This window comes from Arthrobacter sp. MP_M4 (genome assembly GCF_035984855.1).
Classification (GTDB): Bacteria; Actinomycetota; Actinomycetes; order Actinomycetales; family Micrococcaceae; genus Arthrobacter.
In genome coordinates this window covers 1-57,671 of sequence record NZ_JAXCHX010000018.1, presented here as the reverse complement: position 1 = coordinate 57,671, position 57,671 = coordinate 1, and the positions used below count along the sequence as shown (strand labels likewise).

At 64.2% G+C, this 57,671-nt stretch carries 47 protein-coding genes and 8 pseudogenes; 32 read left to right on the top strand and 23 right to left on the bottom strand.

Annotation, left to right across the window (positions count from 1 at the left end):
- Window positions 1-443: 443 nt before the first annotated feature.
- The 3 genes and pseudogenes from folE to RCH15_RS13355 form a co-directional block, all read right to left on the bottom strand.
- Window positions 444-1,031 carry a GTP cyclohydrolase I FolE gene (folE, locus tag RCH15_RS13365; protein ID WP_326961175.1) on the bottom strand — a complete coding sequence of 196 codons (588 nt, stop codon included), beginning with the start codon at window positions 1,029-1,031 and terminating at the stop codon, window positions 444-446.
- Between the two features lie 8 nt (window positions 1,032-1,039).
- Window positions 1,040-1,450: pseudogene (locus RCH15_RS13360) on the bottom strand (molybdopterin dinucleotide binding domain-containing protein); the annotation flags it as partial.
- 138 nt (window positions 1,451-1,588) lie between these two features.
- Entirely contained in the window at window positions 1,589-2,461 is an 873-nt protein-coding gene (locus tag RCH15_RS13355; RefSeq protein ID WP_326961149.1) for a methylenetetrahydrofolate reductase, read from the bottom strand.
- 179 nt (window positions 2,462-2,640) lie between these two features.
- Between RCH15_RS13355 and RCH15_RS13350 the strand changes: the two genes are divergently transcribed.
- Window positions 2,641-3,336: a GntR family transcriptional regulator gene (locus RCH15_RS13350; RefSeq protein WP_409017428.1), complete on the top strand. Its 696-nt coding sequence runs from the start codon at window positions 2,641-2,643 to the stop codon at window positions 3,334-3,336.
- A 151-nt stretch (window positions 3,337-3,487) separates the two neighbouring features.
- Here the strand turns inward: RCH15_RS13350 and RCH15_RS13345 are convergent, their stop codons facing one another.
- From RCH15_RS13345 to purU, 4 genes are all read right to left on the bottom strand, one after another.
- A complete protein-coding gene (locus RCH15_RS13345) occupies window positions 3,488-4,363 on the bottom strand; it encodes a bifunctional 5,10-methylenetetrahydrofolate dehydrogenase/5,10-methenyltetrahydrofolate cyclohydrolase (protein WP_326961148.1) in 876 nt (291 codons plus the stop codon).
- Entirely contained in the window at window positions 4,360-4,986 is a 627-nt protein-coding gene (locus RCH15_RS13340; RefSeq protein WP_326961147.1) for a cyclodeaminase/cyclohydrolase family protein, read from the bottom strand. The genes RCH15_RS13345 and RCH15_RS13340 overlap by 4 nt, the downstream gene beginning before the upstream one ends.
- A 97-nt stretch (window positions 4,987-5,083) precedes the next feature.
- Window positions 5,084-7,576: a GcvT family protein gene (locus RCH15_RS13335; protein ID WP_326961146.1), complete on the bottom strand. Its 2,493-nt coding sequence runs from the start codon at window positions 7,574-7,576 to the stop codon at window positions 5,084-5,086.
- 55 nt (window positions 7,577-7,631) lie between these two features.
- Window positions 7,632-8,543 carry a formyltetrahydrofolate deformylase gene (gene purU, locus RCH15_RS13330; RefSeq protein WP_326961145.1) on the bottom strand — a complete coding sequence of 304 codons (912 nt, stop codon included), beginning with the start codon at window positions 8,541-8,543 and terminating at the stop codon, window positions 7,632-7,634.
- A 120-nt stretch (window positions 8,544-8,663) separates the two neighbouring features.
- On the opposite strand from purU, the gene RCH15_RS13325 reads away from it, so the two are divergent.
- The 11 genes from RCH15_RS13325 to RCH15_RS13275 all read left to right on the top strand — a co-directional run bounded on the left by RCH15_RS13325 (window position 8,664) and on the right by RCH15_RS13275 (window position 23,886).
- On the top strand, window positions 8,664-9,347 hold the full coding sequence (locus RCH15_RS13325) for a GntR family transcriptional regulator (RefSeq protein WP_326961144.1): 684 nt from the start codon (window positions 8,664-8,666) through the stop codon (window positions 9,345-9,347).
- A 206-nt stretch (window positions 9,348-9,553) separates the two neighbouring features.
- Window positions 9,554-10,852 (top strand): serine hydroxymethyltransferase, encoded by a 1,299-nt coding sequence (glyA, locus tag RCH15_RS13320; protein ID WP_326961173.1) that lies wholly within the window; start codon window positions 9,554-9,556, stop codon window positions 10,850-10,852.
- Window positions 10,849-12,069 (top strand): sarcosine oxidase subunit beta family protein, encoded by a 1,221-nt coding sequence (locus tag RCH15_RS13315; protein WP_409017429.1) that lies wholly within the window; start codon window positions 10,849-10,851, stop codon window positions 12,067-12,069. Before glyA ends, RCH15_RS13315 begins: the two co-directional genes overlap by 4 nt.
- A 14-nt stretch (window positions 12,070-12,083) precedes the next feature.
- Window positions 12,084-12,503: a sarcosine oxidase subunit delta gene (locus tag RCH15_RS13310; protein WP_326961143.1), complete on the top strand. Its 420-nt coding sequence runs from the start codon at window positions 12,084-12,086 to the stop codon at window positions 12,501-12,503.
- A complete protein-coding gene (locus tag RCH15_RS13305) occupies window positions 12,500-15,475 on the top strand; it encodes a 2Fe-2S iron-sulfur cluster-binding protein (RefSeq protein ID WP_326961142.1) in 2,976 nt (991 codons plus the stop codon). The genes RCH15_RS13310 and RCH15_RS13305 overlap by 4 nt, the downstream gene beginning before the upstream one ends.
- A complete protein-coding gene (locus RCH15_RS13300; RefSeq protein WP_326961141.1) occupies window positions 15,468-16,103 on the top strand; it encodes a sarcosine oxidase subunit gamma in 636 nt (211 codons plus the stop codon). The genes RCH15_RS13305 and RCH15_RS13300 overlap by 8 nt, the downstream gene beginning before the upstream one ends.
- Window positions 16,103-17,476 carry an L-serine ammonia-lyase gene (locus RCH15_RS13295; protein ID WP_326961140.1) on the top strand — a complete coding sequence of 458 codons (1,374 nt, stop codon included), beginning with the start codon at window positions 16,103-16,105 and terminating at the stop codon, window positions 17,474-17,476. Before RCH15_RS13300 ends, RCH15_RS13295 begins: the two co-directional genes overlap by 1 nt.
- 491 nt (window positions 17,477-17,967) lie before the next feature.
- The gene (locus tag RCH15_RS13290) at window positions 17,968-18,552 is read left to right on the top strand and encodes a TetR/AcrR family transcriptional regulator (protein ID WP_326961139.1); all 585 of its coding nucleotides are present in this window, start codon (window positions 17,968-17,970) and stop codon (window positions 18,550-18,552) included.
- A 329-nt stretch (window positions 18,553-18,881) separates the two neighbouring features.
- A complete protein-coding gene (gene betA, locus RCH15_RS13285) occupies window positions 18,882-20,585 on the top strand; it encodes a choline dehydrogenase (protein ID WP_326961138.1) in 1,704 nt (567 codons plus the stop codon).
- 33 nt (window positions 20,586-20,618) lie between these two features.
- Window positions 20,619-22,178: an aldehyde dehydrogenase family protein gene (locus tag RCH15_RS13280; RefSeq protein WP_326961137.1), complete on the top strand. Its 1,560-nt coding sequence runs from the start codon at window positions 20,619-20,621 to the stop codon at window positions 22,176-22,178.
- Window positions 22,179-22,335: 157 nt separating this feature from the next.
- Window positions 22,336-23,886 carry an APC family permease gene (locus tag RCH15_RS13275; protein WP_326961171.1) on the top strand — a complete coding sequence of 517 codons (1,551 nt, stop codon included), beginning with the start codon at window positions 22,336-22,338 and terminating at the stop codon, window positions 23,884-23,886.
- 111 nt (window positions 23,887-23,997) lie between these two features.
- Here RCH15_RS13275 and RCH15_RS13270 read toward each other — a convergent pair whose 3' ends face one another.
- Complete coding sequence (locus RCH15_RS13270; protein WP_326961136.1) at window positions 23,998-24,141, bottom strand: hypothetical protein; 144 nt, start codon at window positions 24,139-24,141, stop codon at window positions 23,998-24,000.
- Window positions 24,142-24,386: 245 nt separating this feature from the next.
- Between RCH15_RS13270 and RCH15_RS13265 the strand changes: the two genes are divergently transcribed.
- The gene (locus RCH15_RS13265) at window positions 24,387-24,593 is read left to right on the top strand and encodes a hypothetical protein (protein WP_326961135.1); all 207 of its coding nucleotides are present in this window, start codon (window positions 24,387-24,389) and stop codon (window positions 24,591-24,593) included.
- A complete protein-coding gene (locus RCH15_RS13260; RefSeq protein ID WP_326961134.1) occupies window positions 24,571-25,074 on the top strand; it encodes a hypothetical protein in 504 nt (167 codons plus the stop codon). Before RCH15_RS13265 ends, RCH15_RS13260 begins: the two co-directional genes overlap by 23 nt.
- Window positions 25,075-25,227: 153 nt before the next feature.
- Here the strand turns inward: RCH15_RS13260 and RCH15_RS13255 are convergent, their stop codons facing one another.
- Window positions 25,228-25,743: a DinB family protein gene (locus tag RCH15_RS13255; RefSeq protein WP_326961133.1), complete on the bottom strand. Its 516-nt coding sequence runs from the start codon at window positions 25,741-25,743 to the stop codon at window positions 25,228-25,230.
- Window positions 25,744-26,266: 523 nt separating this feature from the next.
- Between RCH15_RS13255 and RCH15_RS13250 the strand changes: the two genes are divergently transcribed.
- Window positions 26,267-26,851, top strand: a complete 585-nt coding sequence (locus RCH15_RS13250) for a 5-formyltetrahydrofolate cyclo-ligase (protein ID WP_326961132.1) — start codon at window positions 26,267-26,269, stop codon at window positions 26,849-26,851.
- 56 nt (window positions 26,852-26,907) lie between these two features.
- On the opposite strand, the gene RCH15_RS13245 is transcribed toward RCH15_RS13250, so the two are convergent.
- Window positions 26,908-27,567 carry a cyclodeaminase/cyclohydrolase family protein gene (locus tag RCH15_RS13245; RefSeq protein WP_326961131.1) on the bottom strand — a complete coding sequence of 220 codons (660 nt, stop codon included), beginning with the start codon at window positions 27,565-27,567 and terminating at the stop codon, window positions 26,908-26,910.
- A 513-nt stretch (window positions 27,568-28,080) separates the two neighbouring features.
- On the opposite strand from RCH15_RS13245, the gene RCH15_RS13240 reads away from it, so the two are divergent.
- Window positions 28,081-28,335, top strand: a complete 255-nt coding sequence (locus RCH15_RS13240) for a hypothetical protein (RefSeq protein WP_326961130.1) — start codon at window positions 28,081-28,083, stop codon at window positions 28,333-28,335.
- Between the two features lie 331 nt (window positions 28,336-28,666).
- Window positions 28,667-29,590: an acetamidase/formamidase family protein gene (locus tag RCH15_RS13235; protein WP_326961129.1), complete on the top strand. Its 924-nt coding sequence runs from the start codon at window positions 28,667-28,669 to the stop codon at window positions 29,588-29,590.
- A 740-nt stretch (window positions 29,591-30,330) separates the two neighbouring features.
- On the opposite strand, the pseudogene RCH15_RS13230 reads toward RCH15_RS13235, so the two are convergent.
- A pseudogene (locus RCH15_RS13230) lies at window positions 30,331-30,970 on the bottom strand (response regulator); the annotation flags it as partial.
- Window positions 30,967-32,230: pseudogene (locus RCH15_RS19105) on the bottom strand (sensor histidine kinase). The pseudogenes RCH15_RS19105 and RCH15_RS13230, both read right to left, overlap by 4 nt.
- A 235-nt stretch (window positions 32,231-32,465) precedes the next feature.
- On the opposite strand from RCH15_RS19105, the gene RCH15_RS13210 reads away from it, so the two are divergent.
- The 3 genes from RCH15_RS13210 to RCH15_RS13200 all read left to right on the top strand — a co-directional run bounded on the left by RCH15_RS13210 (window position 32,466) and on the right by RCH15_RS13200 (window position 34,907).
- Complete coding sequence (locus RCH15_RS13210) at window positions 32,466-33,599, top strand: ABC transporter permease (protein WP_326961125.1); 1,134 nt, start codon at window positions 32,466-32,468, stop codon at window positions 33,597-33,599.
- Window positions 33,600-33,678: 79 nt separating this feature from the next.
- Window positions 33,679-34,380: an ABC transporter ATP-binding protein gene (locus RCH15_RS13205; RefSeq protein WP_326961124.1), complete on the top strand. Its 702-nt coding sequence runs from the start codon at window positions 33,679-33,681 to the stop codon at window positions 34,378-34,380.
- An 89-nt stretch (window positions 34,381-34,469) separates the two neighbouring features.
- Window positions 34,470-34,907: a DUF2871 domain-containing protein gene (locus tag RCH15_RS13200; protein ID WP_326961123.1), complete on the top strand. Its 438-nt coding sequence runs from the start codon at window positions 34,470-34,472 to the stop codon at window positions 34,905-34,907.
- Window positions 34,908-36,398: 1,491 nt separating this feature from the next.
- Here the strand turns inward: RCH15_RS13200 and RCH15_RS13195 are convergent.
- Window positions 36,399-37,307: an IclR family transcriptional regulator gene (locus RCH15_RS13195; RefSeq protein WP_326961122.1), complete on the bottom strand. Its 909-nt coding sequence runs from the start codon at window positions 37,305-37,307 to the stop codon at window positions 36,399-36,401.
- Between the two features lie 139 nt (window positions 37,308-37,446).
- Between RCH15_RS13195 and RCH15_RS13190 the strand changes: the two genes are divergently transcribed.
- The 12 genes and pseudogenes from RCH15_RS13190 to RCH15_RS13135 form a co-directional block, all read left to right on the top strand.
- The gene (locus RCH15_RS13190; protein ID WP_409017513.1) at window positions 37,447-38,112 is read left to right on the top strand and encodes an ABC transporter permease; all 666 of its coding nucleotides are present in this window, start codon (window positions 37,447-37,449) and stop codon (window positions 38,110-38,112) included.
- Complete coding sequence (locus RCH15_RS13185; protein WP_326961121.1) at window positions 38,105-39,127, top strand: ABC transporter ATP-binding protein; 1,023 nt, start codon at window positions 38,105-38,107, stop codon at window positions 39,125-39,127. Before RCH15_RS13190 ends, RCH15_RS13185 begins: the two co-directional genes overlap by 8 nt.
- Window positions 39,124-39,909, top strand: coding sequence for an ABC transporter permease (locus RCH15_RS13180; protein WP_326961120.1), 786 nt, complete (start codon window positions 39,124-39,126; stop codon window positions 39,907-39,909). Before RCH15_RS13185 ends, RCH15_RS13180 begins: the two co-directional genes overlap by 4 nt.
- An 81-nt stretch (window positions 39,910-39,990) precedes the next feature.
- A complete protein-coding gene (locus RCH15_RS13175; RefSeq protein ID WP_326961119.1) occupies window positions 39,991-40,926 on the top strand; it encodes a glycine betaine ABC transporter substrate-binding protein in 936 nt (311 codons plus the stop codon).
- A gap of 2 nt (window positions 40,927-40,928) precedes the next feature.
- The gene (fae, locus tag RCH15_RS13170) at window positions 40,929-41,486 is read left to right on the top strand and encodes a formaldehyde-activating enzyme (protein WP_326961118.1); all 558 of its coding nucleotides are present in this window, start codon (window positions 40,929-40,931) and stop codon (window positions 41,484-41,486) included.
- A 5-nt stretch (window positions 41,487-41,491) separates the two neighbouring features.
- On the top strand, window positions 41,492-42,595 hold the full coding sequence (locus RCH15_RS13165; RefSeq protein WP_326961117.1) for a mandelate racemase/muconate lactonizing enzyme family protein: 1,104 nt from the start codon (window positions 41,492-41,494) through the stop codon (window positions 42,593-42,595).
- Between the two features lie 10 nt (window positions 42,596-42,605).
- Window positions 42,606-44,126, top strand: a complete 1,521-nt coding sequence (locus tag RCH15_RS13160; RefSeq protein WP_326961116.1) for an aldehyde dehydrogenase — start codon at window positions 42,606-42,608, stop codon at window positions 44,124-44,126.
- Window positions 44,127-44,152: 26 nt separating this feature from the next.
- Window positions 44,153-45,136 carry an NAD(P)-dependent oxidoreductase gene (locus tag RCH15_RS13155; protein WP_326961115.1) on the top strand — a complete coding sequence of 328 codons (984 nt, stop codon included), beginning with the start codon at window positions 44,153-44,155 and terminating at the stop codon, window positions 45,134-45,136.
- A gap of 1 nt (window position 45,137) precedes the next feature.
- Window positions 45,138-46,325, top strand: a complete 1,188-nt coding sequence (locus tag RCH15_RS13150) for an iron-containing alcohol dehydrogenase family protein (RefSeq protein WP_326961114.1) — start codon at window positions 45,138-45,140, stop codon at window positions 46,323-46,325.
- Window positions 46,326-47,819, top strand: coding sequence for an NAD-dependent succinate-semialdehyde dehydrogenase (locus RCH15_RS13145; protein ID WP_326961113.1), 1,494 nt, complete (start codon window positions 46,326-46,328; stop codon window positions 47,817-47,819).
- Window positions 47,819-48,496, top strand: a complete 678-nt coding sequence (locus RCH15_RS13140) for an SDR family oxidoreductase (protein WP_326961112.1) — start codon at window positions 47,819-47,821, stop codon at window positions 48,494-48,496. The genes RCH15_RS13145 and RCH15_RS13140 overlap by 1 nt, the downstream gene beginning before the upstream one ends.
- Window positions 48,497-49,279: 783 nt before the next feature.
- A pseudogene (locus RCH15_RS13135) lies at window positions 49,280-49,840 on the top strand (transposase); the annotation flags it as partial.
- A 181-nt stretch (window positions 49,841-50,021) separates the two neighbouring features.
- Here RCH15_RS13135 and RCH15_RS13130 read toward each other — a convergent pair.
- The 10 genes and pseudogenes from RCH15_RS13130 to RCH15_RS13085 all read right to left on the bottom strand — a co-directional run.
- Entirely contained in the window at window positions 50,022-50,486 is a 465-nt protein-coding gene (locus RCH15_RS13130; RefSeq protein ID WP_326961111.1) for a hypothetical protein, read from the bottom strand.
- 126 nt (window positions 50,487-50,612) lie between these two features.
- Window positions 50,613-50,756, bottom strand: a complete 144-nt coding sequence (locus tag RCH15_RS13125; protein WP_326961110.1) for a hypothetical protein — start codon at window positions 50,754-50,756, stop codon at window positions 50,613-50,615.
- A gap of 419 nt (window positions 50,757-51,175) precedes the next feature.
- Window positions 51,176-52,363, bottom strand: coding sequence for a TerC family protein (locus RCH15_RS13120; RefSeq protein WP_326961109.1), 1,188 nt, complete (start codon window positions 52,361-52,363; stop codon window positions 51,176-51,178).
- A gap of 711 nt (window positions 52,364-53,074) precedes the next feature.
- Window positions 53,075-53,395 (bottom strand): annotated as a pseudogene (gene fdxA / locus RCH15_RS13115) (ferredoxin).
- A 6-nt stretch (window positions 53,396-53,401) separates the two neighbouring features.
- A pseudogene (locus tag RCH15_RS13110) lies at window positions 53,402-53,896 on the bottom strand (aldehyde dehydrogenase family protein); the annotation flags it as partial.
- A gap of 10 nt (window positions 53,897-53,906) precedes the next feature.
- Window positions 53,907-54,275: pseudogene (locus tag RCH15_RS13105) on the bottom strand (CoA transferase); the annotation flags it as partial.
- A gap of 701 nt (window positions 54,276-54,976) precedes the next feature.
- The gene (locus tag RCH15_RS13100; protein ID WP_326961108.1) at window positions 54,977-55,744 is read right to left on the bottom strand and encodes an SCO1664 family protein; all 768 of its coding nucleotides are present in this window, start codon (window positions 55,742-55,744) and stop codon (window positions 54,977-54,979) included.
- Window positions 55,744-56,298 carry a DUF3090 domain-containing protein gene (locus RCH15_RS13095; protein ID WP_326961107.1) on the bottom strand — a complete coding sequence of 185 codons (555 nt, stop codon included), beginning with the start codon at window positions 56,296-56,298 and terminating at the stop codon, window positions 55,744-55,746. The genes RCH15_RS13100 and RCH15_RS13095 overlap by 1 nt, the downstream gene beginning before the upstream one ends.
- Before the next feature lie 24 nt (window positions 56,299-56,322).
- On the bottom strand, window positions 56,323-57,015 hold the full coding sequence (locus tag RCH15_RS13090; protein ID WP_326961106.1) for an MSMEG_4193 family putative phosphomutase: 693 nt from the start codon (window positions 57,013-57,015) through the stop codon (window positions 56,323-56,325).
- Between the two features lie 526 nt (window positions 57,016-57,541).
- Window positions 57,542-57,671 (bottom strand): annotated as a pseudogene (locus RCH15_RS13085) (aldo/keto reductase); the annotation flags it as partial.

The following is a 57,671-nucleotide window of genomic DNA, read 5'->3' as shown; positions in this document are numbered from 1 at the left end:
CGGATCGAGGACAGCCGGGTTTGTGTCTACTTCGCCGGAGACACTTATAGCTGCTGTACTACTCCCCGCATTTCCAGGTTTTTCGTTACGCTGAGCCCCTGCCGACCCGTTGTCGGCAGGCAACTCCTCGGGTGTATGGGACTTTAGGTCACTATTAAAAGCCATGAGCGGGTCCTTTGCTCGGTGAGGCATGGGCCTGCGGTTAAACATGGCCCTCGGGGGTCAGTCCGGGCGGAAGGTTGGGGGCCTCGTCCGATTCGATGACCATGATGTTGCCGTCGACGATTTGCACTTCGTGGGTGCGTACCGGCAGTTGGCCGGGGGTGCGGCATGGGGAATGTCAAACATGACTCTCGCCCAAATGGTACTGATATGTATTAATGACCAGTAAAGATATATCAGTTACATGGTATTGCAGGACTGGGTGGGTGTCCAGAGATTTCTTAGCGGCCGTGTATCAGGCTGAGCGCCTCAGCCCGGGCCGCCGGCAGACGAAGCTCCCCGCGGACGGCTGAAGTGATGGTCTTGGCCCCTGGCTTGCGGACACCGCGCATCGACATGCAGAGGTGCTCACACTCAACGACCACAATGGCCCCCAGTGGCCGCAGCGAACTAACCAGCGCATCAACGACCTGCGTTGTCAGCCGTTCTTGGACCTGGGGCCTGCGTGCAAAGACATCGACGAGCCGGGCCAGCTTGCTCAGCCCTGTGACGAGACCCTCAGCCGATGGGATGTAGCCAACGTGGGCTAGGCCGTGGAAGGGCACCAGGTGGTGCTCACAGGTGGAGTAGAAAGGGATGTCCTTGACGATGACCATTTCTCCGTGCCCAAGGTCAAAGGTCTTATCCAGCACGGCCAGGGGGTCCTCATGAAGCCCGCCAAATATCTCCGCAGCCGCCCGGGCCACCCGCGCGGGCGTGTCCACGAGCCCTGGCCTGTCAGGGTCCTCTCCGATCGCAAGCAGATATTCACGGACGGCCTGCTCAACCCGCGGCCCGTCCACACCCTTGGATGCTGTTGCCGTCGTCATGTCGGCGCTCACGCTTCGGCCCGTTCCAGCCGCACGATGACGGAATTGGATGTCGGTGTACCGCGGGTGTCAGCTACCGAATCTAGCGGCACGAGCACGTTGGTCTCCGGGTAGCGCGCTGCCGCACAGCCCTTCGGTGCTGAGTACGAAACGATCCGGAAGTTCTCCGCCCGCCGCTCTGTCCCCCGGAACTCGGAAATCAAATGAACTATGTCACAGTCCCTAAAGCCCAGCTCAGCGGTGTCAGCCTCGTTGACGAGAACCGCCCGACGCCCACCTCGGATACCGCGGTATCGGTCATCCTTGCCATACGTTGTGTTGCTGTACTGGTTATGTGAGTGCAGGGTCTGTAGGACCAGCCGCCCCTCGGGTACTTTGATGAATCCCAGGTCATTGCCGGTGAAGTGGGCCTTGCCCGATGCCATCTGCTCGAGGGAGATCTTCAGCGAGTTCACCGCCGCGGGGATTTCGACGGCCTTGGTTATGGGTTTGGTGACGGTCAGCCTTGACTCGTCGATGTTATGTAACGGGGCTTTTGAAGCCATGTGATCTTCCCTTCAGGTCCGGGCAGGAAACAGCGGTCCGGGTTTGCTTGGTGGCTTTGTGGTGGCCTCATGCAGCATCGGCAGGCTGTCCAGGAGGCCGGGCAAGCGGCCCAGGTCGTTGAAGGTGTAGACGTGGATACCGGCAAAGAGGGGATCACCCGCCAGCTTTTGGTGAACTTCGCGAATCAGTCGGCCACTGTCGTAGTTCATCAAGTCCCCCCGCTGCCAGAGGGCGCCTGCCATGCCTGAACTGCGAGCCAGCTTGAGCGAACGACCCACACCAAGTCGTGCTCCCATGGACACCAGTTTTTTGACTGAGACCGGACCGGGCACCCCAACCCACACAGGGAGCTCGACGCCGTTCTCGCGGATCATCCGAATGTAGTCGCTGATCGCCTCGGCAGAAAAGCACATCTGGGTGACCAGGGATGACGCCATCGGCGCCTTGATCCCGAGGCTGCTCACGAGGTTGTCGTGGGCCAGGTGGGGGTGGCCTTCGGGGTAGCCGGCAATGCCTACGGAAAAGTCAGCCGAATATGCTTTGACAGCCTCCAGGAGCTGCCCGCTCCAGCAGTAGGGACCCGCGGGGGTGCGGCGGTCACCGGCAACGAGAAACAGCTCGGAGACTCCCGCCCCCTGCAACTCCAGCAGCAGGGAATGCAGCTGGGCCTCGCTGGTGAGGCTGCGGGCGGCAAAATGGGGAACCGCGTGGTATCCCAGGCGCGCCAGATGCGTGGATGTTTCTACGGTGCGTTCAGGACCGTGGTGCGGAAGGCACGTCACACTCACGGAACCCGGAGGATCAAATACCGGGGGGAGCGCCGTGAGCAGATCGGCTGAAGGAACAACTTCCAGCCGCACCCTTGCAACAGCTTCATTGCCCATTGCTCTCCATTCGTGCCGTAAGGGTTCACAAAGCCCGTTCAGTCCGGGGTTCATCATGTGGACGGCGCTGTAACCCCGTGACATTCTGATGTTGACGTATTGATATATCAGTTGTTGCAATACTATGTACTGAGAGCCGGGGCGTCAAGGCTCGGACGCGCATCGGAGGAGTCTTGAAAATGTCAAACGCTGGCGGATTAACAGTGGAGGCGGGGGGTTCCTCGATGCCGCAGCGGGAAGACGACGAATCCTTCGCCGACTTCGCTTACAGGATCTTGTGCGATGAATTGATCGTTCTGGACATCAAGCCGGGGGAGCCCCTCAACGATGAAGTAATCTCCAAGCGTCTCGGTGTGGGCCGGACGCCAATCCGCGAAGCTATGAAGCGGCTTGAGAGCGACCATTTGGTGGTGGCCTATCCACGGCGCGGAACGTTCGCCGCGGGCGTGGACATTAAGGATCTGGCTGAAATCTCCGAGATTCGCCACCTTCTGGAGCCTGCCGCAGCCGCGCGGGCTGCGCGGATGGCGTCGCCGAAGCTTCGGCAGGAGCTTAGGGACATCGCCCGGGAAGTAGAGCAGCTGCTACCAACGATGCAGTCGCAGCAGGACCTCATGCGCCTGGACATGCGGGTACACCGGACGATCTATCGCGCCACAGGAAGCCGGCACCTCCAGGATGTCCTGATTCGTTACGACAATCTGGCAACACGGATTTGGAGCCTGGTGCTGGAAAAGCTTCCGCCGGTGTCCGAGCATATTGCCCAGCATATTGAGCTTCTCGAATGCATCGCGGCTGGGGACTCCGAAGCTGCTGCGCGGTTGACCGCCCAGCACGTCACCGATTTCGAGAAGCTCATCAGGGCTGTGCTGTAGACGGCAACCGGCCGCGGAGGCGGAAAGCACTTCAGGGTGCGAAGGGTCCAGGACTCGAGCGCGGAGACAACGTCCCGCCCTTCAGGGGTATCCGCGCCCTTCGACGGCAACGACAACCCGTTCCAGGGCTTGCAAGTGCATCTACCGTGGATTACCCGGCAGCTTCCAGAGCTAGATCACGCGATTGTTTCCGTGCGGCCTCGGTTGTGTGCAGGAGAAGCAGTGACGTGGTGACGGAGCCGACGCCGCCGGGGACAGGGGTCAGCGCCGCGGCGACGCCGCGCACGCTGGCGGCGTCGACATCCCCCACGAGTGATCCGTCGGGAAGGACATTGGTGCCGACGTCGATCACGGTGGCCGCTGAAGAAACGTGGTCGCCGATCAGCAGGCCGGTGCGCCCGGCTGCAACGACCACGACGTCAGCGGTCTTCGTGTATTTCTCCAGCGGACCTGACCTGGAGTGGCAGATAGTAACCGCGGCGTCCCGTTCCAGCAGCAGCAATGACAGTGGCTTTCCCACCACGGCGGAACGGCCAATGACGACGACGTTCCGGCCAGCAAGTTGGATGTCAAAGTGGTCAAGGATCTCGATTACGGCGCGGGCAGTGGCAGGCGCGAACGCGGGCTGGCCAACAGCCAGCCGTCCCAGGCTTAACGGGTTCGCGCCATCTATGTCCTTCTCCGGGGCAATGTGCCGGACCAGCTCATCCGTCTGGACGCCGGGAGGCAGAGGTGTCTGGAGGATGATGCCGTTCACGGAAAGATCGGCGCTGAGGTCCTTCAGGACGGCGGCCAGGGCTTGTCCGCTGGCACCCTGGCCAAGGTCCACGACCCGGCAACTGATGCCGGCTTTCTCCGCGGCCCGTTCAATGGACCGGACATACCAATGCGTGGAGCCGTCGTCGGTGGCCACAACGACCGCGATCGTGGGCCGTTGCCCGTCCGTTGCAAGGTCCTGCGCCTCATCATGGGCTTTCTGCTGGATGGTCTTTGCCAGCGTTTTCCCGGAGAGGAGTACGGTGCTCAACCGAGGATCCTTCCGCGCACGCCCCCCACGAGGGAGTCTGCTGCCAAGATGACCTTTTCCTCAATACCGTCGGTCTGGGCAGCCAGCCGTGAACGGGCCGCGGCTTCTTTGATGGCCACCATGTTAATGTCGATGTTCACCCGGGCGGTAGTGGCGGCTGCGCGGGCTGCGTCTGCGGCAGCAGCGATGTCGCTGATCACATTGGCGTTCGCGACCTCGAAAAGTTCCGTGGCAAGATCCACAACGGCGCCGGCTAGCTTGATGAGTTGCGCGGGGGTTTGAGCGGCCAGGATGAGGGCACCCTGGATGGCTTCCGTTCGTGCGGCCTTGAGATCGTCCGTCCCGGTCGGAAGTTTGTACGAATCAATGACGCCCTGGAACGCATGTTGGTCAGCGTCAGCCAGCCCCAGCGCCTCGGCCACCAGTCCGTCCGCAGTGCTGATGATCCTGTGAACGAGCTCGGCGTGCTGGTCGTATTTCGGGCCGGTGGTGTACCTGCCAACCATGGCGACGAGTGCCGCCCCCTGGGCGGCGTGGATGGCTGCGACGGCGCCGCCGCCGGGGGTGGGCTCGCGTGAGGCAAGGCTGGCAAGGTAGCCATTGATTGTTTCTGAACTGATCATGTGTCTTCCTGGGTATGAGAGCCATTGAAGGCTGCGGCCCGGACCCTGGTTCGAGGGGATGGGTCCGGGCCGCGGCCTTGAATGGTCCGGCGGGGTGTTAGCCGCGGAGCCTGGTCATCGTGGGGTCGTACAGCGGATCTGCGGTAACCGTGGCCTGGATACGCCGGCCGAAATACTCGATCTCAACGGAGTCGCCCACGGAGACAGCGGCCGGGAGGTACGCGTAGGCGATCGGTTTGGCGACGGTGTAGCCGTAGGCGGCGCTGGTGACGTAGCCGACCGCCTGGTCCTTGTAAAAGACCGGTTCCTTGCCCAGGACGATGCTCCGGCCGTCGTCGACCGTCAGGCAGCGCAGGTGCCGTGCGGAGTTTTCCTCGGTACGGCCTTCCAACGCTTCCTTTCCGACGAAGGATTCCTTGGCCATCTTCACGGCGAATCCCAGTCCGGCTTCCAGGGGATCGTGCTCGGTGGTCATGTCTGTGCCCCATGAGCGGTAACCTTTTTCAAGACGCAGCGCGCCGAATGCTGCACGGCCCGCCGCGATGACACCGTGAGGCTGGCCGGCCTTCCACAGTGCATCCCAGAGACGCTGCCCGTTGTCTGCGCTTGTGTAGAGTTCCCAGCCCAGCTCGCCGACGTACGACAGGCGCATGGCCGTCACGTTGACGCCGCCGATGACTACCTCCTTGGCGCGGAAGTATCGGAGACCGTCATTGCTGAAATCATCGCTGCTGACGGTGCTGATCAGGTCCCGGGCGAGGGGACCCCAGAGGCCGATACAGCACGTGCCGCCCGTCGTGTCGCGCACCTGTACCCAGTCGCTGGCGCTCCCGCTTTCAGTCTGATGGCGGGCTGCCCTCTCAAAGTAGGCAGTGTCGATGTTTCCGTTGGCTCCGAGCTGAAAGGTTTCTTCGCTCAGCCGGGCCACGGTGATGTCGCTGCGAATGCCGCCGGCGTGGTCCAGCAGGAGGGTGTAGGTGACCGCGCCGGGCTTCTTTGCCATGTCCGCGGTGGTGAGTTCCTGCAGCAGCTTCAGTGCTCCCGGGCCGGAGACCTCGAGGCGTTTGAGCGGAGTCATGTCGTACATGGCCACCGCCGTGCGGGTCTTCCAGGCTTCAGCGGCGGCAATCGGAGAGCTGAACATCCCCGACCAGGCGTCGCGGGCTGGCGGCAGCCAGCTGTCCGGCATTTCCTTCAGCAGCTCCGCGTTCGCTTCGAACCAGTACGGGCGTTCCCATCCGCCGCCCTCCAGGAAGAACCCGCCCAACTGCTTGTGGCGGGCGTGGAACGGACTCACGCGCAGGTTGCGGGGGGAGAGCTTGGACTGGAGTGGGTGGAGGACATCGTAGATTTCCACGAAATTCTGCTGTGACGTTTCGCTGACGTACTCCGGGGTCAGCTGGACCTCTTCAAAGCGATGAATATCGCAATCACCCAGATCGATCTCCGACCTGCCGGTGGTCAGCAGTTCGGCAACGGCGCGGGCGATACCGGCAGAGTGGGTCACCCACACGGCTTCGGCGACGAAGAAGCCGTCCAACTCCTTGGACTCGCCCACCAGGGATCCGCCGTCGGGGGTGAAGGAGAAGATGCCGTTGAAGCCATCCTCTATATCGCTTTCCCGCAGCGCGGGCAGCATCCGCTTCGTAGCTTCCCATGCCGGAAGGAAGTCCTCCAAAGTGAAATCCAGCCGGGACGGCATATTGTGTTCGCTGATCGCGGCGGGCTCAAAGGTGCCGAGTTCGTCAAGGTCCACGGGCATGGGGCGGTGGGCGTAGGAACCGATGCCGTAGCGTTCGCCATGCTCGCGGTAGTAAAGGTCCTGGTCCTGGTGTCGCAGAATGGGCAAGGAGGCCCCGTTGGGCAGGTCATTCTTGCCTTTCAACGCCGGCACCGGAGTGGTCTTGACGTACTGGTGAGCCAAGGGCAGAAGAGGGACGGACATGCCGATCATTTCGCCGATCTTGGCCCCCCAGAAGCCTGCGCAGGAAACCACGATGTCCGCAGGGATAACACCGTCGGACGTCTGGACACCCGTGACGCGCCGGCCGGACTGTTCAATACCCGTGACCGCGGTGTTGCCCCGGTACTTGACGCCCGCGGCTTCCGTACGTTTGATCAGCAGCTGAACGGCGCGGGCGGCGTTGGCCAGGCCGTCGCTGGGGACATGGAGTCCACCCAGGACGTCCTCCTCGTTCAGGAGGGGGTAGAGCTCCATGCACTCTTCACGCGAAAGCATCTTGCCGTTGATTCCATACGATGCCGCGTATCCGAGCTTCCGCTTCAGGTCAGCCAGACGTGTCTCGGTGGTGGCGACCTCGAGGCCGCCGACCTGGTTGAAGCAGTTGACGCCGTCCTCGGTCAAGGACAATAGCTTCTCCACCGTGTACTTGGCGAAGAGCGCCATGGACTTTGAGGGGTTCGTCTGGAAGACAAGGCCCGGGGCGTGGGAGGTGGAGCCCCCCGGCATGTTCAGTGGACCTTGGTCCAGGACGGTGATGTTGTTCCATCCCCGGGTGACCAGTTCATCGGCCAGGTTCGTGCCGACGATTCCGGCTCCGATGATGACAATGCTTGGCGTCGATGCCATGTGGTTTCTCCTGCTGATATTCGTGTGTTGTCTCTGCGGGTTTGGTGGCTTCTACTTACCGGAACACGACAGTGCTGGTCCGATCCAGCAGCACACGGTGTTGGCAGTGCCAGCGCACGGCGCGGGACAGTGCCAGTGCCTCCGCGTCCTGGCCAACCGTTGAAAGGGCGGTCGGCCCGTAGCTGTGGTCGACCCTGATGACTTCCTGTTCGATGATTGGTCCCTCATCCAGTTCCGCGGTGACGTAGTGGGCCGTGGCGCCCACCAGCTTGACGCCACGATCGTAGGCCTGGTGGTAAGGGCGCGCACCCTTGAATCCCGGGAGGAAGGAATGGTGGATGTTGATAGCCCGGCCTGCCAAAGAGCGGCAAAGGTCGTCGGACAGTACCTGCATGTACCGGGCGAGTACGACGAGGTCGATGTTATGCTCGTCCACCAATTCCAGCAGGCGCCGCTCGGTATCTGCCTTGGTCTCGGGGGTCACCGGGAGGTAGATGAAGGGGACGCCGGCGGCCTCGGCCATGGCCCGGTGGGTTTCATGGTTGGAAACCACAAGGGCGATGTCGCCGCCGAGGCTTCCGCCCCGCCAGCGGAACAGCAAGTCGTTCAGGCAGTGGCCGAACTTGGACACCATGACGAGGAGGCGCTGCTTCGTCTCGTCATGAAAGCTGAATTTCATATCGAAGCGGTCAGCGATCGAACGGAATTCCTCCTCGAGCCCGTCCGGGGTGTGGGCAGAGGGGCCCGAGAATGCCGTGCGCAGATGCAGAGTCTCGCGGAGGCCGTCATCGAACTGCTGGTGTTCTTCGATGTTGAAGCCACGCTCAAAGAGGAACGTGGTGACCGCTTGGACGATGCCTGCGCGTTCGACGCACGACAATGTGAGAACGAACTTCTTCGTCTCTTCCTCCAAAACCTCCGGGTGGGGCAGCGTGCTGGTAGATGAGTCTGTCGCAACTAGCGTCATGTCTCCGCCTTTAGATATATTCCTAGAATTGTTACTGATATATTAGATTTGATCACCAGCGTATACTGGTCACTGGGGGAGGTCAATAGCCTTCTCACGGGAATTGAAAGGGGTCCACGGATGGCTGTCGAAGCTTTGGTGCGTGCTGGTGATGATGCCGCAAGGAGGTCGTTGGCGGATGTGGCCTATGAACGCATTCGGGACCGGCTGCTGATGCTGGACATCAAACCCGGCGATCTCCTCAATGATGACCAGCTCGCCAAGGACCTTGGCGTGGGGCGGACGCCGGTGCGCGAAGCCTTGAAGCGGCTGGAGCTCGATCGCCTAGTCGTGTCCTACCCGCGGAGGGGAACTTTCGCGACGCGCGTGGAGGTTACTGACCTTGCGTTCATTTCCGAAATCCGCACGCAGCTTGAACCCCTTGCCGCTTCCCGGGCCGCGCGCGTGGCCACGGCGTCTGCCAGGGAGCAGCTACGCGATGTCATGCGCGCCGTTGAGGCATTCGACGCTAGCGCAGCGTCCGTCGTCGAAACACTGCGGCTGGACGCCAGCGTGCACCGGGGCATCTATGCCGCTGCCGGCAATCCCCACCTCGAAGATGTCCTGATCCGCTACGACAATCTCGCAACACGAATCTGGTGCATGGTCCTGGATCGCCTGCCGGACCTGTCCCGGCACGTCCACGAGCATGTGGACCTGCTCCGTGCCGTTATCGACGGAGATGAGGCAGGGGCCGCTGAACTCGCACGGATCCACGTCAGTGGCTTCGAGCACGCGGTACGCGAAGCTCTTTTCGCCGCCTGAGGCGGGCGCCGCCGGCCGCGAAACTAATGCGCAGCCCTGAATGGGCTGCGCATTAGCCCGTTCCGGGCCGCTTTGGTCCGTTGCGTGGCTACCAGCCCCGCCGCCCACGCCGGTTGGGAAATCGGTTGACACCCACCGGCCCCGATAGCATACTTGAATCACTGAACTAATATATCAACAGGATATTAGAGAGACTAGGAGACATGATGGTCGACGTTTTGACCCGCTCGCTCGCAGAGACCGATCCCCAGATCCACGCCGCTGTGCACCAGGAACTGCTGCGCCAGCAGGGCACACTGGAGATGATCGCCTCCGAAAACTTTGCGCCGACTGCCGTCATGGAAGCCCAGGGATCTGTGCTGACCAACAAGTATGCCGAGGGCTACCCCGGGAAGCGCTACTACGGCGGCTGCGAGCACGTCGACGTGGTCGAGCAGCTGGCCATCGACCGCCTCAAGTCACTCTTCGGCGCTGAATTCGCTAAGGTCCAGCCCCACTCCGGCGCCCAGGCCAATGCAGCGGCGATGTTCGCCCTCATCCAGCCCGGCGACACCATTCTGGGGCTGAACCTCGCACACGGTGGGCACTTGACACACGGGATGCGCATCAATTTCTCCGGCAAGCTCTACACAGTGGTCCCGTACGGCGTGGCCGAAGACACCATGCTGATCGACATGGCTGAAGTCGAGCGACTGGCGATCGAGAACAAGCCGAAGCTGATCGTCGCCGGCTGGTCCGCTTACTCCCGGCAGCTCGACTTTGCCGAGTTCCGCCGGATCGCGGACCTGGTCGGCGCCTACCTGATGGTGGACATGGCGCATTTCGCAGGCCTGGTGGCCGCGGGCCTTCACCCCAACCCCGTGCCTCACGCCCACATCGTCACGAGCACCACCCACAAGACCCTTGGCGGCCCGCGCGGCGGTGTGATCCTGACCAACGACGCCGACATCGCCAAGAAGGTCAACTCCGCGGTGTTCCCCGGACAGCAGGGTGGCCCGCTGGAGCACGTCATTGCCGCGAAGGCTGTTGCGTTCAAGCTCGCTGCGTCGTCCGAATTCAAGGAACGCCAGGAGCGCACCCTGGAAGGCGCCCGCATCATCGCAGATCGCATACTGTCCGCCGACGTTGCAGAGTCCGGCGTCACCGTAGTCAGCGGTGGCACGGACGTGCACCTGATCCTGGTGGATCTGCGCAATTCGGAACTGGACGGCCAGCAGGGCGAAGACCGCCTGCACCGGATCGGCATCACGGTCAACCGCAATGCCGTACCCTTCGACCCGCGTCCGCCCATGGTCTCTTCCGGTCTTCGTATCGGCACGCCGGCCCTGGCCACACGTGGCTTCGGGAAGGCAGAATTCACCGAGGTCGCGGACATTATCGCCGCAGCACTCAAGCGCGAGTTCAGCGACGAGACCGTGGCGGAACTCCGGCAGCGGGTTGAAATCCTGGCCGGAAAGTTCCCCCTCTACCCCAACCTTTCCTCTGACGTGACCGAGGTGGCATGATGGCCGATCTGCTTCCGGAGCACCCGGAATTCCTCTGGCACAACCCGGACCCCAAGAAGAGCTACGACGCGGTGATTGTGGGCGGCGGCGGGCACGGCCTGGCCACGGCCTACTTCCTGGCCAAGAACCACGGGATGACCAACATCGCCGTCCTGGAAAAGGGCTGGCTCGCCGGCGGGAACATGGCCCGGAACACCACGATCATCCGCTCCAACTACCTCTGGGACGAGTCCGCGGCGATCTACGAGCACGCGCTGAAGCTCTGGGAGATCCTGCCGGAGGAGCTCGAGTACGATTTTCTGTTCAGCCAGCGTGGCGTGATGAACCTCGCCCACACCCTGGGTGACGTTCGCGAGAGCATGCGCCGCGTTGGAGCGAACAAGCTCAACGGCGTCGACGCCGAATGGCTGGACCCGCAGCAGGTCAAGGAACTCTGCCCCATCCTGAACATCAACGACAACATCCGCTACCCGGTCATGGGCGCCACGTACCAGCCGCGCGCCGGCATCGCCAAGCACGACCACGTGGCCTGGGCGTTCGCCCGCAAATGCGACGAACTCGGCGTGGATATCATCCAGAACTGCGAAGTCACCGGCTTTCTCAAGGACGGCAACCGGGTCACCGGCGTCAAGACCAACCGCGGCACCATCAACACCGAAAAGGTCGGCCTCTGCGCGGCCGGGCACAGCTCGGTCCTGGCGGAAATGGCCGGGTTCCGGCTGCCCATCCAGTCCCACCCGCTCCAGGCCCTGGTGTCCGAACTGCACGAGCCGGTCCACCCGACCGTGGTGATGTCCAACCACGTGCACGTCTATGTTTCCCAGGCGCACAAGGGCGAACTGGTCATGGGGGCCGGCGTGGACTCCTATAACGGCTACGGCCAGCGCGGTTCGTTCCATGTGATCGAGCACCAGATGGCGGCCGCCGTCGAGCTTTTCCCGATTTTCGCCCGCGCCCATGTGCTCCGGACCTGGGGCGGGATCGTGGACACCACCCTGGACGCCTCGCCCATCGTGGGCACCACACCGGTGGAGAACATGTTCGTGAACTGCGGCTGGGGAACCGGCGGCTTCAAGGGCACCCCGGCTGCGGGCCTCACCTTTGCCCACACCATCGCCACGGGAACGCCGCACGAGCTGAACAAGCCGTTTGCCCTCGAGCGGTTCGAAACCGGCGCCCTGATCGACGAACACGGCGCGGCCGCCGTGGCCCACTAGAAGAGAGTCCGGACATGCTCCTCATTTCATGCCCCAACTGCGGCTCGCGCGACGAGACCGAGTTCCACTACGGCGGCCAGGCCCACGTCCCGTACCCGGAGAACCCTAACGACCTGAACGACCGTGAATGGGCCGAGTTCCTGTTCTACCGCGACAACACCAAGGGCGCCTTCGCCGAACGCTGGCTGCACAGCACCGGTTGCCGCCAGTGGTTCAACGTGCTCCGCGACACCGTCAGCTACGAGATCCAGGCTGTCTACCCGATGGGCGTCGCCCGTCCGGACAAGCCCGCCCCGGCGCCTGAGTCCGGCACTGGCAGCACCGCCCCGGACAGCACCACCACCGGGACCGCGGCGCCCAGCATCGCTGCAACCAGCACTGCCTCAAGCACAGCCCCCGCCAGCGCCACCGCCCCGGAAGGAGCAACCAAGTGACTTCCCAGAACGCCCGCCTCGCCGCCGGCGGACGCATCGACCGCACCATCTCCTGGCGTTTCACCGTGGACGGCGAGGACTTCACCGGCCACCCCGGCGACACCCTCGCCTCGGCCCTGCTCGCCAACGGCCGCATTGCCGCCGGCAACTCGCTCTACGAGGACCGCGCCCGCGGCATCATGTCCGCCGGCGTGGAGGAATCCAACGCGTTGGTCCGTATTGAACCCCGGTTCCCGGGCCACGTGGCCGAGTCCATGCTTCCCGCCACCACGGTGACGCTGGTGGACGGACTGAAAGCCGAGCTGCTCAACGGCCTGGGCAAGCTGGATCCGGAGGAGGACCACGCCGAGTACGACAAGAAGTACGTCCACACCGACGTCCTGGTGATCGGCGGCGGCCCGGCAGGCCTGGCCGCGGCCCGCGAGGCCGTCCGCACCGGCGCCCGCGTGATCCTGATGGACGACCAGCCCGAACTGGGCGGATCTCTCCTGTCCGGGTCCACGGCTCCCGGCCTGGTCGAGACCGTTGAAGGCAAGCCGGCCCTGGAATGGGTGGCGGACGTGGAAGCGGAGCTCGTCTCGGGAGCCGAAAGCACGGTCCTGAACCGCACCACCGCCTTCGGTGCCTACGACGCCAACTACGTCATCGCGGTCCAGAACCGCACCGACCACCTGTCCAGCCCCGCCGCCCCCGGTGTGTCCCGGCAGCGGATCTGGCACGTGCGCGCCAACCAGGTGGTGGTCGCTCCCGGCGCCCACGAACGCCCGCTGGTCTTTGAAAACAACGACCGCCCCGGCATCATGCTCGCCTCGGCCGTCCGCACTTACCTCAACCGCTACGCCGTCGCGGCCGGGCAGCGCGTTCTTATCAGCACTACCAATGACAGCGCCTACGCCCTGGCAGCGGACCTGCGCGCCGCCGGCGTCAAGGTCGCCGCAATCGTCGACGCCCGGCCCCAGCTCACCAAGGTGGCGGCGGCCGCCGTCGAGGCCGGCATCCGGGTGCTGATCGGCAGCGCCGTGGCCGACACCTCATCCTCTGGAGATGGCACGGACTCCGGCGGCGGCCGGCTCAACGCCGTCACGGTCCGCAGCATCAACGACGACGGCGACCTCACCTCCGGCATCGAGGAGATCGCCTGCGATCTGCTGGCCGTTTCCGGTGGCTGGAGCCCGCTGGTCCACCTCCACTCCCAGCGGCAGGGCAAGCTGCGCTGGGACGATGAGCTCGCCGCTTTCGTGCCGGGCACCGTGGTCCCGAACCAGCAGAGCATCGGCTCCGGCCGCGGCAGCTTCGAACTCGAGGACTGCGTGGCCGAGGGCATCTCCGCCGGAGCATCGGCAGCCATCGCCGCCGGCTTCAGCCCTGGAAATGCTGGCGCAGTCGCCGAGCCCGCCCCCATCGGGGAACCGAAGGCCTCTGCCCCGACCCGGCAGCTGTGGCTGGTCCCGGGCCAGTCCGGCACGCCGGAGGACTGGCACCACCACTTCGTGGACTTCCAGCGCGACCAGTCCGTGGCCGACGTGCTGCGTTCCACCGGAGCCGGCATGCGGTCCGTGGAACACATCAAGCGCTACACCTCGATCAGCACGGCCAACGACCAGGGCAAAACCTCCGGCGTCAATGCGATCGGCGTGATCGCCGCCGCGCTCCGCCAGGCAGGGGAAGCCACACGCGGGATCGGCGACATCGGCACCACCACCTACCGTGCACCGTTCACCCCGGTGGCGTTCGCGGCTCTCGCCGGACGCCAGCGCGGCGAACTCTTCGACCCCGCCCGGGTTACCTCCATCCACCCCTGGCACGTCGCCCAGGGTGCCTTGTTCGAGGACGTCGGGCAGTGGAAGCGCCCCAGGTACTACCCGCAGGCCGGGGAGGACATGGACGCCGCAGTGCTGCGCGAATGCGCCGCCGTCCGCGGCTCCGTCGGCTTCATGGACGCCACCACCCTGGGCAAGATCGAAATCCGGGGCAAGGACTCCGGGGAGTTCCTCAACCGGATCTACACCAACGCGTTCAAGAAGCTCGCCCCGGGGTCCGCCCGCTACGGCGTGATGTGCATGGCAGACGGCATGATTTTCGATGACGGCGTGACTCTGCGCCTAGACGAGGACCGATACTTCATGACCACCACCACCGGCGGCGCCGCGAAGGTCCTTGACTGGCTGGAGGAATGGCTGCAGACCGAATGGCCGGACCTGGACGTGCACTGCACGTCGGTGACCGAACAGTGGTCCACCATTGCCGTTGTCGGGCCCAAATCCCGGGCGGTCCTCGCGAAGGTGGCCCCGGAACTGGCCGCGGACGGCGGTCTGGAAGCGGAAGCCTTCCCGTTCATGACCTTCAAGGAAACCACGCTTGCCTCCGGCGTGCAGGCCCGGGTCTGCCGGATCTCGTTCTCCGGGGAGCTGGCCTACGAGATCAACGTCCCGTCCTGGTACGGGCTGAACACCTGGGAAGCTGTGGCCGCCGCGGGGGCGGACTTCAACATCACCGCCTACGGCACCGAAACCATGCACGTGCTCCGCGCCGAAAAGGGCTACCCGATCGTCGGGCAGGACACCGACGGCACCGTCACCCCGCAGGACGCGGGCATGGAATGGGTGGTGTCCAAGGCCAAAGAGTTCATCGGCAAGCGCTCCTACGCCCGCAAGGACGCCGGCCGCACCGACCGGAAGCACCTGGTCAGCGTCCTTCCCGTGGACGGAACGATCCGGCTGCCCGAAGGCACCCAGCTCGTGGAAAAAGGCATCCCCACCAGCCCCGCCTACGGCCCCGTCCCCATGCAGGGCTTCGTGACCTCGAGCTACCACAGCGCCGCCCTGGGACGTTCCTTCGGGCTGGCACTGATCAAGAATGGCCGCAACCGCATCGGTGAGACCCTCGTGGCCGCCGCCGGCGACCAGCTCGTTGACGTCGTCATCGCAGAGACCGTACTTTTTGACCCCGAAGGGACCCGCAAAGATGGCTAAGACAGCAGCACTGACAGGGATCAATGGAGTGCGGAACATCCGCCGCAGCCCCGCCTCCCACCTGGCCGAGGCCCTGGCGGCCGGCTCCGTCCCGGACAAGGTGGTCCTCAACGAAGGCCCGTTCCAGACCATGGCCGGCGTCCGCGTGGACCCCCGCTCCGAGGAAGGATCCCGGATCGCAGCCGTCACCGGCGCACTGCCGGCACACTGCGGCGAAGTCACCGGCACGGACAGCATCAGCGTCCTCTGGCTCGGACCGTCCGAGTTCCTGGTGGTGGCACCGGAAGCAGCCCATGATTCCTTGGGCGGCAACCTCATCGGCTCCCTCGTGGATGCACTGGGCGATGCCCCGGGCCAGGTGGTGGACCTCTCCGCGAACCGCACCACGTTCGAGCTCTCCGGTCCGCGCGCCCGGGCAGTCCTGGAAAAGGGCTGCGCCCTTGACCTGCACCCCCGCAGCTTCACCCCGGGAACAGCCCTGGCCACCGAGGTCGGCAACATCCCGGTGGTCCTTGAGAAGACCGGGGAGGACAGCTTCCGGCTCTTCCCACGCGCCTCCTTCGCGGAGTTCCTGGGCCGGTGGCTCCTCGATGGGATGCGCGAGTACGCCTCGCCGGAAGTCCCCTGATGGCGCTCAGCGTCCTGGACCTGTTCTCGGTTGGCATCGGGCCCTCGTCGTCCCACACGGTCGGCCCGATGCGGGCGGCAAAGCTGTTCGCCGACGGACTCAAAGGTGACGGCCACCTGAGCGCCACCAAACGCGTCCAGGCTGAGCTGTTCGGTTCCCTCGGTGCCACGGGGCGGGGCCATGGTTCGGACAAGGCCGTGGTCCTGGGCTTCAAAGGGCTGGACCCGGAAACCGTGGACACCGCCACCGCTGATGACCAGGTGGCCGCCGCGGCCCTGGACGCTGAACTGTGGGTGTGCGGGGACCACCGGGTGGATTTCAACTGGGACGAGGACGTGGTGCTGCACCGGCGCAAGTCCCTGCCGGCCCACCCCAACGGCATGACCTTCCGGGCCCTCGACCACGGCGGGGCCGTCCTGAGCGAACGGAGCTTCTACTCCATCGGCGGCGGCTTTGTGGTGGACGGCGACGCCGACGCCGGCGACCGCGTGGTGGCCGACACCACAGTCCTCCCCTTCCCGTTCACCACCGCCGACGAACTCCTGGTGATCTGCCAACGCGAAGGGATGTCCATCTCCGAGGTCATGCTCGCCAACGAGCTCACCTGGCGCACCGAAGCAGAACTCCGCGAAAAGCTGCTGGCACTGTGGGCGGTCATGCGCGAATGCGTGGACAACGGCTGCGCCGCCGAGGGAATCCTTCCCGGCGGCCTGAACGTCAGGCGCCGGGCGCCGTCGCTCTTCCAAACCCTCACCGCGGACACAGGCGTCACCGACCCCCTCAGGGCGATGGAATGGGTGAACCTCTTCGCCCTCGCCGTTAACGAGGAAAACGCCGCCGGCGGCCGGATCGTCACCGCACCCACCAACGGCGCTGCCGGGATCGTCCCCGCCGTCCTGCACTACTACGTCAAGTTCGTCCCCGGCGCGAACGACGACGGCGTCGTCCGCTTCCTCCTGGCAGCGGCCGCCGTCGGAATCCTCTTCAAGATCAACGCCTCCATCTCCGGCGCCGAAGTGGGCTGCCAGGGGGAAGTCGGCTCCGCCTGCTCCATGGCGGCGGCCGGGCTGTGCGAAGTCCTGGGCGGCACCCCCGCGCAGGTTGAAAACGCCGCGGAAGTCGGGATTGAACACAACCTCGGGCTGACCTGCGATCCCGTCGGTGGACTGGTGCAGATCCCCTGCATCGAACGGAACGCCATTGCCAGCGTCAAGGCCATCAACGCCGCGCGCCTGTGCCTGCACGGGGACGGCAGCCACAAAGTATCCCTCGACAAAGCCATCAAAACCATGCGTGAAACAGGAGCAGACATGAAAACCAAGTACAAGGAAACCTCCCGCGGAGGCCTCGCCGTCAACGTCATCGAGTGCTGAGCCCCGAAGTGCCGGCAGCACCAAGTGTGAACAAGCACCCAGGCAGTCACCCCAAAGAAGTGTCCCTTGGACCACTCTCAGACGAACACGTCACCGTCGCCGGCAGCAACCGCGTGGATCGCGGCTGGTAGCGGATCATGTCGGATACGAGTTCAGGGCGGACCTCGGCTGGACGCGGGCCACGCAGCGACTGGGCCCGGCTCACGGGCCACACGGTGGAGGTGTGGCTTTTAGGGGAGCACATCGTGACCGGCGTCGTGGAAAAAGCAGCTGACGACGACTCCGTCCTTTGGATTGCGGCCGCTGGAGCCAGCACGCGAAAGCTCTTTGATAAGCCGACCGGGTATACGATCCGGCCTAGCCCCCGGGGTGCTAATTCCACCGACCAACAGACGATCACGTGAGGACCGACGTGACTCTAAGGGCCGCACTGGAGCAGGGCGTCGTGTCAGCGGGATGCACCGTCACGATTTTGGCCATATTCTGGCCAAATGATTACAAACACCGTGAAGTCGGGCCAGCAGGTTGACAGGCAGGCGCGCATTCTCGAAGCGGCACTGGAGCTGCTGTCGCGCCACGGCATCTCAGGTGTCAATATGCGCGCGGTGGCCCGGGAAGCCGGCGTGGCACTCGGGCTGGTGAACTACTACTTCGAAGACAAGATGAGCCTCATCCGTGCGGCCTTGCATCAGATTGACGAACGCGATGTCAAGCTGGTCGCCCCCGATCCGGCATCACCCCCCGACGGGCAGCTTCAGAAGGCACTTCGCCGCGTTGCGGACCCGGAATTCCTCACCACCGAACATCTGTCCCTGCGCCTCCACCTCTGGGCTCTTGCCCAGGCCCATGAAGACTTTGCCCTGATTAACGCGGCGGCCTTCGAGCGGTACCTCAGCGGACTCGCGGCGCTGATAGGTAATGCGAAACCTGAACTTTCCAGTGATGAATGCAGGCTGCGGGCGGCGGACATTGTTGTTGTGCAAAACGGGATGTGGCTGACAGCGCTCCTGGGCGTGGACGAGGCCTCCATCCAAAGGAGCATCGCCCGTACTGAGGAGATCGCCTTCGCCGCGTAGCGGGGAGTGTCTGGGAATTCCGTGACGGCGCCACCGCCTTCTCCAACGACGCTAGAACTCTTCAAGCCGGCCGCAGCACGGCCGCCAGCCCCTGGCGCGTGCCGAGCCGCCGCAGCCCTTGCACGTAACAAACAAACTTTCTGAACACTTGTCCAGTAGTGCTATTGAACACTTGTTCAAGCTCCATTACTGTTCATCGGTATGACCTACACCACACCAGCGATGTCCTGCGGTTTCTCCGGAGCGCCACGGTGTAGCGCCAGTTTCCGGAAGCAGGATCACCGGCCTTGGGCGGAAGATCTGCGCCAGACAGAAGGAGAGTTTGCAGCATGACAAAAACCAACTACGACTACGTCATCGTCGGTGGCGGAAGCGCGGGGTCCGTGCTTGCCAACCGCCTGAGCGATGGGGGCCAGAGAAGCGTACTGGTCCTCGAAGCGGGGCGGAGTGACTACCCCTGGGACCTCTTCATCCAGATGCCCGCCGCGCTGACCTTTCCCAGCGGCAATCCCTTGTACGACTGGCGATATCAGTCGGACCCCGAGCCGCACATGGGCGGCCGTCGGGTGGCGCACGCACGCGGCAAGGTACTGGGCGGCTCCAGCTCCATCAACGGGATGATCTTCCAGCGCGGAAACCCGCTCGACTACGAACGCTGGGGCGCGGACGCCGGGATGGAAACATGGGACTTCGCGCATTGCCTGCCGTACTTCAACAGGATGGAAACCGCGTCCGCCGCGGACCCGGCGGATGAACTGCGCGGGCACTCAGGCCCCCTCGTGCTGGAACGCGGCCCGGCCACAAACCCCCTGTTCCAGGCTTTCTTCGCCGCCGCCCAGGAAGCGGGGTACCCGCTGACGGATGACGTCAACGGTTACCGCCAGGAAGGCTTCGCAGCATTTGACCGCAACGTCCACAAAGGCCAGCGGCTCTCGGCGTCCCGCGCCTACCTCCGGCCGAATTTCGGCCGGGACAACTTAACCATCCTGACCCGGGCCCTGGTCACCAAGGTCAACTTCACGGGCAACGTGGCTACCGGAGTCACTTACCGCCGCAACGGCAGGACCCACCAGGTGAACGCAGGCGAAGTGATCCTCGCAGGCGGCGCCATCAACACCCCACAGCTGCTCCAGCTCTCCGGCGTTGGAGACGCGACCCACCTGAACTCCCTGGGCATCAACTCCGTTGTCAACCTGCCCGGCGTCGGCGAAAACCTCCAAGACCACCTCGAGGTCTACATCCAGCACGCCTGCACCCAGCCGGTCTCCATGCAGCCCAACCTTGACCTGCGGCGCTACCCGCTGATCGGGCTCCAGTGGCTGCTGGGCCGGACGGGACCGGCAGCCACCAACCACTTCGAGGGCGGCGGCTTCGTCCGCTCCAACGAGGATGTTGCCTACCCGAACCTGATGTTCCATTTCCTTCCGGTCGCAGTCCGCTACGACGGCCAGAAGGCCGATGCCAAGCACGGCTACCAAGTGCACATCGGCCCCATGTACTCCGATGCCCGCGGCACCCTCAAGATCAAGTCCACCGATCCCACCGAGCACCCGTCCATGGTGTTCAACTATCTCTCCACGGACCAGGACCGCCGCGAATGGGTTGAGGCCGTTCGGGTTGCCCGTGACATCCTGGGCCAGTCCGCCATGGTCCCCTTCAGCGGGGGCGAGCTGTCTCCGGGCAGGGCCGTGCAGACGGACGCGGAGATCCTCGACTGGGTTGCCCGCGATGCCGAAACAGCACTCCACCCGTCCTGCACTGCGAAGATGGGCCCCGATTCCGATCCCATGGCTGTAGTGAACCCGCTGGACATGACCGTGCACGGCACCAGGGGCCTCCGCGTGGTGGATGCCTCCGCAATGCCCTATGTCACCAACGGCAACATCTACGCGCCTGTCATGATGCTCGCTGAAAAGGCCGCCGACCTGATCGCCGGCAACGCACCTTTGGCGCCGCAGCACACGGAGTTCTACCGGCACGGCGTCAGCCCGCTGGAGCGTAACGGCAACGCCGCGCCTGCGGCCAGGGGCTAGGAATGACGGATGCACACACCAGAAGGAGAGACGATGACTGCCACAGCTGAGCAAATCCATCAGGCCGGGAAATCACGGGATCCCATCAAGGGCCTCTACATCGGCGGAGCCTGGCAGCAGGCGTCCGACGGCGGCACCACATCCGTGCGCTGCCCGGCAGACGGGCACGAAGTGGCAGTTGTCGCGTCGTCCACCGTCGAGGATGCCGAGCGGGCTATCGCCAGTGCACGGGCAACGTTCGATGGCGGCCCGTGGCGCAGGCTCACAGATATCGAGCGGGGTAGCGTGCTGCTTCGCGTGGCCGACCTGCTTGAGCGGGACAAGGCAGCCTACGCCCAGGCGGAGGCGCTCGACACCGGCAAACGCCTCGTCGAAGCCGAGTACGACATAGACGACATTGCAGCCTGCTTCCGCTACTACGGAAAGATCGCAGGCCTCGACGCCGGCCGGGTGATCGACACGGGCCGGCCCAACGCCATCAGCCGCGTGGTCTACGAGCCGCTCGGTGTCTGTGCCCTCATCGCACCGTGGAACTACCCGCTCCTCCAGGCCGCATGGAAGGTGGCGCCGGCACTCGTCGCAGGAAACTCGTTCGTGCTGAAGCCCAGCGAGCTCACACCGTCCACTTCGATCCTGCTCATGGAAACCCTCGAAGAGGCAGGCGTCCCTGCCGGCGTCGCCAATCTCGTCACCGGACCCGGCTCGACGGTGGGCGGCACACTCAGCTCCGATCCGCGCGTCGACCTCGTCTCCCTGACCGGAAGCCTGGCCACAGGCCAGACGATCATGGCCGCGGCCGCGGCGACAGTGAAGAACGTCGCCTTCGAACTCGGCGGGAAGAACCCGAACGTCGTCTTCGCGGACGCCGACTGGGACGCCGCCGTCGACAACGCCCTGACTGCCGTTTTCCTGCACTCCGGGCAGGTCTGCTCGGCAGGGGCACGGCTAGTCGTCGAGGAGTCGATTGCAGACCGCTTTGTGGCCGAGATCGTGGAACGGGCGAAAAAGATCCGGATGGGCGGGCCGTTCGATCCCGACGCCGAGACCGGGCCGCTCATTTCCGCCAAGCACCGGGACCAGGTCCACGCCTACGTACAGGCCGGCATTGCGGAGGGCGCCGAGCTACTGTGTGGCGGCTACATCCCTGCTGAGGGACCGCTCGCCGACGGTTACTTCTACCCGCCCACCGTCCTCGGCAACTGCCGCTCCGGCATGAGCGTACTGCGCGAGGAGTCATTTGGCCCGGTGCTGACCATCGAGACGTTCCGGACCGAGGATCAAGCCATCGCAATCGCGAACGATACAGAGTACGGCCTGGCCGGCGCGGTATGGACATCGGACGCCTCTAAAGCGCAGCGCGTCGCTGGCGCCCTCCGGCACGGAACCGTGTGGATCAACGACTACCACCCGTACGTACCTCAGGCCGAGTGGGGCGGCTTCGGGAAGTCCGGGATCGGCCGTGAACTCGGCCGGGCGGGCCTCAACGAGTACCGCGAGGCAAAGCACATCTGGCAGAACATCCAGCCCGCACCCAGCGGCTGGTTCGGCGCGGCTCCGGCTCCTAAGGAAACGGGGGAGGGCACAGCCAACTAGGCGACAGCATTGGGGCAACAGCCTGGCGCCACAACGGCGCGGCGCCCGGTCACTTGGTTTCATCTGCGTCCAAAGCGGCCGCAAATCACCACCATCGTGCTTTTCTGACTTAGGAGTTCCATTGACAGAACCCAGCAAGAGTACTGATTCAAGCGGCATGGACCAATTCGGTTATGCCCAGACCCTGGACCGAAGCATCGGCAAGTTCGCCAGCTTCGCGGCCGGTGTCAGCTACATCTCCATCCTTACGGGCGTTTTTCAACTTTTCTATTTCGGTTTCGCGATGGCCGGCCCGGCCTACGCCTGGTCCTGGCCGATTGTCTTCGCCGGGCAGCTGATGGTGGCCTTATGCTTCGCCGAACTGGCGGGGCGGTACCCTGTGGCCGGTTCGGTCTACAACTGGGCCAAAAGGCTCTCCTCCAGCACTTTCGCCTGGCTGGCCGGGTGGCTGCTGCTAATTTCCTCAATTATGGCCCTGGGCGCCGTGGCACTGGCCCTCCAGCTCACCCTGCCCCAGATCTGGTCCGGGTTCCAGATCATTGGTGACGGCACAGGAACCTACGACTTCGCCCTCAACGGGGTGTTGCTCGCGAGCATCATGATCAGCATCTCCACCCTCATCAACGCCTTCGGCGTGAAACTCATGACGAAGATCAACAGCGTAGGCGTCCTGGTTGAACTTGTTGCCGCGGTGTTGCTTATCCTCGCCCTTGCATGGCATATGGTCCGCGGACCCGGTGTCCTCTTCGAAACCACCGGGTTTGGGGCGGACCACCCCTTGGGCTTCTTCGGAGTTTTCATCATCGGCGCCATGGCATCGGGCTACGTGATGTACGGCTTTGATACCGCCAGCTCCCTCGGCGAAGAGACGAAGGACCCGAAACGCACAGCACCCAGGGCCATCCTGCGGGCGATCACCGCGTCCTTCGTGCTGGGCGGACTGATCCTGCTCACCGGACTCCTCGCGGCGCCGGACCTAAATGATCCCAAGCTGGGCCATGCTGACGGCGGCCTGCAATACATAGTGCTCTCCGTGCTGGGCGGCCCCTTCGGCAAAGCCTTCCTGCTGTGCATCGTGGTGGCCGTCATGGTCTGTACGCTGGCCGTCCACGCCGCCGCCATCCGCATGATGTTTGCGATGGCCCGGGACAACAACCTTCCGTTCAGCCGCCACCTGGGCAAGGTACACCCCGTCCGGAAGACCCCCACGGTCGCCGCCATCGTGATCGGAATCATCGCGATCATCCCGCTGATCGTGAACGTCTCCCAACCCGCCATTTTCACCATCCTCTCCAGCATCAGCATTGTCCTGATCTACCTCTCCTACCTGCTGGTAACCGTGCCCATGCTTCGGAACCGCCTGGCCAAAAAGTGGCCGCTGCCCGATGACGGCACCGAGCCCGGCTTCAGCCTGGGCAAATGGGGACTGCCGGTGAACATCCTCGCGGTCCTGTGGGGCGGCGCCATGACACTTAACCTCATCTGGCCACGCCCGGAAATCTACAACTCCGTGCCGCCCTTCGAGTGGTACCTGCAGTGGGGCGGGGTTCTCTTCGTCGCTGCCGTCACCCTCACAGGCGTCCTGATGTACCGACTGAAGCTTCGGCACCAGACGGGTGTCCTCGCCGGGCACGCAGCCGCAACCACAGCACCCCGGTCGCTGGGCTCCGACGAGACGAAATCGGAAGTGCCCATGAGCGTGATGTAACGGCCCGGCTCCCGGACGTGAGGCGGCCACCGCGTGATGCTCGAAACGACCCACCAAAGGACGTTTCGAAAAGAGCAAACGCGGTGGCCGCACCCATGTGCTGAATGGATCCTAGATGCTGATCAGGAGTTCCCGGGCGAGACCAAAGGACGTGATCGCCGCCTCAAGCCCGGTGCTGAGGGCTTCGATGTCGGCGGTGTGCTGCGCATCGATCCCGGCCCAGGGATTGGAGCTTTTTTGGAGTAGCAAGACCACGTGGCATCGGGCTCGAGAGCTGCGAGAAAGGCTCCATTATTTAGTCCGACGATCCGGCGCTGGGCCGCGGTAAGGCGCTCCCGGCAAGTTGGACTGAGTGCAGTTTGCAGAGGGACGACGCTGGCAGCTCCGGAGTGCGCGACACTTAAGGGACCATTGTCGGCACCGGGGGGTCACATGAGCAGATCAAGATCATCCAGCGCTATGGTTTCCGCGGCCATTCTACTCGCCTTGTCGCTTTCCGGATGCGGTCAGCAGGCAACGCCGCCGGCGTCGGACACTGCGAGCGGACCCGCCGCCTCAACCACGACACCCGCAACTCCGAGCCAAGGGCCCTCCTGGGGTGGGTCACCGAGCGCTGCTGGCGCCCCCACGGCGTCGGCGGCCTGGACTCAGTACACGACGGCGGACAGCCAGCTGACGTTCGACTTGCCCGCCGCATGGACCGTTGAGGATCCCGCCGGTGAGCTGGCAGAAGGTGGTGGCGCATTCGCTGAGGTTAAGAACCAGGCCGGGAAGCCATTGGCTACCTTGCGGACCAACATGGCCACGGGTTCCACCTGCACGCAGCGGTACCCGTACTCCATCCTGGACTCGCAGGAGATGACGGCGCTGACACAGAACGGTGCGGCGCCCCGGTACGTGTTCGAGACCCGCGGCAACGCCGAGGATCCCGGGCCAGCAGATACGCCGGGGGCTGCCTACGGCATCGTGACCGGCCCGGTGCCAGCGGGGGATTCTGCGTGCTACATGTTCCACTTCTTCCTCTGGCCGCCCAACTCAGCCATGTTCGGGGCGTTCTACGATCCCGCAAACAACGTGACGCCTGGAGAAGCAACCCTGCCGTATCTGGAGAAGGCGAAGAGGTACGCGGACACTCCCGAGTACCGGGATATCAGGAGGATGATCACCTCGCTGCGGCCGACAAGTTAGACAACCCGGAAGCGGCCGTAGCTTCCAGAACCTGCCGCCCTCGCCAGCGGCGCCGGCGGCACCCAACTGAGGTATCCGGTGAAGGATCGGCTCAAGGACGATGGTCTGGCTCGCCGCTGCGCAAAGACATGTGAGCAGGCGTGGAACGACCGGTTACTCGCCTACACTTCCATCGATTGCTTCGCGCAGGAGATCAGCATGACCGTTGTGCCGGGCGGTTTCTTCCAGAATGTGCGTAAGAACCCATCGCAGGTTCCACTGGCTTCCGTCCCGGTCAACACCCACGGACAAATCATCGAGGGAGCAGGTGAGCAATGCAGTGCGACTTCGCGCACAAGCATCCCTGTATAAATCCCGCAACTCCTGCGGGTCATCATTGGCGGCGCTGTGAAATTCCCAGTCCCGGTCTTCATCCCACGGAGCACTGCCCCAAGGCTCAAGTTCCTTTTCATCCTTGCCCAGGAACTTAACCTGGATCCAGTCGTCTTCAACGAGAGCCAGATGCTTGAGCAGCCCCCCAAGAGTCAACGTCGAGGTTGGCAGTCGACGGTTCAGATCAGCGCGTCCCAGGTCCCGGGTCTTGAGGAGGAGTGTCGCTCGCTGATAATCCAGAAACTGCTGAAGATTCGAGCTTTCATCTCCACGTGACTGCGGATCGGCTCGTTCCATGGAGGAAGTCTTACACGACTTCACTGCTGGTGGGCAATACGTCCGGTACGCCGTTCGTCATACGGACACGCAGTGGGCCGTACAGATGAGTTTGGATGTTTCGTGCAGACGATGCCAAGGAATCGGGATGGCTGGATCGTGGAAGGGCAGACCGGCGTCCGGCCATGGGCTTCGGGGATATCCTCTCCACCATGGGCACTGAGGCAACGATCATCCGCGAGGCGACTGCTGAGGACTTAGGCCTTCTCAGGGCTGCGGGCTGCCCCCACTTCTTGGAAAGCGCGATTGCGGACGCCATGGAAAGGGTCCCGCCGGCGGCCAGGACGCCGATGGTATCCAGACGGGCTTGGGCGACCAAGCCGGCGTTGGAGGAGGCGATGGCCAAGCAGCGAGTAATCCGCAGTGCTTACACATCGCCGGTGGCGGGTGCCGGTGCGGCACGTGAAACGCACCGGCACCCGGCCCCGGCATGCGACAACAGCTGGGGCACCGCAGCCGGCGCCGGTTGAACTACTGTCAGACCATGACGTCGGATGTTTCAGTAAGGGATGCAAAGGCCAGATTGCGCACGGAGGTTCGTCTCCGACGCCGGACCCGGTCGGTGGGGGAGCAGGGGTCGGCAGCGGCTGGTCTGACGGAGCAGCTGATTGCCTTGGTTCTTCACCGGGCCCCTGCTTTGGTGGGCTGCTACCTCTCCGGCGGAGATGAACCGAACACTCGGCCGTTCCTGGGGTGGGCCGCGGCGAACGGCGTGGACGTCCTCGTTCCGGTGAGCAGGCGGGACGGGCTACTGGACTGGGTGCCGGCGACAGGTGGACCTGAGCAGGCTGGGTTGTACGGCATCTCGGAGATGGTCGGTGAGGTGGTGCCCGCCAGTGTGTTTCAAAGCGTCGATTTGCTGCTTGTTCCTGCCGCGGCGGTTGACCGTTCGGGAATGCGGATGGGATGGGGCCGCGGGTATTTTGACCGGGCACTGGCTTCTCTGGAGGAGCCTCCCGCAGTGTTCGCGGTCATTTATGACGAGGAGTTCCTTGATGCGGTGCCACGCGAGAGCCACGACCGGCCCGTCGACGGAGTGATCATGCCCAGCGGGACCAGAGTGTTCTAATCAGCAACGCTGCCGGGCCGTGGCATGATATGTCCGGCTGGTGGTGTGGGGCCCGGTCAGAGGGCCTCGGTAGGGGCTGCCCGGTGGTCTATCCCGGCCGTCAGCTTGTCGATCCGGTCCAGGGCGGTGTTGAGGTGCTTGACCATCGCCCACAAGTTCGGGTGCTCGTGGCGGATTTGTTCGAGTGTGGCGCCCGCCGAGGTCAGACTGGACAGATCGTAACTGACGTTGGTGCGCGCTCCCGTCAGCGCTGCTCTTAGGGCCCCGAAGGCGACGCCCACGTCGGCGATAAGCGCAGGGTTGCCGTGGGCCGCAAGCCATTCCAGGTCCGCGACGGCATCGATGGCGCGTCCGCCGAGCAGGGCGGAGGATTTTGCGGCTTGGACAGAAGCTTTATGTATCGCCTCCTCGCGTTCGGGCCCGGGTTCGAGCCGGAAGGCGGCACCGAAGGCTTTGGATGCGGAGGAGTCGTCATCGGCCAGGTGGAGAGCAGCTTTCCGCAACGAACGCGCCCGGGTACGAACATTCTCGAGTTCAGCGCGTTGGTGCTCATCGGCGTCGGTGTATCCGGCCACCATCGACGTCAGTGACGCGGCTATGGCAAGCATCAACCCGGCCCCGGCGCCACCACCGGGGGAACCCACGGATTCCGCCAACGCCAGCGTCCACTCCTCAACCGTCGAACGCTGGGTTGTCACTGCCTCAGAATCAGTCATGATCTAAGTCTGCCGTGAAAGTGCGTGTGCCGTCACCTCACTGCCTCGCCAGCAGGAGGGACTGACCGCGGTTTTGTTGACTCCTTGAGCTAGCGAGCCGGTGCTCGTGCAAGGATGTTGACCATGCCCGAAAGGCACCGCGGCCGGCGCCGTCTGAGACTACCCACGGTTTCCCTCATGAATTTCTTTGGGATGACGCTGGGGCCCGGACCCCGGCAAGTTGCTCGGCGTCTCCCGCGCTCCGATTCACCGATACCTCCTCTAGACCAAGCGGTTGCCTCGTCCGGGGTCCCTTGGGATCCCGTGAAGAGCTGCGACACCGCGTCACTCGTGGCAGACCTTTCGGTTAAGAGGTGTGGGTTAGGATCGGGCATGCCCAAGCCGTCTACGTCTCAACGTCGCTCGTCAGCCCGAGAGGCATCTACCAAAGCCCTGAAGCGTGAGCCGGCGCGTTTACGCACGGCTGTGAGGCGTAAGCCGTTGCGATTGGGCAAGGCAGTTAAGCCTGCGCCGGTGCGTTTGCGCACGAAGGTCTTCTGGATTTTTTCCGCAGGCATCTACGTGGCGTCCATACTGGTGCCCGCGATGATGGGTTTGTGGGTGTGGATGCAGGTAGACATCATTGTGGTGCCGTTCCTGGTTCTCATCGCTCAGGCAGTGATACTGGGGGATCAGACACCTGACGGCCGCAACCTCACCATCGATGTCAACAACAGCGGTGGGAACTGCAATAGCGGGGGAGACTGCAACAGCGGGGGAGACTGCTGACCACGAATGGACACCGCCGGCTACGAATGCGGGGACTGCCCCGGGGTTTGCTGGACTCCTTGACCAGCACGCACGCCTCCGAGGACGAGACAGAACGTGTCCGCAGTGAATGGGTTCAATCCCAGCGCCTGCCGGACGAAGCAGGCGCTCGCCGGAGTCCCGGTGCCGGCAGCCGTTGCGGGACTTAGTGCCATGACGATGGCCGCCCCGTCCGGGAACAATACGCCCAGGGCCGGACCGCTAAACCACGACAATGGGCCGAACCACGCTTTAGCCGAACACGGCATCCGTGTCGAACTGACGGCAACCGAACAACTCACGAAGGAAACGAATGGCGATCCACGAGCTCCACGCCGCGCCCGAAACCACCGCCGACGCGTATTCGCGGGCCCACTCCCCGGTACTCGTCGTCGATCCCGGGGACACGATAGTTGTGGATTCCCTGGACGCGTCGGGCTACCTCTCCCGGCAGACGACTCCGGGGGAGCAGCAACCGCGGATGTTCGCTGAGCGGCGTGGGCATTGCCTTACCGGACCCATCGCGATTCGCGGAGCGATGCCGGGCGACATGCTCGCGCTGCACCTCATCAATCTCCGCCCGGGGGACTGGGGCTGGACTGTCGCCGGTGCCCGTGATTCCCCGATCACGAAGCGGCTCAACATCGGCGCGGACGCGCCGTCGTGGCTGCTGTGGGACCTCGACTCCGAGCTCGGAACGGCCACGGAAAGCCGCGGCTTCCGTCGTTCACTCGCGCCGTTCCTCGGAGTGATGGGACTCGCTCCCGCGGAGGAGGGCGAGCACTCGACCACGCCTCCGCGCGCTGCGAACGCCGGCAACATCGATTGCCGCGAGCTCGTGGAGGGCTCTACCCTCTACATTCCTGTCGCGGTGCCTGACGCGCTGCTCTACCTTGGCGACGGTCACGCGGCCCAGGGAGACGGTGAGGTCGGCGGCACAGCCATCGAGTGTCCCATGCGCACCGAGGCGAAGGTCGAAATCGCGCTGGATCGGCCGCTCGCGACGCTTCACGCAGAAACGCCGGGAGGCAGAATCACCTTCGGTTTCAACGAAGACCTCAACCTCGCGATGGGTGATGCGCTGGATGCCATGGTGATCTGGATGACCAGGATCTACTCGGTCGACAAGCCCACGGCTCTCGCCCTAGCGGGCACGGTCGTTGATCTGCGGATAACCCAGGTCGCCAACCAGGTTTGGGGCGTGCACGCCGTGCTGCCAAACGGTGCGCTCGCGTGACCGCGTTCAGGCCCGTCGCCGACCGCATGCTGGAGGCGGAGCGCTGATTCAAGGAACCCACCGATACGAGAAAAGAGTGTGGAGTGGCGGAAGGACCGTCGTGATTAGGCGACGTCGGCCAAACTTCCGCGACTGCGGCCTTCACCAGGGTCAACCAACCGGTTCTTTGTCTGGTCGGAGCACCAGCATTGGGCGAGACGTTACTGGCCACGGCCGTACACGGGGCGGTGGCTTTACCGGCATGCCGTCCAATCAGTGGACCGTGCCACACTCCTATCCCATCGGTTTTATCCCGAACGGCGTGCGGCTAACTACAACATGAAGCGCCCCTTGGCGGCGCTCCCGAGACCTTTCATGGCGCTGATGGGAACCCGTGGTCAGCAAGATTCCGGCTGATTTCGTAGCGGCGCGGCTGGGAAAGGCAAAATTGGGGTGTGGACAGTGTTTGCAGGGGCGGGAGTCCGGTTCGAGTCCCACCTCGGGCGCAGTGTTTCCACAGGTCAGGGTCTTTCGAGTTTCTTCGTGTGGACAGCGTCCACACCCTCGCCTCTGATCTGGGGTTCCGGGTGGGTGAGTGAGGTCCCGGATAGAGCCATCCGGTGGAAGCGAAACTGCAGCGGATTCGTCGCGGCGAGTTTGGCAGCGTCCGGAAGTGGATCGGCTTGCGCGCGATGGAGCGCCTGTTGGGGTACTGGCCAAAGGGAAAAATCCGGGTCTTGCTCATGCCTGTTGGCCCGGGGCCGGATGATGCGGCGCTGGGTGGCGGCAGCGATGGCTGCGGTGCGGTTGTTCAAGCCGAGTTTGCTGTAGATGTGGCCCAGGTGGGTTTTCACGGTTGCCTCGGAGATGAAGATTTGTTTGGCGGTGGCGCGGTTGGATAGCCCGGTGGCGAGCAATTCGAGTAGTTGGACTTCCCGCGGGGTGAGGCTGGGCGCGGGGTTATTGATTCGGCCCATGAGCAGGGCTGCGACTCTTGGGGCCAGTGCCGTCTGACCGGCGGCGGCGGCCAGTACTGCCTGGTGGATTTGTTCGGGAGGGGCGTCCTTGAGCATGTAGCCGCTGGCCCCTGCTTCCACCGCGGCCAGGATGTCGGCGTCCGTGTCGTAGGTGGTCAGGATCAGGACCGGCGGAGGTTCCTTGAGCAGTTTGATGCGCGATGTGGCTGTGACTCCGTCCATTCCGGCGCCCATTTGCAGGTCCATGAGCACGACGTCAACCCGGTCACCCAGAACCTGCAGCCGTTTCAGTTCCTTGAGAGCTGCTTACCCGTCGGCTGCTTCGGCTGCTATCGAGATGCCTTCGAAAGGCGGTGAGCATCGCCCTGAGCCCGGCCCTGGCGACGGGATGGTCATCGACTAGCAGAATGCGGATATCCTTCATGGCTTTTCCCTACTGGGAGTCTCGTCCAGGGGAAGGCGGAGGGCTACTGCCGTCCCCTCCCGGGGGCCGACTCTAGGTCAAGTGAACCGTTGAGTGCACTTATCCGTTGCTGCAGCGAGAGGATCCCGTAACCGCTCCCATCCGTCCGGGCCTGTGTCCGTGCCGCCAATCCGGCGGGTTCAAAGCCGGCACCGTCATCATAGATGTCCATCGTGATTTCACTGCCTAGAAATGCGACCGTGACCACGGCGTTGCCGGCTCGGGCGTGGTCTCTGACGTTGGCGAGGCTGGCCTGGGCGGCCCGGAGCAGGGTCACCCGGTATGGCTGTGGCAGCTCCACGGGGTCACCGTCGGGTTCGAACCTGCACCGCAACCCCAGGCCGCGGGCAGCGGCGCTGGTTTAGGTGCTTTCGCAGAGTCGGCGCAGACTCTCGATCAGGGAAGCTCCCTGCAGCTGCGGGGACGAGAGTCCGCGCACGAAACTGCGGGCCTCTGCCAGGTTCTCCGACGCGGTCTGCTGAACCAGCGCAAAAAGTGCAGCGGCGGTAGCAGTGTCCCCGTCCGCGAGCGACTCTTCCACCGCGCGGGCCACCAGCACGATGCTCGAGAACCCCTGGGCGAGGGTGTCGTGGATTTCCCGAGCCCGCCGTTCGCGCTCGGCCAGGACGCCGGCGTCATGTTGGGATGCGGCCAGTTCCGCGCGGGTCCGGCGGAGTTCATCGGCGGCACGGCGCTGGTTATCGGCTTCCCGGTAGAGCGCCCGGTAGGCAAGTCCGGTCACGATGGAAAACGCCGCACCGAAGAGCGGGCCAATGACGACCGCTGGCTGGGGAACGGGGAGCCCGCTGGCGGTCCATTGGGCGGCAATGACCGCCGCCGTCATCAACGCGATCGCCGTAAGCGCAGCAGGTGCAGGTGGAGGAAGAAGAGGGGAAACGCTAACCACGCGAAGTCCCTACTTCCGGCCAGGAGGAGGAACCACAAAGCCGTGACGATTCCCAGCCACAGGACGCCGTAGGGTCGCGGATCGAAGCCCGTTCCGGCGGCGGCGAAGCGCTTCTCCAGGATGGTGCCGGTGGGGTGAACACCGGCCAGTACCAACGCCTTCCCGGCCAGGGCATACTGCACGGAATCCGCCACGCCGGATATCTGGAGCCGCAGGAGGGCTACTGCGAGCAGTGCGGCGAAGCCTACGTGCAGTGTCACCCTCAGTACGCGCAGGATCGCAACGGAGGGCGCTGTATCGGGACCGCCGGGCAGGCCCTTGCCCGGCCCTGAGAAACAGTCCCTGTCCGGCGCGGGGAGGGGTATGTGGCGGGCATTGGATCAGCCTATGCGCCCCCGGCCGGGCCGGGTCAACCAAAAGGTTGATAGGGGAATCAACCATTCGTCCGCCCCATATCAACCACCTGCACGATGGCGCGCGCCCTTGCCCGCGGAAGGGTGGAGACAGGAGCTTTTCCGCCCCGCGTCACCCATTGAAAGAAGAGAAAACGTGTTTCTTGCTATCCGCGATATCCTCTTTGCCAAGGGCCGGTTCGCCCTGATGGGCGGCGTCGTCGCCCTGATCACCCTGCTGCTGGTCATGCTCTCAGGGCTCACCGCCGGCCTGGGCGACCAGTCAACCTCGGCCATCGAGAAATTGGGCGCGGTCCACGGCAGCGGAGTCACCACCCGGGTAGTGGACAGCATCGCGTTCGGTGCACCCGGCACCAACGAGCCCAAGGCGTCCTTCACCGAAAGCGAAGTCACCGCCCCGCAGCTCGAGAGCTGGAAGAACCGGGCCGGCGTGCAGGACGCCGAAGCCCTGGGCATCAGCCAAACCCGTTTCCAGGCCGTGGCCGAGGGCACCGGAGCCGGTACCGGCACCACCAACGTCGCCGTGTTCGGCGTCGCACCCGAGGGGCAGCTGGCACCGGCCCGCGTCAGCGCTGACACTGTCGTGATCGGAACATCCGTAGCCAAGGCCCTTTCCCTGGACACCGGGGACAAGGCCAACGTCGGAGGCACCGAACTGACTGTCAGCGCCGTCGTCGAGGACCAGTGGTACTCCCACACCAGCGTCGTCTGGACTGCCCTTCCCACCTGGTCCAAGCTCGCCCACCTGTCCGACCCGGGACAGGTCGGAACCGTCGCCGCCATCACGTACAAGGACGGTGCCACCGTGGACGAAGCCGCCGCCAACATCGCAGCCCACACCGTCAGCGCTTCCCGCACCGGATCCTTCCAGGCCCTGGGCTCCTACAAGAGCGAGAACGGCTCCCTGACCCTGATGCAGGCCTTCCTCTACGGCATCTCCGCCCTCGTCATCGTGGCCTTCCTGACGGTCTGGACCGTCCAGCGGACCCGCGACATCGCGGTGCTCAAAGCCATGGGCGCCTCCGGCGGGTACGTCCTGCGCGACGCCATCACCCAGGCAGCCATCGTCCTGCTCGCCGGGGCCGGAATCGGCGGCGGGATCGGTGTCCTCGGCGGGTTTTTCGCAGCCAAGGCAGCCCCTTTCCTGGTCACCCCCGCAACCACACTTCTGCCCATCCTCGGGATCATCGCCCTTGGCCTGGCCGGCGCAGCACTTGCCGTCCGCCGCGTCACCAAAGTCGATGCCCTCATCGCCCTCGGCGGCAACTAAGCCCTCCCGCCGGCCGGCCCGTCCCGTCCGCAGCACCTGCAGAATCCTCCCCGAGCACATCATCCAAGGAAGTCCCACCATGTCCTCCACCCCCAGCCCTCTCAACCTGGTCAACGTCACGCTCGAATACCCGGACGGCGACGGAACCATCACAGCCCTGGACACCGTGAACCTCACGGTCCAGGCCGGGCAAATGATCTCCCTCGTCGGACCATCGGGATCCGGCAAATCCAGCCTCCTGGCCGCCGCAGCCACCCTCGTCCGCCCCACCCACGGCCTGGTACTGATCGACGGCACGAACGCCACCGGGCTCGGCGACAAAGACCTCACTGCACTCCGGCGCGAGAAAATCGGCGTCATCTTCCAACAGCCCAACCTGCTCGCGTCCCTGACCGCCGCCGAACAACTCATCATCGGCGACCACCTGCGCGGGAAGTCCGTCAAAGCCGCCCGCGCCAGAGCCGCAGAACTGCTCGACGTCGTCGGACTCGCCTCCAGCGCGGACAAACGTCCCCACCAGCTCTCCGGCGGTCAGCGCCAACGGGTCAACATCGCCCGGGCCCTGATGGGTGATCCCAAGGTCCTGCTCGTGGACGAGCCCACCGCGGCCCTGGACCACGAACGCAGCGATTCCATCGTCCGGCTCCTGCGCCGCGTCACCGACGACTTCAAGGTCGCCACCGTCATGGTGACCCACGACACAGAATTCGTCCCGCTGACCGACTCCGTCGCCACCATGCGCGACGGGAAGCTCACTGCCCCCGTACTCACCAACGCCTAACCTCCACCGCGTGTCCGCAAAATCACACCCCTCCCCGGCACCAGCGCGGGAACCCGCCCGCCACCCCCATCAAGTCAAGGACCACCACTATGAAAAAGCTCTATTACGCCGCCCTCACCTACATGATCGCCGGACTGGTTTCAGGGCTCTTATACCGCGAATTCACCAAAGCCAACGACTTCACCGGCGACAGCCAGCTTTCCGTGGTCCACACACACCTTCTGGCACTAGGCATGCTCTTCTTCCTCACCGTCCTGGCACTGGACAAAACTTACGACCTCTCCGCCGTGCGCATGTCCAACGCGTTCTTCTGGACCTACAACGCCGGCCTGGTACTCACCACGGCGATGATGGTCCTCAGCGGAGTCCTCACCGTTCAGGGCGCCACCCCGTCCGCTGCGATCGCCGGCATCTCCGGGCTGGGCCACATCGGCCTTACCGCCGGCCTGGTCCTCCTCTTCATCACCCTCGGCAAGCGCGTCTCCGGCAAGGCCACGTCCGAGGCCGAACTCACCACCGCCAACTGACCCGACTCTGACCCGGAACCTAAGACACTCCGTAGTTTTCGCGGCCCTCCTGCCAACAGCGGGAAGGCTCGGGGACCGCATCGGCCGGCGGCGGCTCTTCATCGCCGGGGTGCTCGTCTTCGTTCTAGTAGCCTGCTGGCGGCAGCGGCGCAGGAAGTCACCCCGGTCATCAGCGCCCGTGTCATCCAGGGAATCGGAGGGGCGCTGGTGCTGCTCACCACCCTGTTCACAGTCAACGCCCATTCCGGGGTAAAGGCCGTGCCACCGCTTTTGGAATCTGGGGTGCTCCTGGCCTTCGGTCTGATCGAAGGAAGCTCGCATGGCTGGTGGACGCCCGCAGCGTCCTTAACCGTGCTCGGGATGACCTGGCCCGTCACCGCGCCCATTTCGGCTGCCCCCGTGTCCCTCCTCACCGGGGCAGGGTTTCTTACGCTCTTTGTCCTCTGGGAACGGCACCGCGCCCGGATTGGACGGTCCGTGATACCGGACCTGGAGCTGTTCAAGACCGGTACTTTCCGGTGGAAAACCTTACGGCCATGGTCGCGGCGCCCTTCCCGCTCGTTGGTACATGATTTGTTCGGGAAGGAGGACCAAGCCGCCATGACGCTCATCGATTTGCCAGCACGCGGGTTGCCCCTCCGTGGCGGTGCTCGCTCCGTGCCGCCGGTCGAGCTTCGATGGAGCTTCCCGGAGCGTGTGGTGTACAGCGGACCGGAAACTCACGGGAGATGGGACGGCCCCGCCGCGATCATCTCGGCTGGCCGGTGGCCCGCGAAGGGGACAAAAAGAAGGTGTGGACCGTGTCTACACTAAAGGCTTCGGATCGGGTCGTACTGGTGCCGGACTGGGCCGGTGTGCGGAGATTTTCGAGGGAGTGGCGGATATGCAAGGGCTGGAACCGGTTCGAGTCCCACCTCGGGCACGTGCTTTCCCGGCTGAGGGGCTTGTGGGCCACTTACTGTGCACAAACTGTGCACTGATGGGCCCCTTCGGGGGCCCTCTTTTGTTGGGGCGTAACCTCCTTTTGTATCTGTGTAGCGGTTTCGCTCGTTATCTGTTCATGGAGGGGAGGGCCGGGAACTACATGATCTAGCGCCGGCCGCGCAGGCGCCGCTGCTTTGGACGGTTTATATCTTCGAGTCATGACTGTTCACGGAGTTATTCCCAAAATGATGCATGACTCTGAGCGTCTCGTTGACGGGTCCGGCTGAGTGGCAGATGCGTCGCGGTCCATTGCTTTGCCCAAGATATGGATGAGCTTCTTACGACGCGCGACGATCAGCGGGTCCGCGAAGGTTCTCAACTATCGGGCCGGCAGCCACGAAGCCGAGGCCGAGGATCGCGGACAGCCAGGGCCCAGCAATTAGGGGGCGTCGGCGCACGCGACCTCGACAACGCCCTGCCCAGCAGGACCACCGAAGCGCTCTATGAACGCGGACCCCGGGTGCTATTCGCCGGTCGGATCCTCCGTCCGTTCGATCTCCTCGCAAGCTATCGGCGGGTTCGTGTCAGTTCTTTTGGTGCCCCCAGGCTGGTGGAGAACTCCATGGCGACCCTAGCGGCGAGGACTCCTGCCTGCTCAAGATGCCGGCCGAATCGCTGTTTGGGGGCACTGACATTGAAGGCCGCGATTATCCGTTGCTTGAAGTCGTATACGGGAGCGGACACGCCCACGACACCGAGTTCGAATTCCTCATCCACCACTGCGTAACCTCGCCGACGAATCTGGGTCATTTCGGCGCAGAGCTCCTCGAACGTCTCGATCTTAAAGGGCGCGTGCTCGTTGGGGGTGACCTGTCCGGACTCCAGGGCCAAAGGGGAGAGGCCTTGGCTTCCGGGGCCTCGTTCTTCTGGGTTCCTGGACGCGTGAACGTCGTACCAGTCCCGGAGGGCTGCGGTGTCCCAATCACTTATCAGGACCCGGCCGGAGGATGTCCCCCAGGCGTCCACACTGACCCCTTCCCATCCAAGGGCCCGGTAGGTGTGGTTGGACATTTCGCTCTTCAATGTCAGCACCGTGCCGCCCCGCAGCACGCATAGGTGGGTGGTTTCATGAGTGGCGGCCGAAACCCGCTTCAGATATGGGGCTGAGACGCTGACCATACGGGCTTCGGCTGTCCTGGCCGCCAAAGCGTAAAGTCCGTAGCCGAGGCTGTACAGCAGGGTGTCCGGGTCGCGGCTGACCAGTCCGGCTTCCGCGAGGGTGGCCAGGGTGCGCGATACCTGTGCTTTGTCCCGGCCCGCAGTCTCGGCCACTTTGCTGACGCCGAGCCCGGAGGCCGCGACGGCTTCCGGCGAGCCGAGGATCTCCAGCAGTTCTAGGTCTCGGCGCAGTCCGGAGGAGTTGCGCCGAGCGGGCCGGCTGGATCCGTCGCGTGGGCTTTGGGGGGTGTAGGTCACTCTATGACCCTAACAAGGGGCGGTTGACATATCAACAACTCGTATTGCGCGGAGGGGAACTTCGCCTCTAGGGTTGTGGCATGGCTCACGTCGAAGTGGGCAAGATCCTTGACCCGACGAAGTGAAAAGGAGGATCACGTTGAACGACTCGTTTTTCACGGACTTGGGGACGTTCCTTACCAAGAGATCGGCGGACATTGCCGCATCCGCTACGGAGCACCTGGTGGTTGTGCTGGTATCCCTGCTGATCGCCACCGTCGTCGGCGTCGGCGTCGGCCTGCTTGTTTGGGACAGGCCCATTGGCCGGTCGGCCGTCATCGCCGGCGCAGGAGTGGGACTGACCATTCCGTCCATGGCATTGCTGGCCCTGCTGATCCCCGTGCTGGGGCTCGGATGGACCCCCACGATCGTGGGCCTGGCTTTCTACGCGCTGCTCCCCATCATCCGGAATACCGTGGTGGGCCTGCGGGAAGTCCCGCCCGCCGTTTCCGAATCTGCGCTGGGCATGGGTATGGGAAGGGTCAGGACCTTGTTCCGTGTCCAGTTGCCCATGGCCTGGCCTGTCGTCCTCACCGGTGTGCGCGTCTCCGCCCAGCTCTCGATGGGAATCGCCGCTATCGCGGCATACGTGGGCGGCCCTGGGCTGGGCGAAATGATCTTCAAGGGCCTTTCGAGTCTCGGCTCCAAGAACGCCCTCAACTTCGCGATCGTCGGCACCGTCGGCGTGATTGTGCTTGCCCTCCTGCTGGATGGGGCATTCGTGCTCATCCGGCGACTCACTACCTCAAGGGGACTTCGTGCCTGATTCACTCTCCCACCCGGCTGCCGGCGCCCGAATCGTCCTACGGGACGTCACCAAGACCTATCACGGCCAGGCAGCCCCCGCGGTCGACTCATTTTCCATGGATATCGCCCCCGGCGAACTGATCATGTTTGTAGGCCCCTCAGGCTGTGGAAAAACCACGACCATGAAGATGATTAACCGCATCATCGAGCCCACGTCCGGGTCCATCACCATCGACGGGGAAGACATCCTGTCCCTGAACCCCAATGAACTCCGCCGGCGGATCGGCTATGTGATCCAGCAGATCGGATTGTTCCCGCACATGACAATCGCCGAGAACATTTCCGTGGTTCCCCGGCTTCTTGGCTGGGACAAACGTAAGATCCAGTCACGGGTCGAAGAATTGCTGTCCGTTGTTGAGCTGGATCCCAAGACGTACGCATCCCGGTACCCGCGGCAGCTCTCCGGCGGACAGCAGCAGCGCGTCGGGGTGGCGCGAGCCCTTGCCGCGGATCCTCCCGTGATGCTCATGGATGAGCCTTTCGGTGCCACGGACCCCATCACACGCGAGAAACTGCAGAGCGAATTCCTGCGTCTACAGGAAAAAATGAGCAAGACCATCGTGTTCGTGACCCATGACTTCGACGAAGCAGTAAGGCTCGGAGATCGTATCGCCGTGCTGTCCGAGCGCTCCCAGATCGAGCAATTCGATACCCCTGCAAACATCCTGGCCAACCCCGCCAACGACTACGTCTCCCAGTTCGTGGGCCACGGGGCGGCGCTCAAGCGTCTGGGCCTCATCCCGGTGCATCAGGCGACGCTGGGGTCCAACGTCGCCGTCCGGGGAGCCATTGAGGTCAGCGTCAACGATTCGCTCCGCGACGCCCTCGACTCCCTCGTTCTCTCTGGCGGGTCCCCGGTGGCCGTGCTCAATGAACAACGCCGGGTGGTTGGATCCATCGACATCGAAAGGATCTCCGCCGTACTCGGCGCCGAAATCGTTCCCGCTGCCCTGGCCGGGGGAGTCCGGCCATGACAGCCCAGGCCACCCGGGACCTGTCCACAGCTTTCGGAACCGCCTCCAACCGGCGTGGAAAGTATTTCTCCGTCAAGCGGTTCGGCACTCCGATTGTCATTGTGCTTGCCCTGCTGACGCTGTACGCGTGGATCTCCTCGCTGCAGTTGGACTCGATCGAGCTGCGCACCCTGAACTGGACCTACCTTCAGGACCGAACGTTCGAACATCTCCGCCTCACCGTGGTGGCCTCCGCGATTGTGGCCGCCATCGCCATTCCCGCCGGCATCGCCCTCAGTCGGGTCCACTCCAAATCCGTGCATGCCGTTGTCTTCGGCATCGCCAACGTGGGTCAATCCACACCAGCAATCGGCCTGGTGATTCTTCTGGCGATCATCTGGCAACCCGGTTTTGAAGTGGCATTGGTGGGATTGGTCGCCTACTCCGTCCTGCCGGTCCTGCGGAACACACTCGTGGGCCTGGAACAGGTGGACTCCAGCCTCACCGAAGCTGCCCGCGGAATGGGCATGCGCCCCCTCCAAGTCCTCACCCGGGTCGAGCTTCCGCTGGCTATTCCGGTCATCGTTGCCGGGCTTCGCACCGCCCTGGTGTTCTGCGTCGGGGTGGCGACCGTTGCCACGTTCATCAATGCCGGAGGCCTGGGCGACATGATCGTCAACGGACTCAAGCTGCAACGCTGGCCCGTCCTGATAACCGGCGCCGTCGTGGTCTCCTGCATCGCCCTGAGCATCGACTGGCTCGCCGGACTGGCCGAAGATCTCCTCAAACCCAAAGGCATGTAGCCACTTCCTCCCCTACCCGCCCATAACAGTTCAACGCGGCCAGGCCCCTCCGGCTCTGATGCCCCCAGCAAAGGACACATCGTGAAAAAACCCGTTCTCGCCCTCCTCGCCACCGGCGTCGCCGCCGTCTTGAGCCTCACCGCCTGCGGCGGGGGTGCCACGTCTGCCACTAGCGATGCTAAAGGCAAGGAGCTCGACGGACTCACCGGTGTTATCGGTGCCAAGGACTTCTCCGAGCAGTTCATCCTGTCGCACATCACCAGCCAGCTGCTGAACGCGCATGGAGCACAGACCACCACCAACACCAAGGTGGTGGGATCTGCCAACGTCCGCACCGCCTTCGAATCCGGACAGTTCGCCGGCTACTGGGAGTACACCGGAACGTCCTGGATTACCTATAACAAAGAGACCACTCCTCTGAAGGACAAGAAGGAAATGTTCGACGCCGTGAAGACCGTCGACGCCAAGAAGGGCATCGCCTGGCTGGACCCGGCACCGTTGAACAACACGTACGCCTTTGCCATCCGTGAGGACAAAGCCAAAGAACTCAACGTCACGTCCCTCTCAGACATCGCAAAACTCCCGGCGTCGGAACAGACCTTCTGCATGGAAAGCGAATTCTCCACCCGCGATGACGGCTGGCCCGGCCTGAAGAAGGAATACGGCCTGAGCCCCGATGCCAAGGTCGCCATGCTGGACACCGGCGTCATCTACACGGCCACACAGAAGGGCCAGGACTGCAACTTCGGCGAGGTCTTCGAAACGGACGGCCGCATCTCTTCCCTGAAGCTTCAGGTCATGAAAGATGACAAGAATTTCTTCCCCATCTATCAGGGCGCGCTGACCATCAAAGCGGACATGCTCGCGAAGTACCCGGCCATCGCGGACATCATGTCCAAGGTCTCTCCAAAACTGACCACCGAGGTCATGCAGCAGCTCAACGCCAAGGCCGACGTGGACGGCGATGATCCGGAACAGATCGCCAAGGACTGGCTCACCTCGGAAGGACTGATCTAGGCATGACCGCGCAACAGACAGAACCTTCCACCTCCTCATCCCCGAACCTGGGGCAGCAAGCGGTCCAGATCGGCGAATCGTATATCGGTGCCGGCGTCAACGCAGCCCACGTGAACACCGTCCTGGGCCACCGGGAGGGGCCCGCGGGAACCGCCTGGGCCACAGCTCTTGCCACACCGAGCGCCGGACACGTTCCGTTCGTCACCGTGCTCCGGCCCTCGTTGCCGGTCAAGCCTCTCACCCTCTTTGTCACCAAAGCAGCTCCGGCCAGTGACCGGCACGGGAACCTGATCTGGGGCGCCGCGCAGGCAGGCATCGCTGCGGGCGTCGCCGATGCCCTAGCCAGCGGCACCGTGACCGAGGAACAGGCCGATTCCCACGTGGTCATCGCTGCCGTCTGGGTCAACCCGGACGCCGACGACGAGGAAGCAGTCTACCGCAACAACCGTGAGTCGGTCAGTACCGCGCTGACAAACGGCGCCCGGCAGCTCCCGGACACTGCCGCCGTCATCGAGGCCCGGCATTCTCCGTCCAATCCCTTCTTCACCCCCCAAGGCTGATTCCTATGAAAATCACCGCTATCCGGCTGACACGCATGGTTCTGCCCCTGGACCCTCCTTTCAACGCCGCGTGGGATCCTGAACCGCGAACGGCTTTCCCCGCCACCTTGGTGGAGGTGGACACCGATGAAGGCATCACGGGAGTGGGTTCAGGGGACACCATGGACGGCTTCGAGGCCTATGAGCACCTGTTCATCGGTACCGATCCGCTGGCAATCCTGAATCAGGTCCGCCGTCTCGAGACCATTAACTTCCATGGCGGCCGGTACTGGCCGCTGGAAGCGGCACTCTGGGACATCATCGGTAAAGTGGCCGGCCTGCCGGTGGCCACGCTTTTCGGCGGTGCGCGAGACCGGTTGGTGGCCTACGCCTCCTCCGGCGAACTGAAAGCCCCGGCAGCCCGTGCCGAGTCGGCTCTGGAGGCCAAGGACCGCGGCTTCAAGGCCATGAAGATCCGCATCTCCCGTGACCGGATCGACGAAGGGGTGGAGTCTGTCCGCGCTGCCCGCGAAGCCGTCGGCGCGGACTTTGACCTCATGGTGGACCTGAACCAAATGTGGCGTATGAGCGGGGACATTGAGCCGGCCCTGGAGCTCTCCAAGGTGCACAGGCTGGCTGCCCGGTTGGCCGAACTCGATGTCCGCTGGCTGGAAGAGCCCCTTCCGCAGGTGGATATCAAAGGCGCCCAACGCGTCCGCGAACAGACCGGGATTCAGGTCTCGGGCGGTGAAATGGTCCGGAGCATGGCCGAGATGATGGCACTGATCGAGGCCGACGCCTACGACATCTACCAACCGGATGTCGCTCTGGCTGTCGGAATGTACCGGGCCCGTCAGGTCGCCGAAACCGCGAACCTCAAGCACCGCTTCTTTACCCCCCACACCTGGAGCAATGGCCTTGGTTTGCTGGCAAATCTGCACGTCGCCGCGGGCGTGGATGCTGGCCCGTACCTGGAATTTCCTTACGATCCGCCGGGCTGGACCCCGGAACGGCGTGACTTCTTCATGGAGCCGCTGGACATCGACAGCGATGGCGCCCTCCGGGTCCCCGATCTCCCCGGGCTGGGAGCCATCATCGACTACGACGCCGTCAAAAAGTACTCGGTCTAAGGAACACGCCATGACAGCAACAAAAACTGACTGGATCAAGCGGGCGGCAGCCCAGCACCCGCCCACGGGACTCTTCATCGACGGCGGTTTCCGGAACGCCCGGGACGGTGGCACCTTTCCTGCAGTCTCGCCACGGGATGCCTCCGTCACGGCGCAGGTAGCCGCGGCCGGGAGCGAGGACGTGGATGCCGCGGTCCAAGCCGCGCACCGGGCCTTCGAAGCGGGAACCTGGTCCAGGACTGACCGCCGCCACCGGCAGCAGGTACTGACCCGACTCTCAGATCTCATCCTCGAGCACGCGGAGGAGCTGGCGCTGCTGGAATCCACGGACAGCGGCCACCCTATCGGCGACGCCCTCGCCGTCGACGTGCCCAGCTGCGCCCGAACGTTCCGCTGGTATGCCGAAGCTCTCGACAAAATCTATGACGACGTCGCACCCACCGCGCGCAATGCCCTCGCCATCATCTCGCGGGAACCACTCGGTGTGATCGGCGCCGTGGTGCCGTGGAACTATCCGCTGATTATCTCCGCATGGAAGGTAGCTCCGGCTCTGGCGGCCGGGAATTCAGTAGTCCTCAAACCCGCCGAGCAGACCAGCCTCAGCGCCCTTCGCCTGGCCGAGCTCGCTTCCGAGGCCGGCATACCAAACGGCGTCTTCAACGTGGTGCCCGGGCTGGGTCACATTGCCGGCGCAGCACTGGGCAGGCACCCGCTGGTGGACAAAATCACCTTCACCGGATCCCCCGAAGTGGGCCGGTATTTCCAACGCTACGCTTCCGAATCCAACGGCAAGCAGGTCGCGTTGGAGCTGGGCGGGAAATCACCGCAGGTGGTGTTGCATGACGTGGGCGACCTCGACGCGTGCGCCTCCGCGGTCGCGTGGGGAATCTTCTACAACGCCGGCCAGACCTGCCATGGCGGTTCCCGCCTGCTGGTGGACGAACGCGTGCACGACGAACTGCTCGAACGAGTGATTAAGGTCGGCCGCTCGCTGCAGCTCGGGGATCCCCTGGATCCCGCCACACAGATCGGCGCGATCATTGATGATCAGCAGCTCAGCAGCATCCTCGGCTACTACCAGATCGCAGAATCCGAAGGCATCAGCGTAGCTACCGGCGGCAGCCGGATCCGCCCGGCCGGCCTGGAAAACGGCTACTACCTGGAACCTACTGTTCTGGACCGGGTCAACAACGCCGGACGTATCGGCCAGGAGGAAATCTTCGGCCCCGTCCTCGCTGTCAGCACCTTCCGTGGGGCCGCCGCCGGCATACGAATGGCCAACGAAACCAAGTACGGACTCGCCGCGAGCGTCTGGACACAGAACATCACCACCGCGCACACCGCGGCCCGGGAACTGCGCGCCGGGACAGTCTGGGTCAACACCTTCGACGTCGCAGACATCGTCACCCCCTTCGGCGGCTTCAAGCAATCCGGCTTCGGCAGGGACCGCTCCCTGCACGCCCTGGACTCCTACTCCGCACTCAAAACCACCTGGATCAACCTGGGCGACGCACCCCTGGACGAGGACTGACTTCCTTGGAAACGAGACATGAACCAATGACCGCACCAACACACACCCCCGCACCGTCCATAAACACACCCCTGTTGCCTGGCCTCGCCAGAATCGGCTTCATTGGTCTGGGCAACATGGGCTCGGGCATGACCCGCAATCTCCAAGCCGCCGGTTTTCAACTGGTGATCAACGACGTCCGCCGCGAATCCGCCGCCGAACTGCTCGCCAGCGGCGCCGAATGGGCTGACAGCCCGGCGGCCGTCGCCGCGGGCTCCGACGTCGTGATCACCATGCTCCCCACCCCCAAACACGTAGAGACTGTTGCGATGGCCCCGGGCGGCATCCTGGACGGGCTGGCCGAAGGAGGCACCTGGGTGGACATGTCTACGTCCGTCCCCGAGGTCGCCCACCGCGTCCGCGAGGCTGGCGCCGTCCGCGGCATCCGCGTCCTCGACGCACCCGTCAGCGGGATGTCCGTCGGCGCCGCCAACGGCATGTTGCAGATCTTCATCGGCGGCGAAGCGGCCGACGTCGAACGCCTCCGCCCGATGTTCGAGGCAATGGGCGATCCCGACCGGATCCTGCACGTGGGCGGCCACGGCGCCGGGTACGCCGTGAAGCTCATGATCAACCAGCTCTGGTTCTCCCACCTTGTCGCCACCGCAGAAGTCCTCAGCACCGGAGTCAAGGCAGGAGTGGACCTGGAGGTCCTGCGAAAAGCCCTGATCGCCAGCCCGGCCAATTCCAATTTTGTCGAGAACGACGTCCTCTCCATCCTCAACCACGGCGACTACGACGAAGGCTTCGCTATTGCCTTGGCCTGCAAGGACCTGGGCCTCTCCGTGGACCTGGCGCGCTCAGTTGGCGTCCCCGTGGAGCTCTCCTCCCTGGTCGAGCAGCTCTACCGCCGGGCCAAAGCCCTCTACGGCGACAAAGCCGGGGAAATGACCCCCGTGAAACTCTACGAAGACGCCATCGGCGTCAGGCTGCGCACGGCAGCCCCGGACACCGCAGCAGAAGGAGCCTGAGATGCACACCCGGACGCAGATCCACGCCGAGCTCGCCACCATCGAACTGACATTGGACCCCAAACCCACCGCTTACTTTGGCCGCGGCCGCGTCGCCGAGGTAGGCGGGATCGTCGCCGGCCTCGGCGCCAAGTCAGCCCTGATCGTCACCGACCCGTTCCTCGCCACCACCGACGTCGTGGGAGCTGTCCGTGCCTCTATCGAGGCTGCAGGACTGACGGTCACCGTTTTCGACGGCGTCACGCCGAACCCCACCACCACGTGTGTAGACGCCGGCTCTGACCTCGCCAGCGAAACCGCGGTTGACGTCCTGGTACCGGTAGGCGGAGGATCGTCCATGGACGCCGCCAAGGGAATCTCCCTCGGCGCCGTCAACTCCGCGCGCGGTGCCGGCCTGGACTATAGCAACCACTTCGCCAACCCGGCGCTGCCGATAGTGGCCGTCCCGACAACGGCCGGTACCGGTGCCGAGGTCAACGCCTTCGGCGTCGTTACCGACGTCGAGGCCCACCGCAAGTTCTACGTCGGGCACGAATCCGCCTTGCCCAAAGCCGCGGTGCTCGACCCCGAACTGACCCTCGGCCTGCCGCCCAAAGCGACCGCCGCCACCGGGATGGACGCACTCACACACGCAATTGAGTCGTACTCCTCCATCCGGCCAAACCCCTACTCCGACGGCATCGCCCTACAAGTGGCGTCCATGGTGGCAGAGTTCCTCCCGCGCGCCGTCAGAGACGGAACGGATATCGAAGCCCGGTCCCAACTGCTCCTGGCCTCCCATATCGCCGGCGTCGGTTTCTCCCACACCGGGCTGGGCCTGATCCACGCCATCGCTCATCCTTTGGGAGGCCGATTCAACATCCCACACGGACTGGCTCTCTGCGTGGTGATAGAAGACGTGCTGCGACTGAACCTACGCAGCCGCCTTGACCGGACCGCCCGCCTGGCGTTCGCTCTGGGCGTGGGTGACACCGCCTCCACCGTCGAGCAAAACGCCGACGCCGCTGTCACCGCTGTCGCCTCCCTCGCCCGTGAGGTCGGCATGACCGCACGGCTGACCGACTTCGGCGTCACCAACGCCGACCTCGATTCCCTCGTCGAGGACACCCTGGCAGACTCGGTCATCAACAACACCCCCGTGCCGCCCACCGCCGCCGAAATCCGCGCCATCCTCGAGAAAGCACTCTAAGTGGACACGACACTGCAACTCCCAGCCGCCACCGCCGCAGAGCAGGAGTTCATCCGGACCCTGCCGACGCAACTGTTCATCGACGGGGTATGGACAGGTGCCTCTGACGGCGCGACCTCCGCCGTCGAGGATCCCTCCACGGGAGCCACACTGGCGTGGATCGCTGACGCCTCACCGGAAGACGGCGACCGCGCCCTGGCCGCCGCCGCCCGGGTTCAGGACTCATGGGCCATGACCCCGCCGCGGGAACGAGGCGAGATACTGCGCCGTGCCTTCGAACTAGTCACCACGCGCGCTGATGACTTCGCCCTGGCCATGACCTTGGAAATGGGCAAACCCCTCGCTGAATCACGGGGAGAAGTCGCCTACGGGGCCGAGTTCCTGCGGTGGTTCTCTGAAGAGGCCGTCCGCATTTCCGGCCGGTATTCCACCTCACCGGATGGCAAGTCGAGGCTTATGGTCACCAAGCGTCCGGTAGGGCCGTGCCTGTTCATCACGCCCTGGAACTTCCCGCTCGCCATGGCCACGCGCAAGATAGCCCCGGCCATCGCTGCCGGCTGCACCATGGTCCTGAAGCCCGCCAACCTCACGCCTCTGACCGCCCTTTTGCTAACGGAGGTCCTTATCGAAGCAGGCCTGCCCGCCGGTGTCCTCAACGTCATCCCCACCACAAAGCCAGGGGAGGTCACCGGCCCCCTGATTCGGGATAGCCGGCTGCGGAAACTCTCCTTCACAGGCTCCACGGGCGTGGGCCGGCAACTCATTGCCGACTCCTCCCACCAGGTGCTGCGGACATCCATGGAACTGGGCGGGAACGCACCCTTTCTGGTCTTCGAGGACGCCGACCTGGACGCAGCGCTGGATGGCGCCATGCTCGCCAAACTGCGGAACATGGGCGAGGCCTGCACTGCGGCCAACCGCTTCATCGTGCACGAATCCCTGGCCCGCGAATTCAGCCAGCGGCTAGCGGACCGCATGCACTCACTCACACTGGGCCGCGGTTCGGCAACGGACACCACCGTTGGTCCGCTGATTGACGCCAAAAGCCGGGCAAAAGTGGACGAACTCGTCCAGGATGCCGTTGCCGGGGGAGCCACTGCCCTGACCGGAGGGTCACCATCCGCGGGCGACGGATACTTCTACCCGCCCACCGTCCTGACTAACGTTCCGCCCACCGCGCGGATACTAAAAGAGGAAGTCTTCGGTCCCGTGGCCCCGGTCGTGAGCTTCAAAACGGAAGCCGAAGCGATCGCCCTGGCCAACGACACGGAATTCGGTCTAGTGGCCTACGGCTACACCAGGGATCTCAACCGCGGACTCAGGCTTTCCGAAAAGGTCGACGTCGGCATGTTCGGGCTGAACACCGGCATCGTCTCTAATCCGGCTGCGCCGTTTGGCGGAGTCAAACAGTCAGGCATGGGCCGGGAAGGTGGGACAGAAGGGATCGAGGAATATCTCGAGACGCGCTACATCGGAATCGCCGACCCGTCCTAATGCGGTTACTGGTAACGGGCGGCACCAGCGGAATCGGTGCCGCCCTGGTCCGGGAGGCCCTCCGAGCCGGACACAGCGTCTTCACCACCGGGCGTGACGCCGGACGGCTGGAATCGTTCCTCGCCTCCTGCTCCGGACTCGGTCAAGTTCACGGCACGGTTGCCGACGCGGGCGACTGGCAACAAACCCGCGACGCCGTTACCGCGGCCGTCAAAGCCCTGGGAGGCCTCGATGTCGCCATAGCCAACGCCGGATTCTCCGCGCCGGGCGACCTCGCCAACGGGGACCCGGAAATATGGCGGCGCATGGTCCTCACCAACGTCTACGGCCCGGCGATCCTGGCGAAGGCGGCACTCCCACAGCTCACGGCCAACCGCGGACACTTCGTCCTGATGGGCAGCACCGCCGGGCGCAAGGTGTATCCGGGAAACCTGTACACCGCCACTAAATGGGCCGTCACCGGCTACGCAGAATCTCTCCGACAGCAGCTCGTGGGCACCGGCGTCCGTGTGCTGCACGTTGCCCCGGGACACGTGGACACAGCCCTGTGGACGGATGCGCCCGAGGCCGCGATAGCCCCTGAATCCGTGGCCGGGGCCGTGCTATGGTCGCTGGCCCAACCAGCTGGAGTCGACGTGTCCGAAATAGTCATTCGAGCCACGGGCCAAGATTTCTAGGCAGACGGGCCTGCCCCGGCGCTGAGACGCCATTTTAAGGGAAATGGTTTCACACCAGCCCAATTCAGGGGGAGCAAAGGAGTAAAGCCGTGCGCTTCCTTGAGGTCTTATTGATCGATGTCTAACGGGCAAGAGCTACGGAGCGCGGGGCGTGCCCTGCTTCCCCACTTGCAATGCATCGACGATACGAGCATCGCGAGAGGGGTCGTTATCACGGGGAGCGGACTCGTAGGACGCGGCTCTGAGGACTGTCGCAACGGCCAGTAACAGTTGCCTGCCGTCACCCGTTCGAGCACTTCTGGCCAGGGACAAAGCAGCTGTTGCGGTCGGATCCACGACCATCAGCACGTTCCCATGCTGCTGCAGCGTCGTGAAAAGTTCCCGTAGCCGGGCTTCGTCCTAGGGTAACGGCCTATCAAGAAAGCGTTCGCCTGCGCGGCTGAGCGCGGTGGCGTGGTGTTCGCTTTTGCCGATATCGAGTTCGCAGTAAAACGTCGAATCCCTGATCCATGCTGGCGCTCCTTTGCACGACTTTATGGCCGCACACCCGCTGCCGGCGACAACGTTACGAAGAGACCTGGACCCGTGAGTCCGGCCTTGTCCCTATCAGCGGTCAACACGTGCCTGCGGAGCCGGCGATGACACCCCGCATCATCAGTAACAGGGCAGGAAAGTCATACCGGTTCCAGCGACAATGTTCCCGGCGACCGGGAATCCAAAAACTCAAACGGGTGGTGTTCGCTGTTCCGGGCGGGTAACACGGCGGAGCAGAACCGGTCGTAGGTGGTGACCTCCGACGCCCGTGCCGGGCTGGTTGCCGCGATCGGGGCGACCTTGCCCCGGGCCGCCTGGCAGCGCAGCCGCACCCACTACGCAGCGAACCAGATGTCGTTGGCCCCGAAGGCGTCCTGGTCGTGGGTGAAAACCCTCCTCTACTTGGTCTACGATCAGCCCGACGCCGCCGGCGTGCACGCACAGTTCGACCGGGTGCTCGATGCCCTGGCCCAGAAGCTGCCCCGCGTCGCGGACCACGTCGAGGCCGCCCGGGACGACATCCTCGCGTTCACGCCCTTCCCCAAAGGCCTCTGGCGTCGGGCCTGGTCCAACAACCCGCAGGAACGCCTCAACAGGGAAATCCGCCGCTGCACCGATGTCGTCGGGATCTTCCCCGACCGAGCCGCGGTGATCCGGCTCGTTGGAGCCGTGGCCGAACAGCTCGATGAATGGATCGAATCCCGCCGCTGCCTCGACTTGGACCTCATCCAACAATCACAGGCCGTCGGCGCCACCGCAGCCATTGCAGAACAGGAGGACACCAACCCAGAACTGGCGCTCAGCGCCTAACCAAAATCAAGAAGCACGCGGCAAACGCCTTACTCCACGCAATTGGACTTGATCGAAACAAAACAGTCGCTTTCGATGGCTGCAATGATCCCCTCCATGCCCAGGTGTCCGTCAGGATGGGAAAGGCCAATCCTCCGTGGCCTCAAAGACGCATTAGCTGCAGCGCCGCCGCTCACCAGGGCTAATCGCAGCCGCCTCCGCCGTCACCTCCGCCGTCACCTCCGCCGTCGCCGCATCCGCTGTCCCCGCCCGAGCTGGATCCGCCGTAGCCGTGGTATCCGCCGGGCCCGGTGTTCGCTGTGCGGGGGGCCAGTGCGCCGAACAGCAACACACTCGTGGCATTCGGGTCTCCTCCGGATGCCGCGAACGCTGCCCGACGGCTGCGGCCCAGGAGCCAGATGATTCCGAGGAATAGGGCAAAGGACAGCCCCATGCCGCCGCCGATTGCGGCCATGGTCCCCGAACCTGACCCATCGGTGTTGAAGGCATTAATCAACTTCCCGCCGAAAAAGAAGCCGACGGGGACGGCAAAGACCAGCCTGCGCATCAGCGCCCAGCGGAGGCTCGAGATGGGAACTGGAAGTTTTTTGAACCGGCGGTTGCGCGTGCCCTTACCCCTGCGCACCGCAATCGTTGGCTTTGCCATGACCCCCACCTTACGGCCGGCGGTGTGGCTTTCGGCCATAAATGGCGGCATTTTCCCAGTGCTATTTGGCGTGGTGCAGCCCGCAAGGTGATCCTCGACCGGGACGCCGCATGCGGCTTCGCCGCATCAGGCGGCGGTCTTGGCATCCACCTGTGTCTTGAGCTCGGCGAGCATCGCCTCCACGTGGGGCTCGTGTTCCTTCACCATCATTTTCTCGATGGGTTTGCCTACGACCGGGACCTTCACGTCCCACTCGGACTCTGCTGTCACCTTGGTGCCGCCGTCGACGGGTTCGAATGTGACCCCCCAGGTCGGCTTCTCCGCAGAGAAGTGGACGTGATCCGGGCGGTGGCAGGTCGATGGGCATCCGGTCCATGGACGTCAGTTGTTGAATATCGAGGCCGGTCAGTGCCGCGACATCCCGGATGGGTACTTGGAAGATTCCGAAGGGACCAAACGGGGGAGCCTCGTCGAGTGCTCCCGGGCGAGGTACGTCCCGAAGGTCAGCCAGCTGGGGCCCCTGGTCCACGACGTACCCGGTAACGGCGCGGATACCGCTGCTCGGCAAAACAGCGACCACCGGAAGGCGTGATGGCGAAGCCGGTGCAGGGGAGGGTTCCGCCCCTGCACCGGCTACCTCCCGGGTTTCCGGATCATCTCCTGGCTGGAGACAGTGCGGGTACCGCCGGTCAGCGGGCCAGGTACAGCTCGTGCTGGCGGTGTGCTTCGGCCACTTCGGCGCGGATCGTGTCCACGTCCTTGGCCTTATTGCGGTACTTCGGCTGCATCTGCTCGATCTGCCGTTCTTCTTCCAGCAGGGCGGTGTAGATCCGTTCGCGCTCGGCGGGGTCCGCGGTGTATTCGAGGTCCAGGTAGCTGACGGCGTGCCGGCGGGCATTGTTGATGGCAGTCTGCGCCTTGCCGGCCTTGCTCACCAGCGATGCCACCACCGTGAAGACCAGAACGCCGATGATGACACTCAGGGACAGGCCCGTGCTGATCTCCACGACCGGGACAGGCTCGCCGCCGTTGACGAACGGCAGGTTGTTCTCATGCAGGGCATGAAGGATCAGTTTGACGCCGATGAAGGCCAGGATCGCTGCCAAGCCGTAGGCGAGGTAGATCAGGCGGTCCAGCAGGCCGTCGATGAGGAAGTACAGCTGGCGCAGGCCCATCAGCGAGAAGGCCGTGGCGGTGAAGACGATGTAGACGTTCTGGGTCAGGCCGAAGATGGCCGGGATCGAGTCCAGCGCGAACAGGAGGTCGGTCCCGCCGATGGCCACCATGACCAGCAGCATCGGGGTGAGGACCCTTTTGCCGTTCTCCATTGTGAACAGCTTGTCGCCGTCGTAGTGATCGGTGGTGTGGAAGATCTTGCGGGCCAGGCGGATGATGAAGTTGTCGGCCGTGTCATCGCCCTCGGGTTCGGGCTTGAGCAGGTTGCCGGCCGTGATCAGCAGGATCAAACCGAAGGCGTAAAAGACCCAAGCGAAGGAATTGATCAGTGCCGCGCCGAGGAAAATGAACCCGGTGCGGGCGATCAGCGCGAACACGATGCCGAAGAGCAGCACCTTTTGCTGGTCCTCGCGCGGAACGCGGAAGCTGGCAATGATGATCAGGAAGACAAACAGGTTGTCCACGGAGAGTGCCTTCTCGGTGATGTACCCGGCGAAATACTCCGAGCCCATATCCGGGCCGCCGAAGATCAAAACGAGAATGCCGAAAATGACGGCGATGCCCACGTACAGGGCGGACCAGAAGGCCGCTTCCTTCAGCGTGGGGACGTGTGCCTTGCGGATGTGGAAGAAGTAGTCAAAGGCCAGCAGTGCCAGAATGACGACAATGGTGATGCCCCAGATTAGGGGAGAAACGTTCAACGGGGGTTCCTGCTTTCGTAGGGTGGGTACAAGAGAGCTTCATAAGTCTCTTCGCCCGCCGTCCGGCTGGCCGCTGCACCCGGCCAGGCGACGGTGCCTGACGTGTTGACGATTGCAGCGCTTCGGAATACTCCCCTACGCACCTCCAGCCTAACCGGGATCACCGCCAGAACCCAATCAGTGAAACCGGCCCACCACCGGCATCTCGTCCGCCGCCGCGTCCGCCGCCCTGGTAGGGCTACTCGCTCCACTTCGCGGCCAGTCGAGGCCCATGCGGCTGTGCGCCCCGCCGGGGAGCGGGAAAGCTGTCCGCCCTTAAGTCATCTCCGGCGAGTGATCGTCGGGCCGCCGTCCCTGCCGAGCGAGCCCACGCGGGAAAGAGGGTTGAACCGGGCATCCCGGCGTTAGGACGGACCGGGCCCGGCGCTCCGGTGCGCGTCTCCTCTTAAGACGGTGCCGGGGAACTCGCTTTGTTCCAGCGTGAGCGATTATGGCGGCTGGTGTTTGTTTAGGGTCAGTTGGTTGAGGGCTCCGTCCTCGTATGGTCCCGGAGACATCCAAGCGTGGGCGCGCCAGTCCGCCCTCGTCGAAGCCGGGGGCCGCCATGGACTCACGACTTGCAACCTGCGTTCAGCAGGTGTAGGCGCCGGTGTAGGTGCTGGGCAAGCGGCACTATGATCAGCGCGGAACCGGGCCAGCCGATGGCAATAGCTACGTGCGCTGATCCTCCAAGTTGGTGATTATCGGGTGGTCACGTCCTGTGTTGCCCACCGCGGCTGCTCCCTGCGGCGACCCCAACGCCTCGAAGAACTCGACGTTGGCCCGGACATAATCGGCTCATTCATCCGGGACGTCGTCCGAGTAGTAGATCGCCTCGACCGGGCAGACCGGGTCGCAGGCGCCGCAATCCACACACTCGGACGGGTGGATGTAGAGCGTCCGCCCGCCCTCGTAAATGCAGTCCGCCGGGCATTCGTCGATGCAGGCCTTGTCTTTCACATCCACGCAGGGTTGGGCGATCACATACGTCATGGCGCGCTACACACCCGTGTAGACGGTCTTGCCCCAGGTAAAGAAGTCCAGCGCGGACTTCCCCTGTTCGCGGAAGGTGTTGGTGGAGGAGTCCTTCACGCCTCCGAACGGGACGTTGAGGTCCAGGCCCGCCGTCGGCCGGTTGACTTTGATGACGCCGGCCTGGGCGCGCGCGGCGAAGTCCGTGGCGTGTGCCAGGGAATCGGTGCAGATGCCGGCAGTGAGGCCGTAGCGGGAATCATTGTTCGCGGCGAGTCCTGCCTCGTAGTCGGCGACCTCCAGCACGGCCACCCCCGGTCCGAAGATCTCCGCGGTCACGGCGGCGTCATCGGACGGCAGTTCGGTGAGTACGGCGGCCGGGAAGACCAGCGGCCCGGCGGGGTTGCCGTCGTAGGCGCCGGCCAGCAGCGTGGCACCGCGTTCGACGGCGGAGCGCACCGCGGCCTGGTTCTGCTCGAACTGCTGCCGGCTCACCACGGCCCCCATGGCGGCGTCCATTCCGCCGCGGCGGTCACCGGAGCACCCCCAGCTGCTGCAGGCGTTCGATGGTTGCGGTGTCGAAGCCGTTCTCCAGCAGGACCTCCGCGTTGTGCTCGCCGAGCCGCGGCGCGACGCGGCGGACGGTTGGCGGGTTGGCAGAGAGCCGGATCGGCGCGTTGAGCATGCGCACCGTTCCCACGCCCGGGTGCTCGGCCTCGACGATCATGCCGTTGGCCTCTTTCTGCGCGTCGGCGAGGGCCTGTCCCAGCGTGTGCACGGAGGCGTTCAAAAGACCCTTGCCCTCCAACCGGGTGGTCCAGTACTCGGTGGTGTTGGTGGAGACGCGCTCGCGAAAGATCGCCTGCAGCGCCGGCTTGTGGTTGAACTGCTCGGCCAGGGTGCGGCTGGATGTGGTGCAATTGCCCGTCGCTGCGGCGCCGTACCGTCGTTGGGGTGGACCATCAGGGAATAAGCGCGGCCGAGCTCACACCCCTCCGGGCGACCGGTCCTCGGGATTCTTCCGCGGCGGGCCGCGTCAGCGTGGGTGTTGCCAGGCCGGGGCGTCGCAGATGAGCCCGAGGGCCAGCCCGGCGGGTTCAACCTGGCATTACTGGTGTCCAGGATCGAGCGTCGACGGTTGGGTGCGTTTGCCCATAGCTGGCTCCCGAGTTAGCTCCGGGTGCTGCCATCACGCGTGCATCACGTCCCGGGGCACGATCTCGGGTCAGGTCGCGTCCATTCCTTCTCCTTGCCGGAGCGGGGCGGCCAGGGACCAGCGGGTTCAAAGACCAATGAAAACGGCCGGAGTGGACGGACATCGCCTGGCAACCGGAGGAGATCAGGGCGTATCTGAAACGGCAAACTGTTCTGCAACGTTGCCGGGCCCGCACCGGGATCCAGCTACTTGGGCAGCGAATTCCCGGTGACAGTTGACGTCTCTCCCGTCGCCCAAACCTTCGGAACAGCGGGTTGCCCGTCGGGGTCCGGTTCCTGGGGAAATTGCCAGCCGAGCCCAAGCTCAGGAGTGATGACTTCCGTCGCCACGTCAAGACCAATGCCATCAACGTGACACGGCCTGCGAAGTCCCTCGGCGTAATCGCCTTAGAACAGCGGCCAGGGCACCGCCGACATCTCACCGCTCGGAGCCGGAAACCGCCCTGCCAAGCGCAACCGTGCGCAGCGCGCAGCGAGCGATGCGATTTCTTCGGCGCTGAGCAAGTCCGCCAGATTTCGGCCCAGCCCGCCGTGCAGTCCTTCCCCGACACGATCGATGCCGTCCCGTTCCTCGGCGGTCAGAGCGTCTCCCAGCCATCCCCACAGCACCGTGCGCAGCTTGTGGTCACGGTGAAAGGTGAGTCCATGGTCCACGCCGTGCCGCTGTCCGTCCGTCATTGCAAGAATGTGGTCGCCTTTGCGGTCGGCGTTGTTGACGACCATGTCGAACACCGCCATGCGTCTGAGCGCTGGCGAGTCTTCATGAACGAGGGCGACCATCCGTCCGTTCTCATCCCGTCCCTCGAGAACGTGTTTCCAGCCGTTCTCCGGCAACTGCTCCGCAGCGACGAGCTTCACGGCGCTTTGGGCGGGGTCTTGTTCCTGCCAGAGCTGCACCATTCCTTCGCCCATCGGACCATCGCGCAGCCACGTGTGCGGCACGACGTCCCAGCCGAAGACCTCCGAGACCAGGTAGGCGGCCACCTCCCGGTGGGCCAGGGTGCCGTGGGGAAAATCCCACAGCGGACTTTCGCCTGCTATCGGCTTATAGACGACGGCCACGTCGCCGATGCTGCCCAGAAAGGTAGCGTTTGAGGCCGTCGTGATGCGGCCGGTGAGCGTCAGCTCGGCTGTCACGAGGTCCGGCGCTGGCATCAGAGCTCGGGAAGGGTGCAGATGTGCCCGTCGGCGTCTATGGGGTAACCGCAGAGCGGACAAATCGGACGCCCGGCGCCCACGATCTCACGGGTGCGCTTGGCGAATGCGCGGGCGGTGCCGACCGGCATCCGCACCAGCAGCATTTCGGGCTCGTCAGAGGCGTCGTCAACAAGCGATTCGTCGTTGACATCAGCATCGACATCAGTGATGGGGTAGGCCTCTATTACGACCTGGGCCGTGGTTGGGTCCCAACCTAGGCTCATGGCGCCGGTGCGAAACTGCTCCTGAACGGCCTCGAGCTGGTCGTTGTCGACAAGTTCAACGGGAGTACTCGTGGGAACGCTGAAGGGGTTGCCCTCGACGGTGATGAGCTGGTCGAGAATTTCGTCGATCTTCTCCGCCAGGAGAGCCGACTGCTGCTTCTCCAGGGCAATACTCACGATCTGCGTCCCTGCGCGCACCTGCAGGTAGAACGTGCGCGCCCCCGGAAGGCCAATGGTGCCAACGACGACCCGATCAGGCCAGGCAAACTCATGAACACGTGTAGGCATGTCAATATTTTAGTCACATGAGGTTCATGGCGCCGTCTGCCCTGCACCGCCTCCCACCGGCGCATCGGCAGAGTGGATGCCCTCCGCTAGCCACGACAGATCACCCGCGTCGGTGTTGGTCGCGTATACGCTCGGCCGACTGGCGCCGTAGCGCACGATCGATACCGAAGCGGGGCCCACGTTAATACGCTGGAACAGGTCAAGGTGCATGCCAAGCGCGTCGGCGAGAATTGACTTGATGATGTCACCATGGCTCACCGCCACCCATACGGACCCTGGCCCGTGCTCGGCTTCGAAGGCTGCATCGTGGCGTCGAATCGCTGCCACCGCCCGAGCCTGCATCGCGGCCATGGATTCACCGCCGGGAAAGACGACGGCGGACGGCTGCGACTGCACAACCGGCCACAAATCCTCGGTTGCGAGATCACTGAGTGTGCGGCCCTGCCACTGGCCGTAATCGCACTCAGTGAGATCGAGATCGACCGGCGCATACGGTGTGCCAGCCTGGCGATCGAGGATGAGCTGTGCGGTCTGCTGACAACGTTCAAGAGGGCTCGACACCACCCCGACTACGGGCACGGCCGCGAGCCGGTCTCCGGTCATAGCCGCCTGGTCCCGCCCGATCTGGTCCAAGCTGACGCCGAGGGCCCGACCGGCCAGCAGTCCAGTGGCATTGGCTGTGGTGCGGCCGTGCCGCACGAGAATAACTGTCGCCATCCACCCAGCCTAGCCACCCGGTCGACGGCGGTGTGAACCGTACCGGGTCGCATTGACCAGCTCGTCGCCGGCGCAGCAAACCCGAAAGAACCGGCACGGACGAAACCCCGGCCAAAGTCGACCGGCGCATGGAGGAGTGCTGTACCCGCTCCGCCCGCGCGTCTGCCGATAATCGGGTGGCAAAAGCATCAGGATTGTGACTCACATCCGACCGTTTGTGAGGCTGCTATGAGGACTGGTCAAGTGTGGATTGCCCCCACGCGGCGATGGAGTTTCCAGAGATGCCGACGTAGAGGAGTAGATTTTCCCGTTCAGCGGTCCGATAGGCCTCATCGATGACCCGGTATGCCCAAGCGGCCAATGCAGCACCAGCGAGGAACGCCGCGCCCTAGATCTCCCGTCGGTTCACAGGCTGCTGGACAGAACGGAGCGCTGGCCCTTAGCCCAGGTTTGGTTACCGAGTCAGCAAAAGCGGGGGCAGTCCCTTTGACTGAGTTGGTGCTGGGTGCTGGGTGCTGGGTGCTGCCTAGGCCTCGTCGATGACGATGCCGAAGGACTCGGGGTCGAGGGTGTCTCCGGTGTCCAGGGCGTCGATCCGTGCCAGCTCGCTGGTGGTTAGTTCGAAGTCGAAGACGTCGAAGTTCTCGGCGATGCGG

Excerpts from the sequence above, each read along its gene's own strand:
- folE (WP_326961175.1), bottom strand. The coding sequence starts at position 1,031 with ATGACGACGGCAACAGCATCCAAGGGTGTGGACGGGCCGCGGGTTGAG.
- RCH15_RS13355 (WP_326961149.1), bottom strand. The coding sequence starts at position 2,461 with ATGGGCAATGAAGCTGTTGCAAGGGTGCGGCTGGAAGTTGTTCCTTCA.
- RCH15_RS13350 (WP_409017428.1), top strand. The coding sequence starts at position 2,641 with ATGTCAAACGCTGGCGGATTAACAGTGGAGGCGGGGGGTTCCTCGATG.
- RCH15_RS13340 (WP_326961147.1), bottom strand. The coding sequence starts at position 4,986 with ATGATCAGTTCAGAAACAATCAATGGCTACCTTGCCAGCCTTGCCTCA.
- RCH15_RS13335 (WP_326961146.1), bottom strand. The coding sequence starts at position 7,576 with ATGGCATCGACGCCAAGCATTGTCATCATCGGAGCCGGAATCGTCGGC.
- purU (WP_326961145.1), bottom strand. The coding sequence starts at position 8,543 with ATGACGCTAGTTGCGACAGACTCATCTACCAGCACGCTGCCCCACCCG.
- RCH15_RS13325 (WP_326961144.1), top strand. The coding sequence starts at position 8,664 with ATGGCTGTCGAAGCTTTGGTGCGTGCTGGTGATGATGCCGCAAGGAGG.
- glyA (WP_326961173.1), top strand. The coding sequence starts at position 9,554 with ATGGTCGACGTTTTGACCCGCTCGCTCGCAGAGACCGATCCCCAGATC.
- RCH15_RS13315 (WP_409017429.1), top strand. The coding sequence starts at position 10,849 with ATGATGGCCGATCTGCTTCCGGAGCACCCGGAATTCCTCTGGCACAAC.
- RCH15_RS13310 (WP_326961143.1), top strand. The coding sequence starts at position 12,084 with ATGCTCCTCATTTCATGCCCCAACTGCGGCTCGCGCGACGAGACCGAG.
- RCH15_RS13300 (WP_326961141.1), top strand. The coding sequence starts at position 15,468 with ATGGCTAAGACAGCAGCACTGACAGGGATCAATGGAGTGCGGAACATC.
- RCH15_RS13295 (WP_326961140.1), top strand. The coding sequence starts at position 16,103 with ATGGCGCTCAGCGTCCTGGACCTGTTCTCGGTTGGCATCGGGCCCTCG.
- RCH15_RS13290 (WP_326961139.1), top strand. The coding sequence starts at position 17,968 with ATGATTACAAACACCGTGAAGTCGGGCCAGCAGGTTGACAGGCAGGCG.
- betA (WP_326961138.1), top strand. The coding sequence starts at position 18,882 with ATGACAAAAACCAACTACGACTACGTCATCGTCGGTGGCGGAAGCGCG.
- RCH15_RS13280 (WP_326961137.1), top strand. The coding sequence starts at position 20,619 with ATGACTGCCACAGCTGAGCAAATCCATCAGGCCGGGAAATCACGGGAT.
- RCH15_RS13275 (WP_326961171.1), top strand. The coding sequence starts at position 22,336 with ATGGACCAATTCGGTTATGCCCAGACCCTGGACCGAAGCATCGGCAAG.
- RCH15_RS13265 (WP_326961135.1), top strand. The coding sequence starts at position 24,387 with ATGCGGTCAGCAGGCAACGCCGCCGGCGTCGGACACTGCGAGCGGACC.
- RCH15_RS13255 (WP_326961133.1), bottom strand. The coding sequence starts at position 25,743 with ATGGAACGAGCCGATCCGCAGTCACGTGGAGATGAAAGCTCGAATCTT.
- RCH15_RS13250 (WP_326961132.1), top strand. The coding sequence starts at position 26,267 with ATGACGTCGGATGTTTCAGTAAGGGATGCAAAGGCCAGATTGCGCACG.
- RCH15_RS13245 (WP_326961131.1), bottom strand. The coding sequence starts at position 27,567 with ATGACTGATTCTGAGGCAGTGACAACCCAGCGTTCGACGGTTGAGGAG.
- RCH15_RS13235 (WP_326961129.1), top strand. The coding sequence starts at position 28,667 with ATGGCGATCCACGAGCTCCACGCCGCGCCCGAAACCACCGCCGACGCG.
- RCH15_RS13205 (WP_326961124.1), top strand. The coding sequence starts at position 33,679 with ATGTCCTCCACCCCCAGCCCTCTCAACCTGGTCAACGTCACGCTCGAA.
- RCH15_RS13200 (WP_326961123.1), top strand. The coding sequence starts at position 34,470 with ATGAAAAAGCTCTATTACGCCGCCCTCACCTACATGATCGCCGGACTG.
- RCH15_RS13180 (WP_326961120.1), top strand. The coding sequence starts at position 39,124 with ATGACAGCCCAGGCCACCCGGGACCTGTCCACAGCTTTCGGAACCGCC.
- fae (WP_326961118.1), top strand. The coding sequence starts at position 40,929 with ATGACCGCGCAACAGACAGAACCTTCCACCTCCTCATCCCCGAACCTG.
- RCH15_RS13165 (WP_326961117.1), top strand. The coding sequence starts at position 41,492 with ATGAAAATCACCGCTATCCGGCTGACACGCATGGTTCTGCCCCTGGAC.
- RCH15_RS13160 (WP_326961116.1), top strand. The coding sequence starts at position 42,606 with ATGACAGCAACAAAAACTGACTGGATCAAGCGGGCGGCAGCCCAGCAC.
- RCH15_RS13155 (WP_326961115.1), top strand. The coding sequence starts at position 44,153 with ATGACCGCACCAACACACACCCCCGCACCGTCCATAAACACACCCCTG.
- RCH15_RS13150 (WP_326961114.1), top strand. The coding sequence starts at position 45,138 with ATGCACACCCGGACGCAGATCCACGCCGAGCTCGCCACCATCGAACTG.
- RCH15_RS13140 (WP_326961112.1), top strand. The coding sequence starts at position 47,819 with ATGCGGTTACTGGTAACGGGCGGCACCAGCGGAATCGGTGCCGCCCTG.
- RCH15_RS13130 (WP_326961111.1), bottom strand. The coding sequence starts at position 50,486 with ATGGCAAAGCCAACGATTGCGGTGCGCAGGGGTAAGGGCACGCGCAAC.
- RCH15_RS13100 (WP_326961108.1), bottom strand. The coding sequence starts at position 55,744 with ATGCCAGCGCCGGACCTCGTGACAGCCGAGCTGACGCTCACCGGCCGC.
- RCH15_RS13095 (WP_326961107.1), bottom strand. The coding sequence starts at position 56,298 with ATGCCTACACGTGTTCATGAGTTTGCCTGGCCTGATCGGGTCGTCGTT.
- RCH15_RS13090 (WP_326961106.1), bottom strand. The coding sequence starts at position 57,015 with ATGGCGACAGTTATTCTCGTGCGGCACGGCCGCACCACAGCCAATGCC.